Origin of the sequence: Achromobacter sp. UBA4530 (assembly GCF_002388205.1) — a bacterium.
Classification (GTDB): domain Bacteria; phylum Pseudomonadota; class Gammaproteobacteria; order Burkholderiales; family Burkholderiaceae_B; genus Achromobacter; species Achromobacter animicus.
Window position 1 is genome coordinate 183477 of record NZ_DGMA01000031.1, and the last position, 56045, is coordinate 239521.

The window sequence follows — 56045 nt, forward strand, 5'->3', positions numbered from 1 at the left end:
CGCCAACAAGCTGAACCGCGTGGTGCTGGATTCGCCCAATGCCCACTTCGGCATCATGACGGCCGGCAAGGCGTATCTGGACGTACGACAGGCGCTGAACGACCTGGGGCTGGACGAGGCGGCCTGTGCGCAGGCCGGCATCCGAGTGCTGAAGGTGGGCTGCATCTGGCCGCTGGACGCGCAGGACGCGCGCGAGTTCGCCACCGGGCTCAAGGAAATTCTGGTCGTCGAGGAAAAGCGCCAGATCCTGGAATACGCGCTGAAGGAAGAACTCTACAACTGGCGCGACGACGTGCGGCCGCGCGTGTTCGGCAAGTTCGACGAACGCGAGAACGGCGGCGGCGAATGGTCCACGCCGCGCGGCGGATGGCTGCTGCCGGCGCGCTATGAGCTGTCGCCCGCGCTGATTGCCCGCGCCATCGCCGCGCGCCTCGAAAAAGCCGATCTGTCCGACGCGCTGCGCGCCCGCATCGCGGCGCGCCTGGCCGTGATCGACGCGAAAGAACGCGAGGCCAGCCGCCCCACGCTGGTCGAAGAGCGCAAGCCCTGGTTCTGTTCCGGTTGTCCGCACAACACGTCGACCCGCGTGCCGGAAGGGTCGCGCGCGGTCGCCGGCATCGGCTGCCACTACATGGCGATGTGGATGGACCGCAATACCGACACCTTCAGCCAGATGGGGGGGGAGGGCGTGGCGTGGCTGGGCCAGAAGGACTTCACGTCCGAGCGCCACATCTTCGCCAACCTGGGCGACGGCACGTATTTTCATTCGGGCCTGCTGGCCATCCGCGCGGCCATCGCGGCGCGTGCGCGCATCACCTACAAGATTCTCTACAACGACGCCGTCGCCATGACGGGCGGGCAGCCCGTGGACGGCGTGCTGACCGTGCCGCAGATCGCGGCGCAGATGCTGGCCGAAGGCATCGTCAAGACGGTGGTGGTGACGGACGAGCCCGATAAATACACCGGCGCGTTGACCTTGCCGGCCGGCATCGAGGTCCACCACCGCAAGGCGCTGGACGACGTGCAGCGCGCGCTGCGCGACATCGACGGCGCCACCGTGCTGATCTACGACCAGACCTGCGCGACCGAGAAACGCCGCCGCCGCAAGCGCGGGGACTATCCCGACCCGGCCAAGCGCGCCTTCATCAACGAAGCGGTCTGCGAAGGCTGCGGCGATTGCTCGGTGCAGTCGAACTGCCTGTCGGTCGAACCGCTGGATACGCCGCTGGGCACGAAGCGGCGCATCAACCAGTCGTCGTGCAACAAGGACTTCTCGTGCGTCGAGGGCTTCTGCCCCAGCTTCGTGACGGCCGAAGGCGCGGTGCCGCGCAAGCCCGGCAAGCAGGGCGGCGCGCCCGCGCTGCCCGAGGCCCCGCTGCCCGAGCGCGCCGATATCGCGCCGGGCGCCGCGTATCGCGTGGTGGTCGCGGGCGTGGGCGGCACGGGTGTGGTGACGGTCGGCGCGCTGATCGGCGCGGCCGCGCACATCGAGGGCAAGGGCGTGACCGTGCTGGACATGGCCGGGCTGGCGCAGAAGGGCGGGGCCGTGCTCAGCCACGTGCAGCTGGCCAACCGGCCCGAAGACCTGCACGCCACCCGCGTCGCGCTGGGCGAGGCCGATCTGGTCATCGGTTGCGATGCGCTGGTGTCGGCGTCGCCCGAGGTGCTGTCGCGCCTGCGGCCCGATCATGGCCGCGCGGTGGTCAACAGCAGCGCCGCGCCGACGGCCGCGTTCCTGTCGCAGCCGGCCTGGCGTTTTCCGGGCGCGCAGGCGCAGGCCGCGTTGACGCAGAGCACCGGCGGACATGTCGACTTCCTGGAGGCCGGCCCGCTGGCCGAAGCGCTGCTGGGCGACAGCATCTACGCCAATCCGCTGCTGTTGGGCTATGCGTGGCAGAAGGGCGGCCTGCCGCTGTCGCTAGATAGCCTGCGCCGCGCGATCGAGATCAACGGCGTGTCGGTGGACAAGAACCTGGCCGCCTTCGAACTGGGCCGTCAGGCCGCGCATCGCGGCGCCGACGCGCTGCGCCCGGCGGCGGCCGAGCGGGTGGTGGCGCTGCCTGAAACCCTGGATGCGCTGGTGAACCGGCTGGCGGCGCACGTGCGCGATTACCAGGACGACGCGTACGCGCAGCGCTATCTGGCGGCCGTGGCGGCGGTGCGCACCCGCGAAGCCACGCTGGGCGACAAGCGTCACGAGGTCACGCGCGCCGTGGCCCGCAATCTGGCCAAGCTCATGACCTACAAGGACGAGTACGAGGTGGCGCGTCTGCATGCCGACCCCGCGTTCAAGGACCGGCTGCGCGCGCAGTTCGAAGGCGAGCCGGGCCGCGACTACACGCTGCGCTACTACCTGGCGCCGCCGGCGTTGGCGCGCCGCGACGCGCGGGGCCGTCCTCAGAAGCGCGCGTATGGGGCGTGGATGGAAACGGCGTTCCGATTGCTCGCGCCGATGAAGCGCGTGCGCGGCACGTGGCTGGACGTATTCGGCAGGACGGCCGAGCGCCGCATGGAGCGTCAGCTTGCGGCGGATTATCTGGCGCTGGCCGAGGAGTTCGCCCGTACGCTGGACGACGGCAACCGCGACGCGGCGCTGGAACTGGCCAACGTGCCGGATGCGATCCGGGGGTATGGGCATGTGAAGGAAAAGAGCGTGGAGCAGGCGCGCGGCAAACAGGCGGCGTTGTGGGAGCGGTATCGCGCAGGCAAAGCGCGGCTGGCGGCCTGAGCTGGCGGACGGGTCGACCGCGCGCAGCTGCGGCCTGACCGCGCTGGCGAGACGACCTGGCCCCGCGACCTGGGCCGCCCGGCCATGCTGGCGCTGCGGGAGCGTGGTGTACGATCCCCCGTCAATGCGGGGGCCGGTCCCCGCCGCCCGCTGGATCCGCCATGGAAAGCATCCTTCGCAAACTCGACCTGACTTCGCTGCGCCTCTTTGTGGCGGTCTGCCAGGAGAACAGCATCGCGCGGGCGGCCGAGCGCGAGTTCATTGCGCCTTCCGCCGTCAGCCGGCGCATCGCCGACATGGAAGCGCTGATCGGCCTGCCGCTGATCGCCCGGCACACCCGCGGCGTCTCGGTGACGCCCGCCGGGCAGACCGTCCTGCGCCACGCGCGCCAGATCATCGGCGACGTCGAGGCGATGGGGGCGGAGCTGTCGCGTTTCTATGAGGGCGTGAAAGGGCACGTGCGGGTGGTGGCCAACCTGTCGGCCATCGTGCAGTTCCTGCCGGAGGACGTGGCGGCGTTTCAGCGCCTGTTTCCCGATGTGGACATCGACCTCGAAGAGCAGCACAGCCCGGATGTGCTGCGTCTGGTGCGCGAGCGGGCGGCCGACTTCGGGATCTGCAACCAGATTGCGGGCGCCGATGGGCTGGAACAGCTGCCTTACCGCCGCGACCGCCTTGCCGTCATGCTGCCGTCCAATCATCCCAAGGCGTCTGCGCGCCAGCTCAGCCTGCAGGACATTGCCGACGAGACCTTCGTCGGCCTGCGCGAGAACAGCGCGTTGACGCAGCTGCTGGCGGCACGGGCCGCGGCGCTGGGCAAGACGTTGTCGGTGAAGATCCGCGTGGCCAGCCTGGACGCGCTGTGCAGGATGACACACGCCGGTCTGGGCATTGCCGTGATGCCGCAGCAGGTCGCGGAGCTGTATCTGCAGGCGCTGGACGTGGTGGTGCGTCCCCTTTCCGATGCGTGGGCACGTCGCCAGCTTTGCATCGTGTTTCCGAACCAGGCGCAGTTGTCGGCGACCGCCAGCAAACTGGTCAGGTTTTTGGCGCAGCAGGGCTGACGGCCGGCGGCGGCGCCTCCCGTCGTCGGAACCCGTCGCCGGAACCCGCCGTCGCCATTCGCGATGGCGGGGCTGCCGATATGACACTTCGCGGTTGGCGGCCGTCTTCGTATAGTCAAAGCGCGTTCATCGCCGGTACGGGGCATCCAGACCCCGCTGCGTCCTATACGGAGACATCATGACCCCCACCAGATTGCTCGCGAGCTGTGCGCTCGCGCTTGGCGTCCTTGGCGCGGCGCCTGCCGCATCCGCCGCCGGCTACCCGGACCATCCCATCCGCCTGATCGTGCCCACGTCGCCCGGCTCGACCGCCGACGTGGTGGCGCGCGTCGTGGCCGACAACCTGGGCAAGACGCTGGCCCAGCCGATGATCGTGGAAAACCTGGCCGGCGCGGCCGGCATTCCGGGCACGCGTCAACTCGTGTCGGCCAAGCCCGACGGCTACACCCTGGGCATCGTGTCGTCCAACCACGCCATCAACCCCAGCCTGTACAAAAGCCTGCCCTACGACACGGTCAAGGACATCACGCCGATTTCCGTCATCGGCACGACGCCGCTGGTGGTCGTGGTGGCGGAGAACTCGCCGTACAGGACGATGGACGACCTGCTGAAGGCCGCCCGCGCGCAGCCGGGCAAGATCAATTACGGCTCGTCCGGCACGGGCAGCGTGCTGCACCTGGCTGGCGAGCTGCTCAAGTCCAAGGCGGGCGTGGACATGATGCATATCCCGTACAAGGGCGGCAACGCGCTGATCACCGACGTCATGGCGGGACAGATCCAGGTCGCCTTCCTGGCCACGCCGTCCGTGCTGGCGCAGGTGCAGGCGGGCAAGCTGCGCGCATTGGCGGTCAGCACGCCCGAGCGCCTGGCCATCCTGCCCAACGTGCCCACCTTGGATGAAGCCGGCGTGAAGGGCTATTCGTACGATGCCTGGATCTCGCTGATCGGACCGGCCGGGCTGCCCGCCGATATCGTGCAAAAGCTGCAAGCCGCCACGCACAAGACCATGCAGGAGCCGGCGGTGCTCAAGGCGCTGTCGCCGCAGGGCTTTGTGTCGCAGGGCACCACGGCGGAACAGGCGGCGCAGACGCTGGCCGCCGAGATCACCAAGAGCCAGACGCTCGTCAAGGCGGCGGGCGTCACCATCGAATGACCGGATTGCCATGACTGCCGTATCTGTACTCGACGCCCCGGCCCGCCTGCTGTTTCTGACGCAGGATCCGTCGCGCGTGACCGCGCAACTGGGCGGCGCGGCGCTGACGCCGCCCCAGGCCGCGCCGCTGCGCGACGACATCTCCACCGACGAGATCACACCCGTACCGATCCTGACCCACTTCGACGAGAAGCTGGGCCGGTATCCGTACACGGGTTTTCGGGCGGGCGACACCCAGCCCATTGGCATCGATGCCATCCGGCACGCCGGCATCAACGTCGTCGTCGCGGGCAAGCGGTACGGCAAGGGCTCGTCGCGCGAGCACAGTCCGATGGCCGAGAAGTCTGCCGGCGTGCGGCTGGTGATTGCCGAGAGCTTCGAGCGCATCTACCGCCAGAACGCCGACAACATCGGGCTCTACACCAGCACCGACATGGGGCTGGTGGCGCGCCTGCAAGGGGGCGAGCGCATCACGGTCGATGAGATCGTGGCGGGGCGCGACGCGCTGGCGGCGGCGATTGTAAGGGCGGGCGGGCTGCTGGCTTTCGGGCAGGCGCAGTTGCGGGATGTGTCGGCGGCGGGTGAACGTCTGGAGGAGGACGGTCCGGGAACTGGCGCGCCGCAAGCTGGCGTGTCGGGTGTCAGTGATTCCACCGCCGATTCGGCCGCGCCTTCTGTCGGGCCGCCGCTCACGCTCTTCGAGAAGATCGTCCGGCGCCATCTCTTGAGGACCGCTGCGACCGCGGCCAACCCGCAGCAGGGCGACGGCGTCTTCCTGCGCGCGGACTGGCGCTTCATCCATGAGTACTACTCCGGCATGGCCGCCCATATGCTGCATGCGCGGTGTGGCCGGCCCCTGCGATTGGTGGACCCCGAACGCATCGTGGTGTTCGAGGACCACACCTCCTACGTCGAGGAAAGCCCCAACCACGTGCGCGCGGGCATCGTGCCCAACGTGCGCGCCATGTGCCAGGCGCAGCGCGACTTCGCCGACGCCTACGGCCTGCGCCAGCACCGTACGCTGACCGAGGCCGAGGCCGCGCGCGACACCGGCGCCAACGTGGCCGGCATCTCGCACGCCATGATGGCTGAACACTACGCGCTGCCGGGGCAGGTCGTTGTGGGCACCGACTCGCACACGCCGCACAGCGGCGCGTTGGGATGCGTGGCCTTTGGTGTGGGCACCACCGACATGGCGAACGCGTTCGTCACGGGCGCGGTGCGGTTGACGCTGCCGGCCTCGCTGCGCATCGAACTGGACGGTGCGCCTGCGCCCGGCGTTACCGCCAAGGACATAGTGCTGCACCTGCTGGCCCTGCCTGAAATCCGCGCGGGCGCCGGCGTGGGCAAGGTGTTCGAGTTTGCCGGCGAGGCCATCGCCAGCCTGTCCATCGACGAGCGGGCCACGCTGACCAACATGACCGCTGAACTGGGCGGACTGACGGGCATCGTCGCACCCGATGCCGAGACGGCGCGCTTTCTGCGCGAACGCCGCGGCGTGGATGCCGCCATCGAAGCGTGGATGCGCAGCGATCCAGGCGCCGACTACGCCGCCGTCCTGCGCGTGGACTGCGCGGCGTTGTCGCCGCTGGTGGCGGCGCCCGGCGATCCGGGCAATGGCGTGCCGCTGTCCACCCTGACCGCGCGGCCGCGCATCGACATTGCGTATGGCGGCTCCTGTACCGCCGGCAAGCGCGAGGATTTCGACTACTACCATCAGGTGCTGGCGTGGGCGGTGGCGCGTGGATTGCGGCTGCCGGACGGCGTGACGCTGTATCTGCAGTACGGCACCACGGCCGTGCGCGACTACTGCGTGGCGCAGGGGTACGACAAGACCTTTGCCGCCGTGGGCGCGCGCATCCTGCAGCCGTCGTGCGGCGCGTGTGCGAACTGCGGGCCGGGGTCGTCCACCGAGGCGTCTCAGGTGACGATCAGCGCCATCAACCGGAATTTTCCGGGCCGATCCGGCCCCGGCAGCGTGTGGCTTGCCAGTCCGCCAACGGTCATGGCGAGCGCGCTGGCAGGGGAACTGGCGTCGTTCGCCGAGTTGCAGGCGCGATACGGCGCGTAGCCATGCCGGACCGCCCGGATCACTAGGGTTCCCCCCACTTCGCGCGCCGCGAAGCCCAGCTTCACAAATCCTTAATTGGCAGCCAAACCGGGCTGCGTCAGAGTGCGCAACAGAGAAAACGGCCGCCAGATGCCGTTTCCGGCCGCGCGCATGGATATCGCGGCCCGCCGCAAGGCGCCTTCGCACGGAAAAAAACACCCTGTCGACGATGTGAACCCGGGACACACCGGGAGCTTGCTGATCGGCCGCGCCGTCCGGGCTGCGGCTTACCCCTGTTGGTCCGAGGAGACAACAATGAGCAAGAGCTGGAAGGCAATGGTTGGGGCGGTGGCGGTCATGGCGGGCGGATGGGCACATGCTGCCGACGCGCCGCCGGTGGACGTGAAGCTGATGCAGCTGTCGGTGGGCAAGATCGAGCTGGACAAGGGTTTCATGACCGCGATGGTCGACGTGGGCACCAAGATCAAGATTCCGGTGCCGGCCTACGTGATCCAGCACCCGCGCGGCCTGGTGCTGTTCGACACCGGCATGAACCAGGCCACGGCCGACGGCAATTGCGCCAATTATTGGGGCCAGGGTCTGTGCGGCGCGTTCAATTCCATCCAGGGCCGCGACGAGGTCATCGACCGCCAGCTCAAGGCCGCCGGCTTTGACGTTAGCGACGTGAAATACGTCGTGTACTCGCACTTCCATCTGGATCACGCCGGCAACATCAAGATGTTCCCCAAGGCCAAGCACGTGGTGCAGAAGGCCGAGCTGCGCGCCGCCTGGTGGCCCGAGAAATTCCAGCGCGCGGCCTACGTCATGAAGGACTTCGACACCACGCGGGACTACGACTTCATCCAGGTCGAGGGCGACTTCGACCTGTTCGGCGACGGCACCATCGTGCTGCTGGACACCAAGGGCCACACGCAAGGCCACCAGTCGCTGCAGGTCAAGCTGCCCAAGACCGGCGTCGTGCTGCTGGCGGCCGATGCCATCTACACGGGTGAAAACGAGGCCGGCGTCATTCCCGGCATCACCTGGAACACGGCGGCGTCCATGCAGGCCATCGACCGTCTAAAGCAGATCCGCGACGCGCGCCAGGGCCAGCTCTGGTACAGCCACGACGCGGAGCAGCACGCGCAGAACGCCAAGACCAAAGTGTTCGACTAAAAGGCGCGCCATGGAGCCCGCCGTCGCCTTGCACCAGGTCTGCAAGTCGTTCGGATCCCGCCAGGTTCTGGAATCCCTCAGCCTGTCCGTCAGGCCGGGGGAGATCCTGGGCCTGCTGGGTCCGAACGGCAGCGGCAAGACCACCACGCTGCGCCTGATGGCGGGCTTTTACACGCCCGACAGCGGGCGCATCACGATCCGCGGGCGTGAGCCCGCGCCGGGCCGCGGCAACGCCGACATCGGCTATCTGCCCGAACGCGCGCCGCTCTATGACGCGCTGACCGTCACGCAATATCTGGAGTTCGGCGCGGGCGTCAAAGTGCAGGGCGGCGCCAGCGCGCGGCGCCTGGCCATCGAACGCGCCATCGACGGCTTCGATCTGCAGGGCGTGGCGCGCTCGGTGATCGGACGTCTGTCCAAGGGGCAGCGTCAGCGCGTGGGGCTGGCGCAGGCCGTGCTGAACGACCCGCCCGTCCTGCTGCTGGACGAAGCCACCAACGGCCTGGATCCCGTGCAGATCGTGGAAGCGCGCGCGATGATCCGCCGCTGCGCCGAAGGCCGCGCGGTGGTGTTCAGCAGCCACCTGATGCAGGAAGTCGAGGCGCTGTGCTCGCGCATTGCGATCCTGCGGCAGGGCCGGTTGGTCGAGGACCAGCCGCTGGGCGAATCGCGGTCGGCGCTGCAATTGCTGCTGGCGTTGCCCGCCGCCGGGCATGCCGCATTGCACGCGGCGTTGTCCGCGTGCCCCGGCGTGAAGGCTGTGGACATCACGCTGCTGGATGCCGGCACCAGCAAGTGGCGCGTCACGTGGGACGCCCCGGGTGCAAGCGTGACCGGCCACAAGATCGCCAGTGCGACTACAAACGCCGCCAACAACGCGACCAACGCAGCCGCCTGCGACGCGGTCATGCGCACCGCGCTGGCGCACGCGGAACTGCGCGCCGTGCTCCCCGCGCAGGAAGCGGTCGAAGCCCGCCTGCTGGCGGCGCTGGCGCCCAACGATCCCCCGTTACGGAGACGCGCATGAAGGGTTTCGCGGCGTTATACCGCAAGGAACTGCGCACCGACTTCGGCTCGCCCGTGGCGCTGGCCGTCGTGGCGGTGTTCTGGGCTTTGTCGGGCTATCTGTTCAGCTTCAACCTGTTCTTCGTCAGCACCGGGCAGATGGTGACGGCGTTTCACAACATGACCATCCTGCTGATGCTGGTGATGCCGCTGGTCAGCATGCGCGCCTTTGCCGAAGAGGCGCGGCAGGGCACGCTGGAGCTGCTGCTGACGCTGCCGCTGTCGGACTTCACGCTGGTCGCGGCCAAGTTTGCGGCCGGGCTGACCATGCTGGCGCTGATGCTGGCCGGCACGATGTCGGCGGTGCTGCCGCTGGCCTGGTACGGCCAACCGGACTACGGTCCCATCGTGGGCGGGTACATCGGCGTGTTCCTGTACGGCGCGCTGTTCCTGGCGATCGGCATTGCCGTGTCCAGCGCCTGCTCAAACCAGATCGTGGCCGCCAGCGCCACGTGGGGCATCCTCGTGCTGTTGTGGTTCATCGACTATCCGGCGGCGCTGGATGCGTTTCCGGCGCTGTCGCCTTTCTTCCAGGCCCTGTCGCTGTCGGCGCAGCACGTGGACTTCATCCGGGGCGTGCTGCCCGGACCCGCCACCGTCACGCTGGCCAGCGTGGCCGTGCTGGCGCTGATGGTGGCCGCCGTCAACCTGAAGCGCTGGAGGCTGCGATGAGCCCCGCCGTGCGCCGCGCCGGGCGGCGGCTGTCGCTGTGGCTGCCGGTGCTGGCCGTGGCCGCGCTGCTGCTGGCGCTGAACCTGTGGGCGTCGCGGCATCTGGGCCGTATCGATCTGACCGCGCAGCGCGTGTACAGCCTGGCCCCTGAAAGCCTGGAAGTCGCGCGGCAGGTGCGTCGGCCGGTCGAGGTGACGTGGTTCTACGACCTGCGCAACAAGAGCATGGTCGACGCGCTGGAACTGCTGCGCCAGTACGAACGCGAGAACCCGCTGATCCGCGTGCGCGGCGTCGACCCGGCGCTGCGCCCGGCCGAGGCGCGCGCCGCCGGCATCCAGTTCGCGGGCAGCGCGGTGCTGGCCTCGGGCGAGCGTCGCACCACCATCAACGGCGGCACCGAAACCGACTTCACCAACGCGATCATCCGCATCAGCCAGAACGGCGCGCAGACGGTCTGCTTCACGCAGGGCCATCGCGAAGCGCCGCTGGACAGCCTGACGTCGCTGGACGACCTGGAAGACCACGACCACGACGAGAACCTGGTGGCGCGTGTCGAGGTGCATGAGCAGCACGGCATGGCGATGGCGCGCAACGCCTTGCAGACGCTGGGCTTTTCGACGCGCGCGGTGGGCGCGGGCACTCTGGCGCAGGCGTTGCCGCGCTGCGCCGTCGTGGTGGCTGCCGGCCCGCGTACGCCGTTTGGCGAGGACGACGCCCAGGCGCTGCGCCGCTGGACCGGCGCGGGCGGCAAGACGCTGTTGCTGCTGGAGCCCGACACGCGGCACGGCCTGGACGGCCTGTTGTCGGACTTCGGCATCGCGCTGGCGCCGGGCGCGCTGGCCGACGCGGGCAGCCACTATCGCAACGATCCGGGCAGTCCGGCCGTCAGCGACTACACGCGCCACAAGATGACGCGCGGCTTGCCGCTCAGTTTCTTTCCGGGTGCGGCCGGCCTGGAACCGGCGGGCGACGCCTTGCCCCCCGGCGTGGTGGTGACGCCGCTGGCTCAGACCTCTGCCGATGCCCAGGTGCCCGGCCAGCCGCCCTCGCGCTACACGCTGATGGCGCTGGCCACGCGCAACGCGCAGGCGGCCAACGCGGACGGTGCCGCGCATCCCACGCTGCTGGTTGCGGGCGACAGCGATTTCGCCATCAATCGGCATTTCGCCACGCTGGGCAACGGCGCGCTGTTCACCAACGCCGTCACCCTGCTGGCGGGCGAGGACGCGCTGTTGACCATTCGGCCCCGGCATTACGAAAACCGCCGTGTGGAACTGACCAACCGTCAGATGCGCGCGGTGTTCTGGACGAGCACGGTGGCCTTGCCGCTGCTTGCGCTGCTGACGGGACTGCTGCTGTGGTGGAGGAAGCGGTGAACGCGCGCGCGGCGCTGTGGTCGGCGCTGCTGGCGGCAGGCATTGTGCTGTCGGCGTGGCAATGGCACGAGGCCGCCGAATCGCCGGCGCATCACGACGGCCACACGCATCTGCACGACGATCGCGGCAAGCCCGCGCGGCTTTACGCCTGGGAACCCGGCATGGCTGCGCTGGTGACGCTGGCGGGTCCCGACGGATCGGTTCGATTGGCGCGCGGCCCGCAGGGCTGGACCGCCACGCCATCGGGCGCCGCAGCAGGCTTTGATGTGGCCGACTTCATCGCGCTGTTCTCGCAGACCCGCAGCGACCGCACGCTGACCCCGCAGGACGGAGAAACTTATGGCCTTGCGCCGCCGCAACTGCGCATCGACGTGCGCGATGCCGCGGGCGCGTCCTTGGCAACGCTGGATGTCGGCGCGCTGGCGCCGGATGGATTAGGCCGTTATGTACGCCTGCCGGATGAGGCGCAGATCCGGATTATCCCGGACTATCAAACCCGGGCGCCGCTGGCGGCGGTGGGGGCGTCAGCCGCCACTCCATCGCTTGTTAAACCCGCCTTGCACAAAGATAAATAGGTCGCCGATGAACCCCTACCTATACTTCGCAAACATAGGACGGCGGACCGGCCCAAGCCGTTGCGGGGCGGGCCTGTAAGCCAGCCATAAAAGTGCCTTCCAGCGTCTTGCGCAGCCTGCGCAGGACAGCACGGAAAGGTTGACAACGAGACAAGGGCGCGCCGGGCGCGCCCGGGGCGCAAGCCCGCAGGCCGCGCGATCCTGACGGTTCGTCGCGTCCGTGCTCAGCGTATTGGGAGAAGACGCTTGACCTTGGATCTACTGCCTCTCGCCTTGGTGGACGGCGTGGCATACGCCAGTCTGCTATTCCTGGTGTCGATGGGGTTAACCCTGGTGTTCGGTGTGATGGGGATACTGAACGTTGCCCACGGCGCGTTCTACGCCTTTGGCGGCTATGCCGCGGCCAGCCTCGTCATGTTCGTGGCGCCCAAGACCGACTCCCCCATTCTTCTTTTCGCGGCGCTGTTCGTGGCGGCCATCGCCGTCGGGCTGCTGCTGGGCAGCATCATGGAATTCGTCCTGATCCGCCGCGCCCAGAACTACGATCCCATCCTCAAGCTGCTGCTCACCTTCGGCGCCTTCCTGATGCTGGAAGACATCCAGCGCATGCTGTGGGGTGCGCAACCCTATAGCGCCAGCGAAGTCGTCAACCGGCTGGGCAACATCGAGATCGGCGACATCACTTACACGACATATCAGCTTGTCGTGGTCCCCGCCACGGCGCTGCTGGCCTACGTGTGCCTGGAGTTCTTCCTGCGCCACACCAAGCTCGGCAAACAAACAGTGGCCACCACGCACCACCGCGAGGTCGCCACGTCGCTCGGCATCAACGCCAAGAAGATCGGCTACGTCACCTTCGTGATCGCGACCATCCTGGGCGCGCTGGGCGGCGCGCTGGCTTCGCCCACGACCTCGCTGGTGCCGGGGGCGGGCACGGACATGACGGTGCTATCGTTTGCCGTTGTTGCCACCGCGGGCCTTGGCCAGATCACCGGCGCGCTGATCGCCGCGCTGCTCATCGGCATCATCCGCGCCATCGCCGTGTATGCGGCGCCGGAGCTGGAAGTCGCCGTGCCCTACATCATCATGGTGCTGGTGCTGATCATCCGCCCGCACGGCCTGTTCACCGTTGCTCAAGCGAGGACGATCTGATGAAAGTCCCTGTCCTCAGCCTGCTGGCCGCGTTGTTCACGCTGTTTCTTGGCTACACCTATTCCTGGACCATCACGCCCATCGTCATCGGCCTGACCTACGCGATTGCCGCGCTGGGCGTGTCGGTGATGGCGCGCGCCGGCCAGATCTCGTTCGGCCACGCCATGTTTGCCTGCATCTCGGCGTACACCGTGGCGTTCCTGGCCAAAGCCATGCCCGGCCTGGATGCGCTGGTCCTGATCCTGGCCGGCGTCGTCGCCAGTTTTGTCGCCGCCGTCGTCATTGGCCTGTTCGTGGTGCGTTACCGCGGCATCTTCTTCGGCATGTTGAACCTGGCGCTCAGCATGGTGCTGTTCGCGCTGCTGGGCAAGCTCTACACGCTGACCGGCGGCTCCGACGGCATGCGCATCGTGCGCCCGACCATGGCCGGCATCGTGATGGAGCGCGAATCCTTCGAACGCGCGTTGCTGGTGCTGACGCTGGTCCTGTCGCTGGTGCTGGCGTGGTGGGTGCAGCGTTACTTCCGCTCGGGCAGCGGCCAGGCGCTGTCGGCCATCAAGACTAACGAAACGCGCATCGAATACCTGGGATTTTCCGCGTACTTCATCATGTGGAAGGGCTATCTGCTGTCGGCGGTGGTGGTGGGCTTTTCGGGCGCGATCCTTGCGCTGATGCAGGGGCTGGTCACGCCGGAAATCGGCTCGTGGCTGCGCTCGGGCGAATTCGTCTTCATCACCATCCTGGGCGGGGCGGGCCACGCGGCCGGCGCTTTCCTGGGCGCCGTGGGCTTCGAATCCGTGAAGCTCGTGTCCGCCGCCTACTTCCCCGGTCTCTGGCAGTTCCTGTTGGGCCTCACGCTGATCCTGGTCATCTTCATGTTCCCCACGGGCTTCGTGGGCCAGATCACCAAGCGCATCAAATCGCGTGAACGTGCGCAGCGGCGCGCGCAGGCGCCCGTGCAGGTCGCGGCAAGGAATTGACATGAAACCCCTGATTCAAACCACCGACCTGTACCTGGCCTTCGGCGGCGTGGTGGCCGCCGACAACATCAACTTCGAGCTGCACGAAGGCGAACGCCTGGCGGTGATCGGCCAGAACGGCGCGGGCAAGACCACCTTCATCAATATCTGCACGGGGTACCTGACGCCCGCCAAGGGCAAGGTCTATTTCGACGGCAAGGACGTCACCGCCATGGCCCCGCGCAAGATCGTGCGGCTGGGCATGGGTCGTTCGTTCCAGCTGCCGCAGCTGTTCACCGAGCACACCGTGCGCCAGTGCGTGCAGATCGCGGCCGCGCGCCGCAACAAGGAACTGAGCTGGTTCCGGTCGCTGGAAAGCACCATCGACGCGCGCGAGGTGGACGCCACGCTGGACCTGGTGGGTCTCTTGCCCGATGCCGATGAAGCCTGCATCGAGCTGCCCGAAGGCAAGCGCAAGCTGCTGGACGTGGCGATGGCGCTCGCATTGCAGCCCAAGCTGCTGATCATGGACGAGCCCACCAGCGGCGTCGCGTCGGAAGACAAGTTCGCGCTGATGGAGACCGTGATGCACGCGCTGGACGAGCGCCGCGTGACGAGCTGGTTCGTCGAGCACGATGTGGACATCGTGTCGCGCTACGCCACCCGCGTGGCGGCGTGGATCGCCGGTAAGGTGGCCGCCGACGGCTCGCCCGAGGAAGTCTTGAACAATCCGCAGATCAGAAGCGAAGTGCTGGGGGCCTGAACCATGTTGAATCTATCGGCCATCAACGTCGACCTGGCGGGCAATCGCATCCTGCGCGACGTCAGCGCCAACTTCGAAGCGTCCCGCACCATCGGCATCGTCGGGCGCAACGGCGCGGGCAAGACCACGCTCTTGCGCACCATCATGGGCCTGACGCGCATCCGCTCCGGCAGGATCGCGTTCGACGGCACCGACCTCACGTCGCTGCCCGGCCACAAGCGCGCGGCCATGAAGGTGGGCTACGCGCCCGAAGACCGCGTCATCTTCCCGACCATGACCGTCGAGGAAAACCTGCACCTGCCGTGCGAAGTGCAGGGCCAGTCCAAGGCCGAGATCCAGGCCCGCATGGACACCGTGCTGAAGGTGGTGCCGCAGCTGGAACCCATGCTCAAGCGGTCCGGCTCCGCGCTGTCGGGCGGGCAGGGCAAGATGGTGGCGCTGGCGCGCGCCGTCATGGTCGGCACGCGGCTTTTGATGCTGGATGAACCCTTCCAGGGGCTCGCGCCCAAGCTGGCGCGCGATTACACCGAGGCGCTGGGTCGCCTGAAGGAAATGCAGCCCGACCTGTGCGTGGTCATCACGGAATCCAACGTGAAGCTGCTGGGCGACATCCCCGACCAGATATGGACGATCGAGCGCGGCTCGATCACGCTGAACTGATACCCCACGGAGACATTCCCATGACGCAGATGATTATCGGCGGCCGCCAGGTCGACGCCCAGGACGGGCGCACGATCGAGGTCGTTTCCCCCGTAGACGGCCAGGTGTTCACGACCATCCCGCGTGGCCAGCAAGCCGACGTGAACGCGGCGGTGCAGGCCGCGCGCGACGCGCTGGAAGGCGAATGGGGCGACATGACGGCGCTGGAACGCGGACGGCTGCTGATGCGCCTGGGCGAAAGCGTGCTGGCGCACCACGAGGAACTGGCGCAGCTGGAATCGCGCGATACCGGCAAGCCCATGTCCACCGCGCGCGGCGACATCACCGTGCTGGCCCGCTACTTCGAGTTCTACGGCGGCGCGGCGGATAAGGTGCACGGCCAGACCATCCCGTTCCAGAAAGACTATTCGGTGCAGCTCATCCGCGAACCGCTGGGCGTCACCGCGCACATCATTCCGTGGAATTACCCCGCGCAGATGTTCGGCCGCAGCGTGGCGCCGGCGCTGGCCATGGGCAACGCCGCGGTCGTCAAACCCGCCGAAGACGCCTGCCTGTCTATCATCCGCGTGGCCGAACTGGCGCTGGAAGTGGGCTTTCCGCCGGGCGCGCTGAACATCGTCTCGGGCCTGGGCGAAGAGGCCGGCGCCGCGCTGTCGCGCCATCCCGGCATCAACTTCATCACCTTCACCGGCTCCAACGAAGTCGGCGTGCTGGTCCAGCAGGCCGCCGCGCTCAATGCGGTCAAGTGCGTGCTGGAGCTGGGCGGCAAGTCGGCGCACATCGTTTTTGACGACGCCAACTACAAGCTCGCCATTCCGGCCATCGTCAAGGGCATCGTCCACAACACCGGCCAGACCTGCACCGCGGGCAGCCGGCTGCTGGTGCAAAAGGGCATCTACGACGACTTCATGAAGGCGCTGGGCGAGGAGTTTTCCAAGGTGCGCGCGGGCACGCCGGACATGGACCTGACCTGCGGCCCCGTCGTCAACAAGGCGCAGTACGACCGCGTCAACCGCTACATCGCCAAGGGCCTATCCGAAGGCCTGCAGGTCGCGGCCGAAGGCGGCATCGCCGACGGAGTTCCGCAGGGCGGCTTCTTCGTCAAACCCACGCTTTTTGCCGCCACCAGCCATGACAGCGACCTGCTGACGCAGGAGATCTTCGGGCCGGTGCTGGTCGCGCTGCCGTTCGCCGACGAGGCGGAGGCCATCCGGCTTGCCAACGCCACCGACTACGGCCTGTTGGGCGCGGTCTGGACCGAGAACGGCGGACGCCAGCAGCGCGTGGCGCGCGGCATCAAGTGCGGCCAGGTCTACATCAACGGCTTCGGCGCGGGCGGCGGTGTCGAGCTGCCCTTTGGCGGCGTCAAGAAAAGCGGCCACGGCCGGGAAAAAGGCTTCATCGCGCTGGAAGAGATGAGCACGACCAAGACCCTGATTCAGTTCTATGGCGAGTGATCGCCGCGCATCATACGGAGACAAAAAATGAGCCAGTTGCAAGGCAAGGTTGCGATCGTCACGGGCGGGGGCAACGGTTTCGGCGAGGGCATCGTCAAGCTGTACGCCAAGGAAGGCGCCAAGGTCGTGATCGCGGACATCAATAAAGAGGCCGCCGACCGCGTGGCTGCGGAAGTCGGCGATGCCGCGCTGGCGGTGAAGGCCGACGTGTCCAGCCGCGCCGACATCGACAACGTGGTGCGCGCCGCGCTCGACAAATTCGGTGCCGTGGACATCGTGGTCAACAACGCCGCCATCACCCACAAGAACCAGCCGATGCTGGACGTGGACGAGGCCACGTTCGATCGCATGTTCGACATCAACGTGAAGTCGATCTATCACATGGCCCAGGCCGTCGTGCCCGTTATGCGCAAGCAAAAGCGCGGCGTGATCCTGAACATCGGGTCGACGGCCGGCATCCGTCCGCGTCCGGGCCTCAGTTGGTACAACGCGTCCAAGGGCGCGGTCAACGTGCTGTCCAAGTCGATGGCCGTGGAACTGGGCGGAGAGGGCATCCGCGTCAACGCCATCTGCCCGGTCATGGGCGTGACCGGCATGTTCGAACTCTTCATGGGCCTGCCCGACACGCCTGAGAACCGCGCGAAATTTGTGTCGACCATACCGCTGGGCCGTTTCTGCCAGCCGTCCGACGTGGCCGCGGCCGCGCTGTTCCTGGCCAGCGATGCAGCCGAGTTCATCACCGGCGTGGAATTTCCCGTCGACGGCGGACGCACGGTATAGGTTTGGACGCCGGCTTGCCGCGGGGTCGCGGCATGCCGGATGCCGCGACCGCCCGCGGTCCGGATCACTTCTGTGGATGAAGACGCATGAAAATCAAAGCGGCGTTATTGCGGCAAGTGGGGGTCGAAGGACCGTACGCGCAGACCCGGCCCCTGACCATCGCGGATATTGAACTGGACCCGCCGGGGTTCGGCGAGGTGCTGGTCAGAATCCGTGCGGCCGGGCTGTGCCATTCGGACCTGTCGGTCATCAACGGCGACCGGCCGCGCGGCGTGCCGATCGTGCTGGGCCATGAGTCATCCGGCGAAGTCGTGGAAACCGGGCCGGGCGTCTCGGACCTGAAGGCCGGCGACCACGTTGCCATGGTGTTCGTGCCCAGCTGCGGCTGCTGCAATCCCTGCATGGAAGGCCGGCCCGCCTTGTGCGAGCCCGGCGCCGTCGCCAACACGAAGGGCACGCTGCTCGGCGGCGAGCGCCGCCTGCACATCGGCGACGAATACATCAACCATCACACCGGCGTGTCCTGCTTTGCGGAATACGCCGTGGTGTCGCGGCGCTCGTGCGTCAAGGTGAACGTCGAACTGTCCCACCGCGAGGCCGCGTTGTTCGGCTGCGCCGTGCTGACCGGCGCCGGCGCCGTCATCAACCGTGCGCGCATCAAGATGGGCGACACGGCCGCGATCGTGGGGCTGGGCGGCGTGGGCCTGAGCGCGCTGCTGGCCGCCGTTGCCGCGGGCGCGCGCCGCGTGGTCGCCATCGACCTTAGCGACGAGAAGCTGGCGCTGGCCAAGGAGCTGGGCGCCACGCACCTCGTCAACCCGAAGCAGATCAAGTCGGACGACGACCTCATGGATCTGGCCGGCGGCCGCGTGGACTTTGGCTTCGACATGGCGGGCGCGGTGCCGGCCTTCGAGACCGCCTACAAGCTCACGCGCCGGGGCGGCGCCACGGTGACGTCCGGCCTGCCCAACCCCAAGTTCAGCTTCCCGCTGTCGCTGTCGCAGATGGTGGGCGAAGAGCGCGAGATCCGGGGCAGCTACCTGGGCTCGGGCGTGCCCGCCATCGACATCAGCCGCTACATCGACCTGTACAAGGCCGGCCGCCTGCCGGTGGACCGGATGATGGGCCAATCGTTTTCGCTGGACCAGATCAACGAGGGGTTCGATCACCTCGCCACCGGCGGCAGCCTGCGCGACGCCATCGTTTTCTAAGGGCACAGACCCGATCAACAACACTGGAGACAACACCATGAAGACCTCAAGACTGGCGGCCCTCTTGGGCGCTACCCTGCTGTCGGGCCTGGCCACGCTGGCCATCGCCGCCGACAAGCCCAAGGAATTGAACGTCGGCATCTCGACCTTCCTGTCGGGCTCGGCGTCCGTGTTCGGTGTGCCGGCCCGCGACGCGGCCGACATCCTGATCGAAGAGATCAACGCCAACGGCGGCATCGACGGCGTGAAGATCGTGCCCAGCTACATCGACGAAGGCGGCGGCGGCGAGAAGCTGCTGTCCGAATACCGGCGCCTGGCCGAAGGCGGCACGCGCGTGATGCTGTCGGCCATTTCCAGCGGCCACTGCAACATCGTCGCGCCCGTGGCCGAGGACCTGAAAGTGCTGAACGTGCTGTGGGACTGCGGCACGGAAAAGGCGCTGGAAGGCAAGAAATACAAGTACGTCGTGCGCACGCAGGCCAACGCCACCACCGAGATGGTCGCGCAGGTGCTCTACCTGATGAAGGTGAAGCCCGACTTCAAGACCATCGCCATCGTCAACCAGGACTACGCCTGGGGCCGCGATTCGCGTGACATCTTCCTGGCCGCGCTCAAGAAGTTCAAACCCGACGTCAAGGTCGTCGCCGAGATGTTCCCGAAGTTCGGCGCCGCCGACTTCTCTACCGAAATCAGCCGCCTGCAGGCGCTGCGCCCGGATGTGATCGTCTCGACGTCGTGGGGCGGCGACCTGGACAACTTTGTGCGCCAGGCCTCGCAGCGCAACCTGTTCAAGAACTCCACCTTCGTGCTGTCGCTGGCCGAAAGCTCGCTGGAGCGCCTGGGCAACGCCCTGCCGGAAGGCGTCCTGGTCGGCGCGCGTGGCGACCATTACTTCTTGCATCCGGAAACCAAGGACGATCCCAAGCACCAGGCCTTCGTGAAGAAATTCCACGACAAGACGGGCGCCTATCCGATCTACTCGGTCTATCACATGGTGCAAGGCATCAATGGCCTGAAGGCCGGCTACGAAAAGGCCATCAAGGACAACGGCGGCAACTGGCCGACGCCTGAACAGGTGGCCGCCGCCATGCACGACGTGACCTTCAAGGGCTATGGCCGCGAAGTGAAGATGCACCGGGCTGATGGCCAGGCGTTGGAAGCGCAGCTGTTCGGCGTGACCAAGAAGAGCGACAAATACCCGTTCAAGGTCCTGGCCGACATCACCATCGTGCCGGCTGAACTGGTCACGCCCGGGGTGACGGATACGTCGATGGCGTGGATCGAAAAGAGCCTGACGCCTGATGTATTGAAGAGCGATCAGATCAAGGTGTTCCCGAACTGATCGGGACGGACAGCGCAAGCAGCAGTGTGTGGTGCAGGGATAGCCCCGGCGTGCGCGCCGGGGCGTTTTTTTGCTACAGCTCCAGCACCACCTTCTTGCCCCCGCACGATCGCGAGCAGCAGGCCATCATCTTGTTGTTTGCCTCGCGTTCCGCGCGCGTCAGCACCACGTCGCGATGGTCGATGTCGCCTTCCAGCACGCGCACCTCGCACGATCCGCACAACCCTTCCTCGCAATCGCTCTGCACATCGATATTGGCGCCGCGCAATGCGGTCAGCAGCGTCTGGTCCGCGGGCACGTTGAGGACAATCCCCGAATCCTTCAGCACCACCTCAAAGGCCTGTTCCTTCGACGGGTCCAGCGTGCCCAGCGTGGAATGGAAGTGCTCCACCCGCAGCGTATCTTCCGGCCATGCCGCGCAGCAGCCGGCCAGCGCATCCAGCAGACCCTGCGGACCGCACGCATACACCTGCGCGCCGGCGCGCGGCTCGGCGAGCAGGGCGGCATAGTCCGCGCGAGTGCCCTCGTCTTTGACGTGCAGATGCAGGTGATCTCCGTGCAGCGACGCCAGTTCGTCCGCCAGCGCCATGCAAGCTCGCGAGCGACCGCTGTAATGCAGTTCGTAGTCCAGCCCCAGCTCCCGCGCACGCCGCGCCATGGCGCTGATGGGCGTGATGCCGATGCCGCCCGCGATCAGGATGAGTTTTGAAGCCGTTTCGTCCAGACGGAAGTGATTGCGTGGTCCACGAATGCGCAGGCGCGCGCCGGGCGTGGCGTTCGCGTGCATCCAGGCGGAACCGCCGCGGCCATTTTCTTCGCGCAGCACGGCAATTTCAAAGACGCCGGTCTCGGCCGGATCGCCGCACAGCGAATACTGACGTGACAGGCCGGTATCGCCGCATTCGACGTCGATGTGCGATCCGGGCGACCAGCGGGGCAGGGGCTTGCCGTCCGGCGACACCAGGCGCAGCCGCACGATGCCGTCGGCCGCCGTTTCTGCGCTGTGCACCATGACCGGCCGGGTGATGGCGTGTGAGGACGGCTCGCCGATGCGCACGGGGTGCCTGTTCTCCAGCAACGAAGGATTCGCACGTTCCGGATTCTGCGCCGGATCCCATTCAACCCAGAGATGTTCCGGGCCGCGGAACGAGGTGTTCGGCACATACGTAAACGCCTGTTCCGCCAGCTTCAGATGGGGCAAGCGGCGTGTCAGCTCTTCCAGGAAGATCTGCATCTCCATGCGCGCCAGATTCTTGCCCATGCATTGGTGCGAGCCATACCCGAAGGTGAGCTGGTCGCTGGCGTTCTCGCGGCGGATGTCGAAGAGGTCGGCGTCTTCAAACTGGCCCTCGTCATGGTTGGCCGACGAGGTCACGATCAGCAGCTTGGAGCCGGCCGGAATCGCCACGCCCGCGATCTCCACGTCGCGCGTCGCGAGCCGCCGCCAGGCAGCCACCGAGCCGTTGTGCCGCAGGCATTCCTCGACCGCGTTCGGGATCAGGTTCGGATCCTCGCAGATCTCGCGCCAGGCCTGGGGATGCTTCAGCAGCAGCTTGATTGCGTTGGCCGACGCGTTGGCGGTGGTCTCGTGCGCCGCCACGATGCCGGCCATCATCATCGAATGCAGGTACGAGTCGGTGACCACCTCCGGATGGGTCTGCTGCTTGCGCAGGCCGTATTGCATCCAGCCGGGGCCGGACGGGTCCTGCCGCATCTTGTCCAGGATCTTGCCGGCCAACTGCCAGAAATTGCCGACCGCGTGCGCGACGGCAACCTGTTCTTCCGGCTTGGGCCGGCCCCAGGTGTTCACCGTGTGCGCGATGGAATACTGGCGCAGCAGGTCCATGTCTTCTTCCGGCACGCCCAGGAAATGCAGCGCCACCGTCAGCGGCACTTCCCACAGCATCTGGTCGACGAGATCGGCGCGGCCGTCGTCGATGAAGCGGTCCACGTAGTCGCGCGTCAGGCGTCGCACCATCGGTTCGTGGTGCTTCAATTCTTCAGGCGTGAACGGGTCCATCAACACGCGGCGGCGCGGCATGTGCGCGGGCTCGTCCTCGTTCACCAGCGTGCGATTCATGGCGTAGCCGTACGACGCCAGCACCGCGTTGGCTTCCGGCCCCGTCGGCGTGATCTTCTCCAGCGCGATGGACGGGCTGAAGGTGATGTTGTCGCGGAAGATCGCCTTGATGTCGTCGTAGCGCGTCACGACCCAGTAACCCAGTTGCGGGCTGTAGAACACCGGCTCTTGCTCGCGCGCCCAACGCACGTATTCCGGCGGGTCCTGCTGATAGCCGTCGCCAAAGGGATCGAACGCGGCGGCGCGCGCGCTGACCGGACAGCCCGTCGGGCTCTGCGCCGCAGCCAACGCGGCGTGATCGATGGGACAGCCCGAGGGGCGCGGGGTGGCGGATGCTTGGTTCATGAGGTCGTTCCGTGTGTTCGTCTTGCGGGCCCGCCGCGGGTTCGGCGTTTGGTGCGCGGCACAGGGTTTGCGGCAAATGCGGCACAGCTGGCAGATGGCATGCGGCGGGCCGGTGATGCGGGGTTCAGCGTGATGCTCAGTCCAGCGTGATGCCCAGATCCTTGATCAGCTTCTGCCAGCGGGCGCGCTCGGCGGTCAGCATCTCGGCGTACTGCGCAGGCGTATTGCCGATCGGCTCGATGCCGAACTCCACCAGACGCTGGCGCGTGGCCGGGTCATTGATGGTCGCGACCACTTGCTTGTTCAGCGCATCGATCACGGGCTTGGGCGTCGCGGCCGGCACCACCACGCCAACCTGCGCCGCGGCTTCTACGTTCTTCAGGCCGATTTCGGCAAAGGTCGGCACGTCGGGCAGTTGCGGCAGGCGGGTCGGATTGGCGACCGCCAGCGCCTTCACCTTGCCGCCGTTGATGAAGCCGGCGCCAGCGGCCAGATCCACCATCATCGCGGGCACCTGCCCGCCGGCCACGTCCGCCAACGCGGGCGACGCGCCGCGGTAGGGCACGTGCGTCAGGGTCAGACCCGCTTCAACCTTCAGCAATTCCATCGCCAGGTGGTGCGGGCTGCCCGCGCCGGCCGACGCGTAATCCAGGCCTTCCTTGCGCGCCTTGGCTTCCGCCAGGAATTCCTTGGCCGAGTTGACCTTCATGGCCGGACCCACCACCAGGATCATCGGAAACCGTCCCATCAGCGTGACGGGCGCCAGATCCTTCGCCGGGTCGTACGACAACTTCTTGTAGAGGGCCGGGTTGAACACCAGCGTGCCGTTGTCGGCGGACAGCATCGTGTAGCCGTCGGCCGGGGCGCGCGCCGTTTCCGACGCCGCAATCGCCGTGTTGCCGCCCGGCTTGTTCTCGATCACCACCGGCTGGTGCAGACGCCCCGTCAATCCCTGCCCGATACTGCGCGCCAGGAAATCCGACCCGCCGCCCGCGGCGTACGGCACGATCCAGCGCACGGGCTTGGACGGGTAGTCCGCAGCTGCCTGCTGCGCGGACGCGCTGGCACAAGCCAGCAGGGGCAGGGCCATCAGGCCGGCCAGGATGTGGTGTTTAACACTGCGCATGGACAAGTCTCCTCGTTGTGGAATGTCAAAAGTGCATTCCTTATTTGCGTAAAGCATATACGCAATGCGTAATTTTTGAAGAAGGGTTAACCTTAGTGCCGCTCCAGGCTTTCGGACCCTCGTTTGCCGGCGAGCGTCTGCCCCGGAGCCGTTTTTCCCTATGAGCAAAGCCGCCTTGCCGCCTGAATCCGACCTCGAATCCGCCCACGATCCGGCCGCCCGGCCGCGCGAGCGACGGCAGCGGGTCCAGGCGGCGGAAACCGGCATGTCGGTGCTGAAAGGGCTCGCTCGACTAGGCGGCCGCGCCAGTCTCACCGCGCTGGCTGCCCACGTCGGCGAAAGCCCCGCCAAGGTCCACCGCTACCTGATGAGCCTCATCGCCGAAGGCCTGGTCGACCAGGAAGTGGCGACGCAGCAATATCACCTGGGCCTGGAAGCGCTTTATGTCGGGGTAGCCGCCATGCGCCAGGCCGACCCCTTACGGATCGGCGAACCCGCGCTCGTGCGCCTGCGCGAAAGCCTGGCCGTCACGTGCTTTATCGCCGTCATGGGCAACAAGGGTCCGACCATCGTGCGATTCGAGGAGCCCGGCCTGCCGGTCACCGTGAACGTGCGCGTGGGGTCGGTGCTGTCGATGCTGTGGTCGGCGACGGGGCGGGCTTTTCTGGGCCTGCTGGACGAGGCGCCGGTGCGGGCGCTGGCGGAAGCCGAACTGGCCGGCGCACCGGCCGAGCAGCGCGCGCTGCTGGATCGGGATGACCCCATCGGCGTCTTGCGCCGCGATGTTCGGGCGGCGGGATGCGCCACCGTCAAGGACACCAATCTGCGCGGCATCAGCGCCGTGTCGGCGCCGCTGTATGACCACACCGGACGGGTCTGCGCGGTACTGACCGCGCTGGGCGCGACGGGCGGGTTCGACGTGTCCGAGGGCGGGGCGGTGGTGGCCGCGGTTAAGCGCGAGGCGCTGGCGGCCAGTGTGGCGTTGGGGTATGTGGCGGGATGACCCCGCGCAGAATCGACACTGTGTCAGACGCGTGAATCTACCGCCCCACCTCCAGCTTCCCCAACGCATCCCTGAAATCCGGATACTCCTTCAAAAACGCCTGGTTCCGCTCGAACCTCCCGAGCAACCGGTCATCGATCGTCAGATTCAACACCGTCTCCCGATCCCACACCCTGGGCCGACGCTTCACCGGAATCGGCACCTTCTCCGTGAACTCCTTGTACGAATCATGCGGTTCGCACTGTTCATAGTCGGTCGAGATCCGCTGCACCGTCCCCGTCTCTAGCCCCGCCTGCCGCGCCTTTTCCTGCAGCCATGCCGCCGGCAGCGTCTGCAGGCTCCCATCCTGATATCCGCCGCCCACATCGGAATGCGCGCCGATGAACCAGCGCTGTTCCACGGGCAGGTGCGCCGGCCGTGGCGGTGAACCCGCGCGACGAGTCCATAGCGTGGGAAAGTACGGCTCGCGGTATTCGTTGGTGGCGATGGCGTGGTAGGCGTTCAGGACGTGGTTGCTCAGTTCCGTGTCGTGGAAGTTGTAGAAGCTGGAGAAGCCGGGAAATGACACGCCGCCAACGGGGATGCCAAGGCTGCCGACGGTGTCCCAGACGCCGACAAAGTGCAGGTCGGTGTCGCGGGAGAAGCGGTCGCGGAAGGAGGCGGCTTCCAGGGACGATGGGGTGCAGTCGTCGCGGTAGAGCGCGTAGGCTTCCGAGACATTGTTTTCGGTGGGTTCGTTGAGCAAGCCGCACTTACGCACCATGCCCGCCAGGCTGCGGGCGGTGTAGGCGCCGCGGCTGAAGCCGAAAAGGAAGATGCGATCGCCGGGCTCGTGGCGCTGGCAGAGCCAGCGGTAGCCTTCGCGGATGTTGGCCGACAGGCCTGCGCCGAACGCGCCGCCCATGAATTTGTCGATGGCGGACCACAGGCCCTGGCCTTGTGTCCCCACGCCCTCGATGTAGAGCGTTTCCTGCGTGCTGGTCTCGGGCGCGGCTTTGTAGAGCTCGTAGACGTTGGTGCGGTCGTTGGGTTCGTTCCACGTACCGTCGAAGAATACGGCGAGGTTCTTCACCATGATCGTCTCCCCACACACAGATAAAGGCTGGCGATACCTATGCTGCCGGCTGGGACAACGCCTGCGTGAGGCAAGCTAGCACGCGGCGTGTCGAAGGCAGGGCGCGGGGTTTCCCTGCTGCATGTTCGTACACCTCCTTTCTGCCTAGCCCCGCGTGCGCGACGTTGTGTGTTGGCGGCGTTTGCGCGGCGTACCGTTTTCAAGAGTACGCCTTTACTACAGCATCAGGAGCCGTCCAAAGCGTGAGTGGATGGTATCCAGGACGCGAAAAAAAAGCGGCCCGAAGGCCGCCGTCGCAAACAGGGACAATCCCCCGTTCACACGATCTGGAATTGCACGTCGATGTTGTCGCGAATCGCGCGCGAGTACGGGCAAAGTTGATGCGCCGATTCGACCAGCAATTGCTTCTGCTCACCCGTCAATCCCGGCAGCGAAACCGCAAGCGTCACGCCAAGCGCGAAGTTGGCGCCGTTGTCGACCTTGCCCAGCGACACGCTGGCGTCGATGGCGATGTCGCGCGGCACGGTGATGCCGTGGGTGGCGCCGGCGCGCTTGATCGCGCCCATGAAGCAGGCCGAGTAGCCCACGCCAAAAAGCTGTTCGGGATTGGTGCCGGGCTTGCCGGATCCGGGCGTGCTGAGCGTGACGTCCAGCGCGCCGTCGCTGCTGCGGCCCGCGCCTTCGCGGCCGGCGGTGGTGTGGGTGTGGGCGGTGTAGAGGACCTGCTCGAGTTGCTTGGCCATGATGACTCCAGGATGGTCGGCGCGGCGTGGCCGTGCCGGGGGTTGAGAGCCTGCATTGCATCAAGCGGCTGTATCGGTCATGTGTCGGCGCCGGGGCGGGATGGCATCACCGCGTATCCAGAGCCGGCCCAGATACGCTGCGATACAAACCGCCGCCGTTGGCGGGCGCGGCGGCATTGGAGTATGTTGCGCGCTGGCGGCACGGGCTGCGTCAAGCAACGATCAAGCAACGATCAAGCAACAACCACGGAAAGCACACACATGGGACGTCTCGCCATTCTGGGCGCGCTGCACGAAGAAATTGCCGACCTGCTGGCGGCCATGGAACCCGGCGCGGAGACGCGCCGCATCGCCATGCGCGATTTTCAGGTGGGCACGCTGTGGGGCACGCCCTGCGTCATTGCGCTCAGCCGTATCGGCAAGGTGGCCGCGGCCGCGACGGCGTCCATCGTCATCCAGGAATTCGGCGTGTCGCGCGTGCTGTTCACGGGCCTGGCGGGCGGGCTGCATCCGCAGGTGCGCGTGGGCGACGTGGTCGTGGCCGATGCCCTGATGCAGCACGACATGGACGCGCGGCCCCTGTTCGGGCGGCACGAAATTCCCTTGCTGGGTCGCGAGCGCTTCGACGCCGATGCCGCGCTGAGCGCATTGCTGCTGGATAGCGCGCGTGACTTCGCGGCCAAGGGCGGTTTGCCGGGCGCGGCCGCGCAGCCGCGGGTCCATCATGGCCTGATCGCGACCGGCGACATCTTCGTCAACGACAACGATCTGGCGCACGAGCTGCGAAATCGCCTGCCCGATGCGCTGTGCCTGGAAATGGAAGGCGCGGCGATGGCGCAGGTGTGCCACGAGTTCGGCGTGCCGTTTGCCGTGATGCGCGTGATTTCCGACAGCGCCGATCACGCGGCCAAGACGGATTTCACGGACTTCCTCGTGAACCTGGCGCGGCTGTACTCTGCCGGCATTCTGAAGCCGCTGCTGCAGTCGGGCGCGCTGCGCGACGCCTGACGTTTGAAACTACGTGGCGAGCGGCGCGATCCTGACCTCCGCCGACAGGCCGCCGCCCTCGCGGTTGGACAGGATCAGCCTGCCGCCCAGCGCCTCAGCGAGCTGATGCGCGATCGCCAGGCCCAGGCCCGTTCCGCCCGTGTCCCGGTTGCGGGAGCTTTCCAGCCGGTAAAACGGTTGCAGCACGGCGTCCAGTTCGGCGTCCGGGATGCCCGGCCCGCGATCCAGCACGTGGATGGACAACGTCGAATCATGCAGTGCCGCCACGCGCACCTCGGCGGCGCCCGCGAATTTCAGCGCGTTGTCGATGAGATTGCCCAGGATGCGCCGCAATGCATGAGGACGCGTCAACAGCGGCGGCACCGTATCGCCCGACAGGGACACATCCTTGCCCGTGTCCTGGTAGTCGCACACCAGACTGTCCAGAAAGGCATTCAGGTCGATGCGCGCTGGCTGCTCGGTCTTGCCGTGCGCGCTGCGGGCGTAGTCGATGCCTTCGCGCACCAGCCGCTCCACTTCGTTCAAGTCCTGCGCCAGCTTGTCGCGGTCGGTAGACGCATCCATGAACTCCGTGCGCAGCTTCATGCGGGTAATGGGGGTCTGCAGGTCGTGGGAGATGGCGCCCAGCATCTGCATGCGCTCGGCTAGATGCGCGGCAATGCGGTCCTGCATGGCGTTGAAGGCGACGGCGGCGTGCGCGACTTCGGCGGGGCCCGCCTCGTCGAGCAAGGGGCTCTTGTGATCGGGATCCAGTTCCTCGGTGGCGCGGGCCAGCCGGGTCAGCGGACGCACGGCCAGTCGCACGGCCAGCCAGGCACAGCCGGCCAGCAGCAGCAACTGCACGCCCAGCACGCCAAACAGCCACGGCGCCGGCCGCATCCGCAGCAGTTCGATGTCCAGAATCGCGGGCTGGCCATCGGACAGCACGACACGCGCCTGGATGTGGCGTGGGTCGTCGGCCATGGCTCGGACCGTGACGGGACGCTCCGGCCCCAGCGCGGCCTCGATCGACTGGGCAGCGGTGCGCGCGGCGTCCAGAGACAGCGGCTGATCGGCCTTGCCGTCGCCCAGCAGATACTGCCGGTTGTTGCTGGACAGGCGCGGCAGCCAGGCGGCGCGCTCGGCGGCGGGCAGGCGGTCCAGGATGTCCATGGCGATGGCGACGTCGCGTTCCAGGTCGCCCAGCATCATGTTGCGGGTGGCGCTGTAGCGTTCGTAGAACAGCGAGGCGAACGACAGGCCGTACGCCAGGATCAGCCCCGCCACGAAGATCAGGAACAGCCGCGCGACCAGCGTGCGGGGCCAGGCGTGACGGCGCGGCGCGGCGGCACTCACGGTTCGCCTTCCGAGACTTCCACCGCCGCGGAAAACACATAGCCTTCGCTACGCACGGTCTTGATGTACAGGGGTTCGCGCGCATCTTCGCGCAGGCGCTGGCGCAGGCGGCTGACCAGGAGGTCGATCGAACGTCCGAAGAAGTCGGCGTCGCGGCCCTGCGTCAGGTTCAGCAGCTGGTCGCGGTTCAGCACGCGCTGCGGGTGATCCAGAAAGACGCGCAGCAGCCGGTACTCCGCGCCGCTGAGCGCCACGATGGTGCCTTCGGCGTCCAGCAGGTGCCGCGCCGTGGTGTCCAGCCGCCAGTTTCCAAAGCTGATCTCGCGGCCCGGCTCGGTCACCTGAAAGTTGGGCGGCAGCATGCGCGTGCGACGCAGGATGGCCTTGATGCGCGCCAGCAGCTCGCGCGCCACGAACGGCTTGACCAGGTAATCGTCCGCGCCCATCTCCAGGCCCAGTACGCGGTCCATGTCGTCGCTGCGCGCCGTCAGCATCAGGATCGGGATGCGGCGGTGCTTGCCGCTGCGCAGTTCGCGGCACAGCACCAGGCCATCGTCGCCGGGCATCATGATGTCCAGCACGATCAGATCGACCGTCAGGTTCTCAAGCAGTTGCCGCATCTGCCGTCCGTCGGCGGCCAGCGTGACGGTCAGGCCGTTCTTGCGCAGAAAGCCGCCGGCCAGTTCGCGGATCTCGCGATCGTCGTCCACGATCATGACGTGGTCTATGTGGTCCATCTGCGGGTGCCTTCTTGGTGGGTGACGGCGCGCCCGGCGCGCCGGCGGGGTTCCGGAATTCTATAGGCCTAGCGCTCGCCCGGGGGCAGGGGATCGCGGCGCGGGCGGGTGTTGGAGATGAGCTGGCATTGGAAGGGCTTGGCGGCCTCGGCGGTGAAGCCGCCAAAGAGCAGCAGCAGGACGGCAAGAAAGCGTTTCATGAGGGACTCCGTTGCGGGGTGTGATCGGTTTATAGCGCCGGGCCGCCCGCGGAGTGTGTCGTACTGTATACGCCCTGGCGGTGGATACACGCGCTTGAAAAAATCCGCCGATCCGGCACATGCCGGATACGTGCCACGGGTGCAATGGGGTCACTTTCCAAAGGACGACCCCCATGGACCTCATCAACACCCCCATCGCGTTGCTTGCCGGCATGCTGACCATTGCGTCTCCCTGCGTGCTGCCCCTGTTGCCCGTGCTGCTGGGCACCTCGCTGGAACGGTCCGGCCGCCTGCGCCCCTTGTTTGTCGTGTCCGGCTTCGTGCTGGCGTTCGCCGGCCTGGGCATTGCCCTCAGCCTCATTTCCAATCTGAATGAACACGTGCATGAAGCCGTGCGCTCGACCTCGATCGTCCTGCTGGCGCTGTTCGGCCTGGTGCGGATCTGGCCCGACCCTTACGACCGGCTGATCGCCCGCGTCGGCGGTCCGCTGCAGCGCCTGGCGGCGGCGGGCGGCACGGGCAGCGGCAATGCGGGCGGCTTTGTGCTGGGTCTGTCGCTGGGCGCCGTGTGGACGCCGTGCGCGGGGCCGGTGCTGGCCTCGATCCTGGTGCTGGCGGCCAAGGCGCAGGACCTCGTGCAGTCCAGCACGTTGCTGCTGGTGTTCGCCATCGGCGCCGGCGTCCCGATGCTGGTGATCGCCTACGGCGGGCAGGCCATCGCCACCCGGGTGCGCGGCCTGTCGCGCTACACGCAGCGCTTGCAGCAGGGCTTTGGTGTGCTGCTCGTCCTGACCGCCATCGCCATTTACTTCCAGTACGACGTCCTGGCCTATGCCTGGATCACCAACCTCTTCGCCTGACCCTCAAGGAGATAACCATGTTTGCCACGTTCAAGAAGATTGCCCTGGGCGCGCTGATCGGCGCCTGCCTGATGCAGGGCGCCGCGCAGGCCGCGCCGGCCGCCGCAGTCCCGGCCCCGGAATTCACCGGCATCGAAAAATGGCTCAACAGCGAGCCGCTGACGATGGAATCGCTGCGCGGCAAGGTCGTGCTGGTGGATTTCTGGACCTACACCTGCATCAACTGCATCCGCACGCTGCCTTACGTCACGAGCTGGTATCAGAAGTACAAGGATCAGGGCCTGGTCGTCGTGGGCGTGCACACGCCGGAGTTTCCGTTTGAACGGTCGACCCCGAATGTCGAAAAGGCGCTGCAACGCTTCGGCATCACCTATCCAGTCGCGCAGGACAACCGCTACGCCACCTGGACCGCCTACCGCAACCAGTATTGGCCCGCGGCGTACCTGATCGACAAGCAGGGCAAGGTGGTCTATAGCCACTTCGGCGAAGGCCGGTACAAGGAGACCGAGGCGGAGATCCAGCGGCTGCTGGCCCAACCCGGCTGAGCCCGGACCAAGGCCCGGAGGAAACCCGGGCCAATCCCCCCCCGCCAAACCCCGCGCAAACCAGATATGCGATCCCGCGCATAGCCCCGGCCCCGCCCCGCGCCTACCATGCTGCAAACACAAGAACGAAGTTTGGAGACAGCATGAAGATCGTTAGCGCGCTGACCGCGGCCGGGCTTTTGCTCGGCGCGGGTCTGTTTTCCGCGGCTGGGGCCGCAGGTTCCTATCCCGACCGGCCCCTGCGGCTGGTCGTTCCATTTCCGGCCGGCGGGGCCACCGACCTGATGGCTCGGGCGCTGGCGCAAGGGCTGGGCGAGAAGCTGGGCCAGTCCGTGGTGGTGGAAAACCGGGGCGGGGCGGGCGGCTCGATCGGGGCCGAGGCGGTGGCGACCGCCGCGCCGGACGGCTACACCCTGCTGTATTCGACGATGGGTGTGCTGACGATCAATCCATCGCTGTACGCCAAGCTGCGCTATGACCCGCAAAAGAGCTTTGCGCCGGTCTCGCTGACCAACCTGACCGCCAACCTGCTGGTGGTGAACCCGGCACTGAAGGTGAACTCCGTGACGGAGCTTGCCGAGCTTGCCCGCCGCCAGCCCGGCGAGCTGACCTTCAGTTCTTCGGGCAACGGCACGACCAGCCATCTGGCCGGTGAGATGTTCAAGTCCACGGCAGACGTGGATATCCGCCACATTCCGTACAAGGGCACGTCCGGCGCGATCAACGACTTCATGGCCGGCCGCATCTCGATGATGATCGACACCTCGTCCAATTTCGTGGAGCAGGTCAAGGACGGCAAGGTCAAGGCCTTGGGCGTGACGAGCCGCAAGCGCCTGGCGGCGTTGCCCGACGTGCCGTCGATCTCGGAGACGCCGGGTTTCGAGGACTACGAAGTCAGCCTGTGGTCAGGCGTGCTGGCGCCCGCGGGCACGCCGCGCGCCATCATCGATCGGCTCAACGCGGACATCAAAACCGTGATGACGGCGCCGCAGATGGTCGAGCGCATGGCGGGCTACGGCATTCAGACCACGTACAGCACCCCCGAGGAATTCTCCGAACGCATCCGCGCCGACACGCAGAAGTGGGCGCGCATCATCGACGCGTCCGGCGCGCGCGCGGACTGAGCGCCGGCCCGCCTGGCCATCGCATCTCCAACCAACGGAACGACCATGCCTTCGATGATCCGAGCTTTGCTGGCGGCGGCTGCCGCACTGTCCTTCGCGTCCGCCCCGGCCGCCGCCGCGTACCCGGACCATCCCATTACGTTGATCAATCCGTACGCCGCCGGCGGTCCGGCCGACGTGGTGGCGCGCAGCCTGGCGCGCGCGCTGGAAAAGCGCCTGGGCCAGCCGGTCGTGGTCGAGAACAAGCCGGGCGGCGGCGCATCCATCGGAACGGGCTTCGTGGCGCGCGCCAAGCCGGACGGCTACATGCTGCTGCTCGGCACGTCGGCCGGCCACGTCGTGACGCCGCTGATGCAGAAGACGATATACGACGGCATCCAGGGCTTCGAGTTCTGCTCGGTGGTGGCGGTGCAGCCCATCATGCTGGTCGTCAACCCGTCGCGCGGCATCAGGACGGTGCCTGACCTGATCGCCCGCGCCAAGGCGGAACCCGGCAAGCTCAGCTACGGGTCGGCGGGCGTCGGAGGGGCCACGCACCTGGGCGCGGAACTGTTCCAGCAGGCCGCGCACGTGCAGCTCAATCACATTCCCTATGCCGGCGCGTCGCCTGCGATCAACGACGCGGTGGGCGGGCAGATCGACCTGGCCATGTTGAACCTGTCCGCCAGCCTGCCGTTCATCCGCCAGGGCCGGCTGGTGCCGTTGGCGTATGCGGCCGACAAGCGCTCGCCGCTGTTGCCCGACGTGCCCACGCTGGACGAGGCCGGCGTGAAAGGGGCGCAGGCCGCCACCTGGTACAGCCTGGCCGCGCCTGCCGGCACGCCGCCGGACATCGTGCAGAAGCTGAGCGACACCGTCCGAAGCGTGAACGACGATCCCGACTACCGCCGCATCATGCAGGACCAGGCGATAGAGTTGATGGCGCTGTCTCCCCAGGATGCCGGCGCCTACGTCCGGAAGGACCGCGCCGACATGCAGCGGCTGCTGGGCACACTGGGGCTGCTGGCCAAATGACCCCCCACTTTCCTGCGCCGCGAAAGGCGCCCGCACCATGAACTTCGACTTCAGCAAGCTGGCCTCGGCCGACGCCTTCAAGCTGCTCTCCAGCGTGGTCGTGCCCCGGCCCATCGCCTGGGTGGTCAGCGAGTCGGAAGCGGGCGTGCGCAATGCCGCGCCGTTCTCGTTCTTCAACGTGGTCAGCAGCGACCCGCCCATCGTCGCGCTGGGCATCGGACCGCGCGGCGGGCAATTGAAGGACACCTCGCGCAACATCCTGCAGACGCGGCAGTTCGTGATCAACCTGGTGTCCGCGGAGCTGGCCGAACAGATGAATCACACCAGCCTGGACTACGACGCCGGCATCGACGAACTGGCGCGCGCCGGGCTGGCGACCGAACCGTCCCTGATCGTGGCGCCGCCGCGCATCGCGCAGAGTCCGGCCGCGCTGGAATGCGAGGTCTGGCAGGTGCTGGACGCAGCGCCGCAGCGCGTGATTGTGTTGGCGCGGGTGGTCGCGCTGTACCTGCGGGACGACGCCTTGCTCGATGCCGGCAAGTTCTATGTGGACACGCCCGCGCTGCGCCTGCTGGGCCGCATGCACGGCGCGGGCTGGTACGCACATACCAGCGATCTATTTCAGATGCGCACGCCCGACGCGGCCAACGATCCCGCCGTGCGGCCCGCGCAGGGGCATTGAATGCCCCGCAGACCTTGAACCCTTTTGGAGCCTGTCGATGAAACTGCATTGGTCGCCGCGATCGCCCTTCGTGCGCAAGGTGATGATCGTCATTCACGAGGCCGGCATCGAGGACCGCGTGGCGCTGGTGCGCACGCCGGTCGCGATGGACAAGCCCAACCTGGATCTGGTGCCCGACAATCCGCTGATCAAGCTGCCTACGCTGGTCCTGGACGACGGCACGGCGTTGTACGACTCGCGCGTCATCTGCGCCTACCTGGACACGCTGACGGGCTGCGGCCTGTTGCCGGACGATGCTCAGGCTCGCCTGACCGCCGAACGCCGCCAGGCCCTGGGAGACGGTTTCCTGGACGCGCTGCTGCTGTTCCGCCAGGAACGCAACAAGCCCGCCGAGCGCCAGACGCCCGCGTGGCTCGACGCCTTTGCGCTGAAAACCCGAGCGGTGCTTGCCGCGCTGGAAGCCGAGGCGCCGGCGCTGCAGGCCAGCGGCTTCGACCTGGGCCTGATCGCCATCGGTTGCGCGCTGTCGTACATGGACTATCGTTTCCCGGACATCACCTGGCGCGACGGCCACCCGGCGCTGGCGGCGTGGCACGCGCGGTTCGCCGCCCGGCCCTCGGTAATGCGCACGCAACCCGACGAAACCCCGTGAACAGAGGACGATGATGAGCCGTATCCCGCTACCCGATCCCGCCACCATGACCGATGCGCAGAAGGGCGTGTACGAAAAGATCGTCTCCGGTCCGCGCGGCCGCCTCGTCGGTCCCCTGCGCGCCGCGCTGCACAATCCTGATCTGGCCGATCGCTGGCAGGCGCTGGGGGCACTACTGCGCTTTGGCACCAGCCTGCCGCCCCGCGTCAGCGAGCTTGCCATCGTGGTGACGGCGCGCCGCTGGAACAGCCAGATCGAGTGGCATATCCATGCGCAAGCCGCCCGGGCCGCGGGCATCTCGGATGCCGTGCTGGACGCGATACGGGCCCGCGTGACGCCGGTATTCGACAACCGCGACGACGAAATCGTCTATGAGTTCGCGCGGCAGCTCCAGGAGACCGGGCAGGTCGAACCGGCCCTGTATGCGCAGGCGGTCGAGCGCTGGGCCGCCGTTGGCGTGGTGGAACTGACCGCTGTAATCGGCTACTACACGATGGTGTCCATGACGCTGAACGCGCACGAGATCCCGATGCCCGACGACGCGCCGCCGCCGCTGGATACTCCGGCGCAGGATGGCGCGCCGGCGCTCAGCCGCCTGGCGCCGCTGGCCGGGGGCGCATCATGAGCGCCGCCGGCAACCCCAGCCCCGGCGCGCAGGCGCGCGCTTACGTGCCGGACAGCGTGGAGACGCCGCGCATGCCCGTGACACCCCGCCATACGCTGCCGGCGGGGGCGTGCGATACGCATTGCCACGTCTTCGGGCCCTACGAACGCTTTCCATTGCAGCATCCGTCGTCCTACGCCGCGCCGGACGCGCCGGCCGAACGCTATCTGCGCATGCTGGACACGTTGGGCGCCGCGCGGGGCGTGCTGGTGCAACCGGCGCCCTACGGGACGAATCCGGACGCGTTGCTGGCCGCCGTGGCGCAGGGCGGAGAGCGCCTGCGCGGAATTGCCGTGGCGGACCCCACGGCCACCGATGCGCAATTGCAGGCCCTTTACGACGGCGGCGTGCGCGGCCTGCGCTTTGTCGAGGCGCGCGATCCGGCGGGCAACCTGTTTGCCGGCAGCGTGGGATTCGATCAGGTGGCGGCGCTTGCGCCGCGCATGAAGCGGTTCGGCCTGCATGCGCAGCTTTGGGCGCCGTGCGATACCTACCTGCGCCATCTGCCTGCACTGGCCAAGCTGGATCTGCCGCTGGTCATCGACCACCTGGGCAGCCTCGTGCCCGCGCGCGGCGCCGAGAACCCGGTGTTCCAGATGCTGCACGGCCTGCTGGCCGATGGGCGGATCTGGATGAAGCTGACCGTATGCCGGGTCGGCGCCGCGCCTGACTACGAAAACGCGCGCGGCATCCACGACGCCTTCACCCGCGCCAATCCGGACCAGGTGCTGTGGGGGTCGGACTGGCCCTTTGTGCGCATGGGCGCGGCGGCGCCGTCGGCCGATGCGCTGGTGGATCTGGCGCACGATTGGCTGGGCAACGACGCGTTGCGCAGGAAGGTGTGGGTCGACAACCCCGCGCGCCTGTACGGATTCAGGTAAGCGCCCGCACGCCGGCCCGGGTTTACGGGCTGGCGTGCCAGACGCCTTCGCCGCCGATCTCGCGCACCAGCGTCTGGATCTGAGAGGCCACCTCCATGACCGTGCGGCCCGGCCCCTTCGAGCGCGAGAACGCCATGGAGACGATGCGGCTCATCGTCGGATCGCGCAGCGCGGCAATGCTGAGGCGGCCTTCCTGCACCTCCTGCCATACCGCGTGCAGCGGCAGCACGGTGTACATCTTTTCGTGTTCGACGATGGACTTCATCAACGGCAGGGAGTCGGCCTCGATCAGCGGAGAGATGGCGATCTTGCGCGCCCGCGCCAGCCCGTCCAGCGCGTTGCGCAAACCGTTGGGCGCGCCCGGCAGGATGAAGGGCAGGCCATCGAGCTTGTCGAAGGTGATCTCGCCCGCCTGCGTGCGCGCGTCGCCCGCGGCGCCGACCAGGTACGAGTCCACGGAGGCCAGCGCCTGTTCGCCGGGCGGGCATTTGTCGCCGTAGCGATAAAGAATGGCGATGTCCACGCGGCTGTCGGTCAGCCATTCCTCGATCTGGCCGCTGGAGCCTTCCAGGATCTTGAGATGCACCTTCGGGAATTGCTCGCGCAGCCGGGAGAACAGCCTGCGGATGAGCGGGTGCGCGGTTGAAGGCAACAGTCCCAGCGTGACCTCGCCGGCAGGCTCGCGCGCCTCGCCGTTCAGTTCCATTTCCAGGCGTTCGGCGTCGCCCAGCAGCGTCTGCACCAGCGGGAACAGGCGCTCGCCCACTTCAGACAGGTTCACGCCGCGCCCAGTGCGGTTGAAGAGCCGCGCATTGCACTCGCGCTCGAGCGCATTGATGCGGCGGCTCAGCACCGACTGGTCCTGGTCCAGGTACAGCGCCGCGCGCGTGATGCTGCCCAGTTCCGCGATGGCCAGGAAGGCCCGCCATTTATGAAGGTCGGCGGTCAGGTCCAGGCTCAGGCCCGTGGCTTTTGCTGATGGCATGGTCGATGGCGCAGGTCGGCAGTCGTGGGAATCGGCATAAGCGTACGGCAAAAGCGCACGGGCATGGCGTTATTGCAGGCCCAGCTTGCCGCGCTTGATGACCTCGCCCCACTTCTTCGATTCCGTCTCCATCAGCGTGCGGTATGCGTCGGGCGTGGTCGCGACGGGGATGGCGCCCTGGTCGATCATCTTCTGCCGCAGGACCGGGTCGGCCAGGGATTTTGCGATCGCGTCGGACATCTTGTCGACGATGTCCTTGGGCGTGCCGGTGGGCGCGATGACGCCGTAGTTGGATTCCACGATGATGCCGGGAAAGCCGGCCTCCTTGGTGGTGGGTACGTCGGGCAGGCCCTCGAAGCGTTCCGGGCTGGCCACGGCCAGCGCGCGCAGTTTGCCCGCCTTGATGAAGCCCAGCGCGGCGGACGCGTCCCCGGGGAACATCTGCACCTCGTTGGACAGCAGCGCGGTGACTGCGGGCGCGGCGCCCTTGTAGGGCACATGCATGATGTCGATGCCGGTCTGCTGCTTGAGCAGTTCGCCGCCCAGGTGCGGCGTCGTCACGTTGCCGGCCGAGCCGTAGTTGTATTTGCCGGGCTGCTTCTTGGCGCTGTCGACAAAGGCGGCCAGGGTGGTGTCCGGCAACGACGGATTGACCATGATGACCTGCGGAATGCGCGCCACCAGCGACACGTATTGGATTTTGGATACGTCGTACGGCACCTTCATGACGTGAGGCAAACCGGTGATCGCGCCCGGCACGCCGAAGCCGAAGGTGTTGCCGTCGGGCGTGGCGCGCACGGTGGCGTCGACACCGATGGTGCCGCTGGCGCCGGCCTTGTTCTCGATGACGATGGTTTGCCCGAGGCGCTCGCCCAGAGACGGCGCAAGCAGGCGCGCCAGGTTGTCCACCGAGCCGCCGGGCGGGTAGGGCACGATCAGCCGGATCGGCTGGCTTGGCCAGGGCTGGGCTGCGAGCGCGGCGGGCGTGGCGGCGACGCCGCCCAGGATCATTGCCGCCACCGTCAGTGCGGTTGCTTTCTTCATGTGTCTCTCTCCGGATGCGCCGGCTCGGGCCGGCGCGTTGTCGTTGTCAGGCGCCTTGCAGGCCCAGGACCTGCTTGGCGTAGATGTTGCGCTGGATCTCGTTGGTGCCGCTGAAGATGGTGGCCGCCAGGGCGTTGGTATAGGGCGCCAGCGCCTGCACGCCGCCGCCGCCATAGCTCAGGCGCATTGCCGCGCCGCCATATTCTTCAGCGATCTGGATCAGCAGGGCGCCCAGCCGCTCGTGGGTTTCGGTGGCCCAGATCTTCAGGAGCGACAGTTCCGGCGGCAGCGGAAGTCCGGCTTTGGCCATGTCCGCAAACACGCGGTACATCGCGGTCAGGTCGGCGCTGTCCAGCCGCAACTCGGCCAGCCGGTCGGCGAACGCCGGATCGGCCAGCAGGCCGCGCTGGCGCGCCAGACTGAAGATCTGTTGCAGGGCGTGGCTTGCGTGCTTGGGGCTGCCGCTGAACAGACGCTCGAAGCCCAGCAGGGCCTTGGCGATTCCCCAGCCCGCGTTGAGTTCGCCGACCACGTTGCCGCGCGGCACGCGGACCTGGTCGAAGAAGACCTCGCAGAACTCCTCGTGCCCCGACAGCGTGCGGATCGGCCGGCGGCTGACGCCCGGACTGCTCAGATCGACCAGCAGGAAACTGATGCCTGCCTGCTTCTTGACGGTCTTGTCGGTGCGCACCAGCATGAACATGTGCGTCGCGTCCTGCGCCAGCGTGGACCAGGTCTTCTGGCCGGTGACGACCAGTTCGTCGCCGTCGATCACCGCCTCGCAGCGCAGCGAGGCCAGATCCGATCCCGCGTCGGGTTCCGAGTAGCCCTGCGCCCACACCGCCTCGCCGGACAGGATGCCCGGCAGGAAGCGCGCGCGCTGCGCCTCGGTGCCGTGGCGGATGAGGATGGGGCCCAGCATGACCAGGCCCTGGTCCGGCGCGCGCGCCACGCCGTAGCGTTCGGCTTCTTCGATGAACGCGATCTGCCGGGCGGGAGACAGCGCCATGCCGCCATGCTCGCGCGGCCACGACGGTGCGATCCAGCCCTGGCGCGACAAGGTGAAGTACCAGGCCTTGATCTCATCCCAATGCAGCCGCCACGGCACGTGCCGCAGGTGATCGGGGTAATGCGCGCGGAAGAAGCGGCGCAGCAGCTTGCGGAACGCCGCTTCCGGCATCGCGTTCCAGTCTGCCTCGCGCGGGAACTCCATGGCGTCCAGGCCTGGCGTTGAGTCGTCCGGTGCGTCCTCTGCCGTATCGTCCGCCTCCGGCGCCGGGTCGGCTGCCAGCACGCCATAACGCTGACGATGCGCCGTGGCGTTGCCCAGCCAGGCGGCCAGGTGCAGGGCGCTGCGGAAGTACAGGCTGACGTCGCATTCGTCGGTGTAGCCGATGGCGCCGTGCAGCTGGATGGCCAGCCGCGCCGCATCGATGCCGGCGCGCGCTGCTCGGGCCTTGACCCGGCTGGCCGCCGCCTTGCGGGCCTTGACGTCGTCCGGCGCCGCGGCAATGGCGTTCAGTGCGTCCAGCAGACTGTTGGACGCCAGCTCGACCTGCAGGGTCGCGTCGACCAGGCGGTGCTGCAGCGCCTGGAATGACGAGAGCGTCTGGCCGAACTGCTTGCGCGTATTCAAGTAGGCGACCGAATCGGCCAGCACCTGCCGCGCGACGCCCACCAGTTCTGCGGACTGCATCAGGCGGCCGTAGTCCAGCGCCTCGTCAACGGCGTCCAGCACGCCCTCGCGCGCCAGCAACGCTTCGCCGCCAACCACCGCGGACTCGATCGTCAAATGGCAGGCCGGCGAGCCGTCCGCGCGTTCGTGCGTCTGCACCGTGACGCCGGGCGTGCCGGCCGGCAGATAGAACAGCGCAGACCCCGTTTCGCCATCGGCCGTGACAAGCCAGCCGTCCACGTCCGCGCCGGGGACGACGTGGCGCTTTTCGCCGTTCAGCACATAGGCGCCTTCGCGCGCGGTGACCGTGACGCCAAACGCCCCGGCGGATTCGCCGGCTTCGAGCTGTCCTTCGGTTTCCTGCCAGGCGAGGCCAACCCGTTTTTCACCGGCGCACAAGGCTTGCAGCAACGCGTCTCGGACGGTGCCATCGCCCGCCGGATTGATGCGCGCCAGCAGCGCCGTGCTCAGCACACCCGCCCCGACAAGCGGTTCGGGCAGCTGGGCGCGGCCCGCTTCTTCCAGCACGGCGGCCATCGCGTGCCAGCCCAGTCCCAAACCGCCCAGCGCTTCGGGCACGCTCATGCCCAGCCAGCCGACGGTGGCAATCTCCTGCCAGTACGCGCGCTCGCCGCCCGGGGTGCGGCGCTTGCGCTGCCGCTGGTCGCGGCGTTGCAGGAAGTCGCGCGCGCTGTCGCGGATTTCCTCGATCAGTTCGTGGTCGGCGGCGCTCATACGATGCCCTCGGCATGCAGGCGCTCGATCGCTTCGGCGGACAGGCCAAGTTCGGCGCGCAGGATGTCGGCCGTGTGCTCGCCCAGCATGGGCGGGGGCAGACCGGCGGCGATCGGCGTGGCGGAAAAGTGAATCGGGTTGCGGACGATCGGCATGCTGCCCAGCGCGGGATGCTCCACGCTGCCCAGCACCTGCCGATGGCGCACCTGCGGGTCCTCGAACACCTGATCCATGGTGTAGATCGGGCCGCAGGGTACGTTGGCGGCCGCAAGGGCCTGGTTCCAGTCCGCGACGGTTCGCGCCCGCATTGCGGGCTCGATCAGCCGCGACAGATCGGCCTGCGCCGCCGCGCGCTTGGGATTCGTGTCAAAGCGTGGGTCGTCGGCGAGCGCGGGCAGACCGATGACCTGGCAGAAGCTGCGGAATTGCGAGTCGTTGCCCACGGCGACCATCAGGTGTCCGTCCCGGCATTCGAAGGCGCGGAACGGCGCGGTGATCTGCGAGGCCGAACCCATGCGGGCGGGCAGCTGACCGCTGGCCAGATAGTTCATGCCGATGTGCGAGATGGCCGCGATCTGCGCGTCCAGCAGCGCCAGGTCGATGTGCTGACCCACGCCGGAGATCTGGTCGCGATGCCGCAGCGCGGCAAGAATGGCCGACACCGCATAGAAGCCCGCGGTCAGGTCGGAGACGGAATAACCCGCCTTGACCGGCCCGGCGCCTGGCTCGCCGTCCGGCACACCCGTCACGCTCATCAGCCCGCTCATGGACTGGAAGATCGGATCGTAGCCCGGCAGGTGGCTGTAGGGGCCGGTCTGGCCGAAGCCGGTGATGGAGCAATACACCAGCCGCGGGTTCAGGGCCGACAGCGAGGCGTAGTCCAGTCCGTAGCGCTTCAGGTCGCCCGCCTTGAAGTTTTCGATGACGATGTCGGCCTTCTGCGCAAGCTGGCGCACCAGCGCCTGGCCTTCGGGCCGCGAGATATCGAGCGTCACGGATTTCTTGCCGCGGTTCATCGCGACGAACGACGAGGTTTCCCGGCTGGGCTTACCGTCGCGGTCCGGCATGGGATAGCCCTGGTGCCGCACGTCGTCGCCGCGGCCGGGGCGCTCCACCTTGATGACCTCGGCGCCGAAGTCGGCCAGCATCTGCGCGGCCCACGGCCCGGAAAAAACCCGGCTCAGGTCCAGGACCTTCACGCCTTCCAATGCACTGGTCATGTCGGCTCCCTTATTTGCCCTGGAACACCGGCGCGCGCTTTTCCAGGAACGCGCGGCGCGCCTCCTGCGCGTCCTCGGTCTTGGCGATGGCCGCCGTCATGTCCTGTTCGTAGCGGTAGCCGTCGCGCAGGCTCATGTCTTCGATGGCGTTGAGGGTCTGCTTGGCCAGCACGGTCGCCAGCGGACTCTTGGAGGCGAGCTCGCGCGCCAGTTCCATGGCGCGGTCCATCAACGCATCGGCGGGCACGGCGGCTTCGACGATGCCCAGGCGATAAAGCTCGTCGCCGTCGACGCGCAGGCCGGTCAGCATCATCCGGCGCAGGCGGGAGTGGCCGAAGAGCCGCATGCCATGGCGGCCCCCGCCCAGCAGCCCGACATTGATCTCCGGCAGTCCCACGACGGCGGTGGACGCGGCGATCAGGATGTCGCAAGAGGCCACGATGGCCAGCCCCGCACCCAGCGCCGCGCCGTTGATCGCGCCCACCACGGGCTTGGCGCATTCACGGATGGCATGAAAGCACTCCCGCGTGCGGCGTGAATGCTGCGGCAGGTCGCCCGGCCCCTTGATCGTCTCGCCGCGGCTCTTCAGGTCGGCGCCGGCGCAGAAGATCTTGCCCTGGCCCGACAGCACCACCGCCCGCACCTCGGGCGTCTCCGAAATGCGGTCCAGCACCCATGACAGCTCGTTCATCATGTCGGTGCTGAGCGCGTTCACGGGCGGATTGGCCAGCAGGATGGTGGCGACCCCGTCGGCGATCGTGACGTCCAGCGCGCGGTAGGGGCCAGCCAGGTTCTCCGGCATGCTCATGTCTCTCTCCTTTTTTGTTCAGATGATCTTGCGGTCGCGGTAATCCTGGATCTGTTCGGCGGACAGGCCCAGCTCCGCCAGCACGTCGGCGGTGTGCTGGCCCAGCAGCGGCGGCGCGGCGTCGGCGCGCAGCGCGGCGCTGCCAAAGCGCAGCGGGTTCATCACCTGCGGCACCGAGCCCGCGGCCGGATGCGGCAGCCGACGCAGCATGGCGCGATGCACGACCTGCGGGTCTTCGAAGACTTCGGGAACGGTATTGATGGAGCCCGCCGGTACGCCGGCCTTTTTCAGCGCCGCCAGCCAGTGGGCGCGCGGCTGGGTGACGAAAATGGCGTCCAGGATGGGGTCCAGGGTGTCCTGATTGCGCACGCGCTGGCTGTTGGTGATGTAACGCGGGTCCTGCGCCAGCGCGGGCTGGCCCAGCATGTCGCACAGCGTGGCGAACTGCCCGTCGTTGCCCACCACGATCACGATGTCGCCATCGGCGCACGCGAAGGTGCGCTGCGGCTGGATGTTGGGATGCGCGGTGCCGGTGCGGCGCGGCGCCTTGTTGCCCAACAGGAAGTTCATTGCCTGGTTGGCCAGCAGGCCCACCTGCACGTCCAGCATCGCGACGTCGATGTATTCGCCCTGGCCGGTCTGTGCGCGGCGCAGCAGCGCGGCCACGATGCCCAGCGCGGCATACACGCCGGTGGTCAGGTCCACGATCGGCACGCCGACCTTCTGGGGACCGCCGCCGGGCTTGTCGTCGCGTTCGCCGGTGACGCTCATCAGGCCGCCCATGGCCTGGATCAGGAAGTCGTAGGCGGGTTCGGCGGCGCGTGGCCCGGTCTGCCCGAATCCGGTGACAGAGCAGTACACCAGGCGCGGATTGATCTTGGAGAGCGTGTCGTAATCCAGCCCCATGCGCGCCAGCGTGCCGACCTTGTAGTTCTCCAGCACCACGTCCGCATCGCGGCACAGTTCCTTGACGAGCGCCTGGCCTTCCGGCGTCTGCAGGTCCAGCGTGATGGAGCGCTTGCCGCGGTTGGTGGCAATGAAGTAGGCGCCGTCCTTGGTGTCCTGGCCTTCTTCGTCCTTCAGGAACGGGGGGCCCCACGAGCGCGTGTCGTCGCCCTGGCCCGGCCGCTCGACCTTGATGACGTCAGCGCCCAGGTCGGCCAGGATCTGGCTGGCCCAGGGACCGGCCAGGATGCGGCTCAGGTCCAGCACTTTGAGATTCGATAACAGCGGCTGCAAAGCCTTCTCCTTGACTGCGGTATGTGCAGGCAGTCTAGGAGTTGGCGGGCGCTGCGGGAGGGGCCCGCGAGCGCAAAGCTGTTATGCGGATTGAGGCCGTCGTCGTGCGTCGGCGTCAGCGTCCCGTGTTGGGATAGTTGGGCCCGGCGTCGTTGAACCCGCCGGAGCTGTACGGATTTGCCGCGCCGGGGTGCGGCGGTCCGCCGGGGCCGGCGCCGCAACCGGCCAGGAGCAGGGTGGCGGCAAGAAGAGAAAGCAGGCGCTTCAGGGAGGATGTCATGGAGGTCTCCTGCGTCTGCCCCTCAGCAGGCGCGTGGCTTGCAGCGTATGCGCGGATTATAGGCCCGCAGTCTTCGCCTTGATCCGGGGTTTTGCGCAGCGCGCGCGATACGCGTTCACCGGGTCGGAATCCGCGGGATGAAAGTACGGGTGCGGGTAGCCTGCTTCGCGCAGCGCCGCGTGCAGGCGAACGCCCCACACGCATTCGCGCTGCGCTTCGTCCCACAGCCGCGCCGCCAGGTCTTTTTGTCCGCTGCGCCACAGCGCCAGGCCGTAATCGGCCGCGATTTCTTCGTCGCGCGGCAGGTCGCGGTAGGCAAGACGCATCAGGCGCAGGCCCTCAGCGGTCTGACCGCGCAGGGCCAGAATCCAGCCCAGCGTGCCCTGGTTGTACGGACGCGGGCCGACGCGCGCCAGCGAGCGGCGGGCCTGTTCCTCCGCTTGCGGCAGGTAGTCTGGAAAGTCCGCCAGGTAATAGGCGGTGTTGTTCGCCAGGTCCACCCCGCCGGCCGCGCGCGCGCTGCGCTTTCCGGATGCGTGGTCCTGCAGCGCGTTCGAATCCTCCAGCACCAGGTCGGGCATGCCCAGCAGGCGCTCCACCTCCAACCGCTTGCGCCGGTCGGCCGGGTCGACGGGCTTGAACATGTCCGGAAACGGCCGTTGCCGGGTCTGCAGCAGCCAATGGCGCGCCAGATCGGTTTGGCCAGCGGCCAGCAGCAGCCGCGCCAGGTCCAGCTTCTGCTCGGCGCTGCGGGTGCAGCGCATGGCGCCGATCAGCGCGCGGGCGCCGTCCGCGTCGTGCTGCGCGAACTTGCGGTTGACGGCGTCCAGCTCCGCAAAGCACTTGCTGTCGCGCGTGACGTCCGCATCGATATGCAGCGACACCGAACCCGCCGGCACGTCGTGGCTGAAGTAGGCCGTCGCGCCCTGCCGGGTGGTGTAGCCCAGGTCCACCCATTGTTCGCCCCAGCGCTGGGGCATGGTCATGATGTACGGCCAGGCCGGCAAGGGCTCGGTGCTGCCGCTGCGCTGCAACTGGAAGAAGTGCCCCCAAGGCCCGTCGCCGATGCGGCGGATCAGGGTGAAGTCGTCTTCCGTATGCGGCAGCGAGGTCCGGATCTGCGCCGTGCGGCCTTCGGCGTCGGTGACGCCATGCAGGATGCCATCGCCGGAAGGGGTATCGAGAATCTCGTCGTTCGAGCCGGTTACGAAGACGCGGTACGGCGTATGCGGCGCGGGGGCGGGGCCATTGCCATCCATCAGCGTCAACGTCAGGCTGCGCGTGCGGCTTGGGGTGTCTGACACCTGCGCGGCCGCCGTGCCTGCTGGAGCCGCTGCATGCGCGGCCGCCGCGGCCAGTCCCAGCACGGCCGCCAGGCATGACGCCGAGGCCGATGCGAACCAGGCGGGGCGCGATGCGGCGTCGGGAAGTGCGGGTGAGGCGGATTGTCCGGAACGTTGCTGCGGGTGCTTCATGGGGACTGCCAGTGGCGCCGGGCGCGGCGGGCTGCCACGGCGGTAGGGGAGAAGGCCTGCCAAAGCAGGGCGCTGCGACGCAAGCGCGAGCCGGATTGTGCATCACAAACCGAATGCGTAGCGGGCCGCGGTATCCGATGCGCGTGGCGGCTTCGCGCCGCTGACAGCTCCGCGCCCGCGTCAACGTGTGGCATCCTCGCGCCTTCGCCTTCGCCTTCCCCGCCGTGCCCCATGTCCAAACTCATTCTGCGTGCCCTGGACCTGTCTCTCCTGTCCTTTGCCGCCGCGCTTTTCGGTGCGTGCCTGACGTCCTTGCTGCAGACCGGTGACCTCGGCTGGGTGGTCCCCGACGCGCCGTACATGTTCTCGGCGCGCGATTTCTACGCCCAGGCGATCCTGGCCGGCCTGGCTGGTGTGCTGATGCTGATCGTGGCCGAGCGCCCGGCCAAGCTGCGCCAGTCCTCCTCCTGGGGCCTCGTGGCGACGTTTGCGGCCGCGCTGCTCGCCCTGTACCTCGCGCCGCCTTCCCCGCAAGTGTTCGGCAACACCTGGGCCCCCGGCGAGGCCACACGCGAGCTGTTTCTGGCGCAATGGCGCCTGGTCCTGCCCATTGCCGTCGCGGCGACCGCGCTGCGGTGGGGTTTGCGCCGGCTTTTGCGCTAGGATTGTCGTCACCCAACCCCGCCTCCCCCGGAGATACCCTGCATGTCCTCCCTAGACGCCTTTGCCATCACCAAGAAGTGGCCCGCCCAGCATCCCGACCGCATCCAGCTTTATTCGCTGCCGACGCCCAACGGCGTGAAGGCGTCGATCATGCTAGAGGAAACCGGTCTGCCCTATGAAGTCCACCGGGTCGCCTTCGATACCAAGGACCAGTTCACGCCCGAGTTCCTGTCGCTCAGCCCGAACAACAAGATCCCGGCCATCCTCGACCCGAACGGGCCGGACGGCAAGCCGCTGGGCCTGTTCGAGTCCGGCGCGATCCTGGTCTACCTGGCCAGCAAGGCCGGCCAGTTCATCCCGGCGGACACGGCGGGTCGCTTCGAGACGCTGCAATGGGTGATGTTCCAGATGGGCGGCATCGGACCGATGTTTGGCCAACTGGGCTTTTTCCATCGATTCGCGGGCAAGGACTATGAAGACAAGCGCCCGCGCGACCGTTATGTGGACGAGTCCAAGCGCCTGCTCGCCGTGCTGGACCAGCGCCTGGAAGGGCGCGACTGGGTGATGGGCGACCAGTACACCATCGCCGACATCGCCATCTTCCCGTGGGTGCGCAACCTGGTGGGCTTCTATGACGCCGGCGACCTCGTCGGCTTTTCGTCGTTCAAGAACGTCGCGCGCGTGCTGGACGCGTTCGTGGCGCGGCCGGCGGTTGCCAAGGGTCTGACCATTCCGGGCTGACCGATGGAACTGCGCCAGCTCCGTTACTTCGTGCGCGTGGTCGAGGCCGGCAGCATCGGCCGGGCGGCCATGTCGATCGGCATGGTCACGTCGGCGCTCAGCCAGCAGATCAGCCGTCTCGAAGGCGAGTTGTCCACGCGGCTGTTGCAGCGCAGCGCCAGCGGCGTGGTGCCCACGGACGCGGGGCTGGCGTTTTTCCGGCAGGCGCAGCTGGCCCTGCGCCACGCCGACGACGCCGTCCAGGCTGCGCAACAGGCCCGGCTGGCCGGGCACGTCAGCGTCGGCCTGCCATCCACGACGGCGGCGGTGCTGGGCGCGCCCTTCCTGCAGGCCATGAATGCGCGTTACCCCGACATCCGGCTTCATTTGGTCGAAGCGCTGTCCGGGCACCTGACCGACATGCTCAACGGCCGCCTGCTGGATCTGGCCATCGTGTTCCATGCCGAATCTGCGCGCCGCTGGAGCGTGATGCCGCTGCTGGACGAGCCCCTGTTCCTTTTTGCCCGGCCCGGCATGCCCGGCGTGCCGGCTGGTGACACGACACGGCTGGAAGCCATTGCCGACCTGCCGCTGGTGCTGCCCAGCGGCCGCCACGGCCTGCGCGCGCTGGTCAACAACGCCTTCCAGCAACTGGGACGCACGCCCCGGGTGGTGGCCGAAGTCGATGGCCTGTCCCTGCTGATGGACGTGGTGCAGCAGGGCGGCGCGGCGACGATCCAGCCCAGTTCGGCCACCGCGCGCATCGCGCCCGGCCAGTTGCAGATGGCGCGCATCGACGATGCCCACCTGTTCCGCTCCAACCTGCTGGCCAGCCTGTCGGACGAGGAGCTGTCACCCGCGGCGCTGGCGGCCCGGCTGGTCATGGCCGACGTGTCCCGCACCCTGGCCCGCGAAGGCAAATGGGCGGTGGTCGCTCTTCACGAATCGTGAATACCCGTTGACGCCTGCCTGATATCGCAGCGGCGCGCCGCTGCGTAGAGTCTGCCCCTTGAATTGGGGAAGATGGCATGGTTGACGTCTTGGTGATTGGTGGGGGCAATGCGGCGCTGTGCGCGGCCCTGATGGCGCGCGAAGCCGGCGCCAGCGTGCTGCTGCTGGAAGCGGCGCCAAAGGAATGGCGCGGCGGAAACTCGCAGCACACGCGCAATCTGCGCTGCATGCACGATGCGCCGCAGGACGTGCTGATCGACGCGTATCCCGAAGAGGAATACTGGCAGGACCTGCTCAAGGTGACGGGAGGGCTGACCAACGAACACCTGGCGCGGCTGGTCATCCGCGAGTCCTCCACCTGTCGCGACTGGATGCGCCGCCACGGCGTGAACTTCCAGCCGCCGCTGTCGGGCGCGCTGCACGTGGCGCGCACCAATGCGTTCTTCATGGGTGGCGGCAAGGCGCTGGTGAACGCCTATTACCGCAGCGCCGAAGCGCTGGGTGTGCAGATCCGCTACAACGCGCCGGTCGATTCGCTGGACCTGGACAACGGCCGCTTCGTGGCCGCGCGCATTGGCGACGAGCGCATCGAGGCCCGCGCCTGTGTGCTGGCCGCAGGGGGCTTCGAGTCCAACCGCGAATGGCTGCGCGAAGCCTGGGGTCAGAACGAGCGCGGCGAATGGCCGGCCGACAACTTTTTGATCCGCGGCACGCGCTTCAACATGGGCGTGCTGCTGAAATTCATGCTGGATGCCGGCGCGGACGGCATCGGCGACCCCTCCCAATCGCATTGCGTGGCCATCGACGCCCGCGCGCCGCTCTACGACGGCGGCATCTGCACGCGCATCGATTGCGTGTCGCTGGGCGTGGTCGTCAACCGCGACGCCGAGCGCTTCTACGACGAGGGCGAGGACTTCTGGCCCAAGCGCTACGCCATCTGGGGGCGTCTGACCGCCATGCAGCCGGGCCAGATCGCGTATTCCATCATCGACGCCAAGGCGATCGGCCGCTTCATGCCGCCGGTGTTTCCGGGCGTGAAGGCCGATACGTTGCCCGAACTGGCGGAGAAGCTGGGGCTGGATGCGGCCACCTTCGAGAGGACGGTCAGGGACTACAACGCGGGCTGCCGCGTGGGCAAGTTCGACCACACCGCGCTGGACGACTGCCATACCGAAGGCCTGACGCCCGCCAAGACGCACTGGGCGCGGCCCATCGACACCGCGCCGTTCTACGGCTATGCGCTGCGGCCCGGCATCACCTTTACCTATCTGGGCCTGAAGGTGGACGACACCGCCGCGGTCCGGTTCAACGACCAGCCCAGCGACAACCTCTTTGTCGCGGGCGAAATGATGGCCGGCAACGTGCTGGGCAAGGGATACACGGCAGGCGTGGGCATGTCCATCGGCACGGCCTTCGGCCGCATTGCCGGCACCCGCGCCGCTGCCGCGGCGCTTGGCCAGAACCCTGCGGGAGCACACCGTGAAGCAGCTTGAAGCCCTGGCCCGCGAGGCGCAGTCCTTTTCCACCAGCCAGTCCGGACCTATCCCGACTCCCGCGCCCACCGAGCAGCCCGTGCATTTTCATGCAAGGGGCGCCAAGCCGCTGACGGAATCGCTGACCGATGACGAGACCGAAGTGGCGCGCGTCATGCAGATCTGCAACGCCTGCCGCTACTGCGAAGGCTTCTGCGCGGTGTTTCCCGCCATGACGCGCCGCCTGGAATTCGGCAAGGCCGACCTGAACTACCTGGCCAACCTGTGCCATAACTGCGGCGCCTGTCTGCACGCGTGCCAGTACGCGCCGCCGCACGAGTTCGCCGTCAACGTGCCGCAGGCCATGGCCAAGGTGCGGATGCAGACCTACACCGACTATGCGTGGCCCGCGGCGCTGGGCACGCTGTACAAGCGCAATGGCCTCGCGCTGTCGCTGGCCACGGCCGCCGGACTGGCGCTGTTCCTGGTGCTGGCGGTGGTGATGGCGGGCGGCCTGTTCCACGAGCCGATGGCAGGCAATTTCTACGCCGTGTTCCCGCACAACACGCTGGCGCTGATGTTTGGCGTGGTGTTCGGCTTTTCGATGCTGGCGCTGGCGGTGGGCGTGACGCGGTTCTGGCGCAACGTCAGCCCGGGGGCGGCCTCCGGCCCAGCGGTGGCCGAGGCGGCGCACGACGCGCTGCGCCTGCGCTATCTGGACGGCGGCCACGGCAAGGGTTGCAACAACGCCGACGACGCCTTCACGCTGTGGCGCCGGCGGTTTCACCACTTCACGTTCTACGGCTTCATGCTGTGTTTCGCAGCCACGTGTGTCGCCACGCTTTACCACTATCTGCTGGACCAGCAGGCGCCATATCCGATCCTGAGCGCGCCGGTGCTGCTGGGCACCGCGGGCGGCATCGGCCTCTTGATCGGGCCAGCCGGCTTGCTGTGGCTGAATGTCAAGCGCCATCCCCTGCAGGGCGACGCGGCGCAGAAACCGATGGACCGGGGCTTCATCGTGCTGTTGTTCCTGACCAGCGCGACGGGCCTGGCGCTCTTGGCCGGCCGCGACGGCAGCGCGATGGCGCTGCTGCTGGCGATCCATCTTGGCGTCGTGATGGCGTTGTTCCTGACCTTGCCCTACGGCAAGTTCGCCCATGGCATCTACCGCTCGGCCGCGCTCTTGAAGTGGTCCATCGAAAAACGCCAGCCCAACAAGCTGCAGCTCGGTTCGGACTGACCGGACCGGCCTTATCGCCGGCCTGACAGCGCCCGCTCGAGGTGCTGCAGCCGGCCACAACCCTGGAGACTCCCATGTTCCGCACTCGTTTGCTGGCGCGCTGCGCGCTGGCCGCCTGTCTGAGCCCGGCCCTGCCGGCGGCGCACGCCCAGACCTTTCCCGTCAAGCCGATCACGTTGGCCGTCCCGCATTCTGCGGGCGGCACGTCCGACATCCTGGCCCGCACCGTTGCGGCCGAAGCCGCCAAGACGCTCGGCCAGACGATCGTGATCGACAACAAGGGCGGCGCCAACGGCACCATCGCCGCCAAGCAGGTGGCTTCGGCCGCGCCGGACGGCTACACGCTGCTGCTGGCCACCGCCAGCACGCACGGCATCAACCCGTCGCTGTACTCGCGCATTTCGTACGACGCGGTCAAGGACTTCACGCCGGTCACGCTGCTGGCCACCGTGCCCAACGTGCTGGTCGTCGGCCCCAACGTCAAGGCCAAGAATGTGCAGGAGCTGATCGCGTTCATCCGTTCGCAGGGCGACAAGACCAACATGGGCTCGGCGGGCGCCGGCACGCCGGGGCACCTGGCGGGCGAGATGTTCAAGAGCGAAGCGAAGCTGGAATTCACGCACGTGCCGTACAAGGGCGGCAGCCCCGCGATCACGGACCTGATCGGCGGCCAGATCGACTTCATGTTCACCACCATTCCGGGCGTCCTGCCACACGTTAAGGCGGGCACGCTGCGCGCATTGGCCGTGACGTCGCCTGAGCGTTCGTCCGCGATGCCGGACGTGCCGACGATGGCCGAATCCGGCTTGCCCGGCTTTCAGGCGGTGTCCTGGCACGGCATCGTCGCGCCGGCCGGTACGCCGGACGCGGTGGTGGCCAAGCTGAATCAGGCGTTGACCGGCGCGCTGGCCTCGCCCGAGGTCAAGCAGCGCCTGCTGGAAGAGGGCGCGCGCGCCTCCAGCGTGAACACCGCCGAATTCGGCAAGTTCATCCAGACCGAGATCGCGGCGTGGGCGAAGGCGGTCAAGGACTCTGGCGCCACGGCGAATTGAGGCGGCAGGCGGTCGCGCGGCTTCTTTCAGCCTTTGAGGATTTCTGAAGACCGACGGGATTTGCCGGGCATCAGACGGGCGGGTGAGCGCGAATCCGCCATGCTAGGATGCCCCGCATGCTGATTGCCGCCTTGCTTACCTCGCTGGCCCTGACCTCGGGCCCTGCCATTGAATACGACCTTTCGTGCTTCTTTGCGGACAAGGAAGCGGAAGGCTCCCTCGAACACGTCCAGCACTGCGCCCGAACCACAAACGGTGGCGTCGAATTCCGTCCCGCCGTCATGGCGCGCATGGATTTCAGCAAGGATGGCCTGTCACCCGCAACGGCCAACGGCTCGTGGCACTGGGTGCGGCCCGACGGACGCGCCGTCGCCGTGGTCACGTTCGATAACGGCGCCGACGATTTCGAGGAAGGCCTGACGCGCGGACCGTGGGCGGGCGGCATGGCCTACTACGACAGGCAACTCAACCGCGTGCTGGCCACGCCTTACGACTGGGTCGACCGCTTTGAGGGCGGTCTCGCCGCGGTGTGCAAGGGTTGCCGCATCGAACGCACGCGCGACGGCGAACACAGTTATGTCACGGGCGGAGAATGGGGCGCCATCGACCGCGAAGGGCGGCTGGCGCTGCCCATGCGGCCGGATGCGATGTCATTGCGGGCAGAGATGGAGGTGGCGCGCGGGGCGCCTCACCCGCAATAAATCTGCCGTACAGGGTGTGGGCCGCGCGTTACGGACATGCGGCTCAGCGCGCGGCCCGCGGCGCTACCGCTGGCACGGTTTGACGTTGCGCGCGCTGGCTCAGCCAGACGCTGCCCACCACCACCCCCATGCCTGCCAATTGCAGCGGCGACAGGCTTTGGCCCAGGATCGCCCACCCCAGCACCGTGGCGGACAGCGGACTCAGAAAGCCCAGCGACGACACCGCAGCGGGTTCCAGCCGCGCCACCCCGCGGAACCACAGCACATAGGTCAGCGCCGCGCCGATCAGTCCCAGCCAGGCCAGGCCCATGACGTTGACCAGCGTGAACGTCGGCAGCGGCGCCTCGGCCAGCAGCGCTGCGGGCACGAGCAGGATGCCGCCCGCCGTCAATTGCCACGACGTGAAGGTCAGCGCGGACACAGGCGGTTGCCAGCGGCGGCTCAGCACGGTGCCCAGCGCCATGGATGCCGCGCCGCCCAACCCGGCTGCAACGCCGACGGGGTCCAGCGCCGCCTTGGGCGTCAGCACCAGCAGCGCCACGCCAGCCAGGCCCGTCAATGCCGCCACCACGGACAGCCCGCGCACCGGAGCGCCCAGGAGCAGCCGGGCCAGCGCGATCACGACCAATGGCTGGATCGCACCGAGGGTGGCCGCCACCCCGCCCGGCAGGCGGTAGGCGGCGACGAACAGCAACGCCCAGAACACCGAAAAATTCAGCGCCCCAAGGACGAACACGCGCAGCCACCAGATGCCGTGCGGCAGCGCACGGACCCACAACATCAGCAGGATGCCCGCGGGCAGGGAGCGCAGCATGGCGACCGTCAGCGGATAGCCCGGCGGCAGCATCAGCGTGGTGACGACGTAGGTGCTGCCCCAGATCGTGGGGGCGAGCGCGGTCAGGAGGAGGTCGGTGTTGCGGGACATTGATCAAAGGGAAGCGGCCGGCCAGCGCGCGCAGCGCTGGCCGCCGCCTTCAATACATATGCTGCCCGCCGTTCATGGCCACGTTGCTGCCTGTCATGAACCCGGCCGCGTCGCTGCAGATGAACGCGATCAGCGCGCCGATCTCATCGGGCTCGCCCAGCCGTCCCACGGGGATCTGCGGCAGGATCTTTTCCTGCATGACCTCCGGCGGCACGGCCTGCACCATGCGCGTGGCCAGATAACCGGGCGACACGGTGTTCACCGTCACGCCCTTGCGGGCGACTTCCAGCGCCAGCGATTTGGTGAAGCCGTGGATGCCCGCCTTGGAGGCCGCGTAGTTGGTCTGCCCGAATGCACCCTTGCTGCCGTTCACCGAAGAAATGTTCACGATGCGGCCCCAGCCCCGATCCGCCATCGGCCCGCAAAGCGGCTGCGTCATGTTGAACATGGAGTCCAGGTTGCTGTGCATGACCTCGGCCCAATTCTGCGCGCTCATTTTGCGCAGGCTGGCGTCGCGCGTGATGCCGGCGTTGTTGATCAGGATGTCGATCTGGCGCCCGTCTTCTTCCAATTTGCGCGCCAGCGCCTGGCAGGCGTCGAAGTCCGCCACGTTGACCTTGTACATGGCGAAGGTGCGGCCTTTGGCGGCCTCTTCCTTGATCCATTCGCGCGTGGCGGTCTCGCTGGAATGGTAGGTGACGATGACGTCGTGGCCCGCATCGTGCAGCGCGACGGCGATGGCACGGCCCAGGCAGCCCGTCCCGCCCGTGATGAGGGCGGTTCGTTTAGCGGTCATGACGGCCTCCCTGCTGGTGGGCGTCCTGCATGGCCGCGCAGGCGGCCGCCATCTGGTTGGTCATCGTGGACCACATCTGCGCAAAGGGCGAGTTGTCGGCGGCCGCGCTGTTGGCCTGCTTGAACCATTCGCACATCGCTTCGCCCACGCCGGCGGCCATGGTGGCTTGCTCCTGCAGCGCGGCGTGCGTGAGGGCCTGGCTGGCTTCCAGTTGCGCCTGCCAGCGCTTGCGCGCGAGCTCGCCCATGGCGGGCATGACATCCTGCCAGTTGGCGGTGGGGTTCAAGGGGGAGAGGGCGGCGAGGACCTGGCCGGAGCTGTCGCCGGCCAGACGCTGGCCCATTTCGAGCCAGCGCTGCTGGCTTTCCTGCGCAAGCTGGGCCAGACGCTGGCAGAAGGCGACGTTGGCGCCGGTCAGGCCGGCGGGCAGGGAGGCATTTGCTTTCTTCATCATCCGTCCTTGTAAATGGCGTGCTAAGGGGAAACGAATACACACGAGCCTCATGCCGTCGGCAGAGGGGCTTGCCCGTCAACGATAGCCCAGCGAGCGGCGGTACGGCCAGCGTTGCGGACCCGATGTTTGCGCAAGCCGGGGGGCGCACACGCAGTTCTTGACGCAGCGCCGCACATGGTGTCCCATCGCAACGATGCAGCTGTACTAATGGCCCCCACTGCCGCGGAGACCCCTTGCCGACATCAGGCCTGATGGATCGTGTTCCCTCGTGGCGTTATCTGCCCGTGGCCTTGGCGCTGGTGCTGCCGGTGATCGCCTGCGTCGCCTGGACGTGGTGGCACGCGCAGAAGGAACAGCGCCTTGAAGCCGAGTCGGCCGCGCGCATCGTGCGGGTGCAGACGCAGCACGTCCTGACGCAGACGTGGACGCTGGCGGACCGGGTGGCGGCGCTGACGGCGCTGTCCTGCGACGAAGCGCTGCCCGACCTGCAACGCTGGGGCGCACTGAATCCGTATCTGCGGTCCCTGTTCCTGGTGCGCGGCGATCGCATCTATTGTTCGTCGGCTGTTGGCAAGATCGACTACCCGGTCTCGGAGTTTCGCAAGTGGGTATCCGACCTGCCGCCCGACCGCTGGCGCTTTACCGTGACCGGCTCGCCGCTGGCGCCCGAACGGCCGGCGATCCTGCTGGGCCGGCCCGGCGCCGAGGGACGCAGCGGCGTCGTGGTGGTCGACGGACGGTACGTACAGGATCTGCTGGACGCCGTGGCAAGCCTGCGCGATTACCGCATCGAACTGCAGGTAGGCGAGGGCGGGGCGTTCATCCACAACGATTTCAAGGGTGCGGCGGGGGCGTCGCGCGAGCTGGTCTACCACGAGACCACGGGGCACGATGGGCCCACACCGCTGACCATTCGCGTCAATGCGCCGGCTGAAGCCGTCGTGCAGGCGTGGCAGCAATTGATGATGACCTACCTGCCTGCCTGCCGCCGCACTGCTTGGATTCGGCCTGGCCGTGGTCGCTTACCGCCAGCAGGCGAACCGCCGTTCCTTCAAAGAGCAGTTGCGCCGCGCGATCCGGGCAGATGAATTCAGGGTGCATTACCAACCCGTGTACGGTCACGCAACGGGCCAGTGCAGCGGCGTCGAAGCGCTGCTGCGTTGGGAGCGGCCCGGGGTGGGATCCGTGCGGCCGGACGTCTTCATTGCCGCGGCCGAGGCCGATGGCATGATCGCCCCGCTGACGCGCCATCTGTTTACGCTGATCGAACGCGACATGCGCGGCTGGACCACGCCGCCGGGGTTTCACGTCGGAGTCAACATCGCCGCCGAGCATTTGTCATGCGCCGAG

At 67.6% G+C, this 56045-nt stretch carries 54 protein-coding genes (2 of these 54 cut by a window edge); 36 read left to right on the plus strand and 18 right to left on the minus strand.

All coding sequences use genetic code 11. The features are described 5' to 3' along the window. The 17 genes from B2W22_RS21995 to B2W22_RS22075 form a co-directional block, all read left to right on the plus strand. Positions 1 to 2728 carry the 3' portion of an indolepyruvate ferredoxin oxidoreductase family protein gene (locus B2W22_RS21995; protein ID WP_286939562.1) on the plus strand. It extends 809 nt beyond the left edge of the window, so the window shows 2728 of its 3537 coding nt (coding positions 810–3537); its start codon lies beyond the left edge, outside the window; it ends in the stop codon at positions 2726 to 2728. Between the two features lie 161 nt (positions 2729 to 2889). Further along, a complete protein-coding gene (locus tag B2W22_RS22000) occupies positions 2890 to 3792 on the plus strand; it encodes a LysR substrate-binding domain-containing protein (RefSeq protein WP_175122430.1) in 903 nt (300 codons plus the stop codon). 178 nt (positions 3793 to 3970) lie between these two features. Continuing rightward, positions 3971 to 4945: a Bug family tripartite tricarboxylate transporter substrate binding protein gene (locus tag B2W22_RS22005; RefSeq protein ID WP_286939563.1), complete on the plus strand. Its 975-nt coding sequence runs from the start codon at positions 3971 to 3973 to the stop codon at positions 4943 to 4945. 10 nt (positions 4946 to 4955) lie between these two features. After that, a complete protein-coding gene (locus B2W22_RS22010; protein WP_286939564.1) occupies positions 4956 to 7016 on the plus strand; it encodes an aconitase family protein in 2061 nt (686 codons plus the stop codon). A gap of 294 nt (positions 7017 to 7310) precedes the next feature. Next, positions 7311 to 8171 carry an N-acyl homoserine lactonase family protein gene (locus B2W22_RS22015; protein WP_056559238.1) on the plus strand — a complete coding sequence of 287 codons (861 nt, stop codon included), beginning with the start codon at positions 7311 to 7313 and terminating at the stop codon, positions 8169 to 8171. Between the two features lie 10 nt (positions 8172 to 8181). After that, a complete protein-coding gene (locus B2W22_RS22020) occupies positions 8182 to 9198 on the plus strand; it encodes an ABC transporter ATP-binding protein (protein WP_286939566.1) in 1017 nt (338 codons plus the stop codon). Next, positions 9195 to 9908 carry an ABC transporter permease gene (locus B2W22_RS22025; RefSeq protein WP_175122433.1) on the plus strand — a complete coding sequence of 238 codons (714 nt, stop codon included), beginning with the start codon at positions 9195 to 9197 and terminating at the stop codon, positions 9906 to 9908. The genes B2W22_RS22020 and B2W22_RS22025 overlap by 4 nt, the downstream gene beginning before the upstream one ends. Further along, entirely contained in the window at positions 9905 to 11284 is a 1380-nt protein-coding gene (locus B2W22_RS22030) for a GldG family protein (protein WP_286939567.1), read from the plus strand. Before B2W22_RS22025 ends, B2W22_RS22030 begins: the two co-directional genes overlap by 4 nt. Then, positions 11281 to 11859, plus strand: a complete 579-nt coding sequence (locus B2W22_RS22035; RefSeq protein WP_286939569.1) for a DUF4340 domain-containing protein — start codon at positions 11281 to 11283, stop codon at positions 11857 to 11859. Before B2W22_RS22030 ends, B2W22_RS22035 begins: the two co-directional genes overlap by 4 nt. Positions 11860 to 12105: 246 nt before the next feature. After that, on the plus strand, positions 12106 to 13011 hold the full coding sequence (locus B2W22_RS22040) for a branched-chain amino acid ABC transporter permease (RefSeq protein WP_175122436.1): 906 nt from the start codon (positions 12106 to 12108) through the stop codon (positions 13009 to 13011). Continuing rightward, complete coding sequence (locus tag B2W22_RS22045; protein ID WP_175137852.1) at positions 13011 to 13991, plus strand: branched-chain amino acid ABC transporter permease; 981 nt, start codon at positions 13011 to 13013, stop codon at positions 13989 to 13991. The genes B2W22_RS22040 and B2W22_RS22045 overlap by 1 nt, the downstream gene beginning before the upstream one ends. Position 13992: 1 nt before the next feature. Further along, entirely contained in the window at positions 13993 to 14733 is a 741-nt protein-coding gene (locus B2W22_RS22050) for an ABC transporter ATP-binding protein (protein ID WP_175122438.1), read from the plus strand. A 3-nt stretch (positions 14734 to 14736) separates the two neighbouring features. Next, on the plus strand, positions 14737 to 15393 hold the full coding sequence (locus B2W22_RS22055) for an ABC transporter ATP-binding protein (RefSeq protein WP_175122439.1): 657 nt from the start codon (positions 14737 to 14739) through the stop codon (positions 15391 to 15393). Between the two features lie 20 nt (positions 15394 to 15413). Continuing rightward, positions 15414 to 16850 (plus strand): aldehyde dehydrogenase family protein, encoded by a 1437-nt coding sequence (locus B2W22_RS22060; RefSeq protein WP_175184707.1) that lies wholly within the window; start codon positions 15414 to 15416, stop codon positions 16848 to 16850. 27 nt (positions 16851 to 16877) lie between these two features. Then, complete coding sequence (locus B2W22_RS22065; protein WP_175122441.1) at positions 16878 to 17630, plus strand: glucose 1-dehydrogenase; 753 nt, start codon at positions 16878 to 16880, stop codon at positions 17628 to 17630. 86 nt (positions 17631 to 17716) lie between these two features. Then, entirely contained in the window at positions 17717 to 18841 is a 1125-nt protein-coding gene (locus B2W22_RS22070) for a zinc-dependent alcohol dehydrogenase family protein (protein WP_175122442.1), read from the plus strand. A 37-nt stretch (positions 18842 to 18878) separates the two neighbouring features. Further along, positions 18879 to 20183: an ABC transporter substrate-binding protein gene (locus B2W22_RS22075; protein ID WP_175122443.1), complete on the plus strand. Its 1305-nt coding sequence runs from the start codon at positions 18879 to 18881 to the stop codon at positions 20181 to 20183. Between the two features lie 73 nt (positions 20184 to 20256). Here the strand turns inward: B2W22_RS22075 and B2W22_RS22080 are convergent, their stop codons facing one another. Continuing rightward, complete coding sequence (locus B2W22_RS22080) at positions 20257 to 22608, minus strand: cytochrome P450/oxidoreductase (RefSeq protein ID WP_286939571.1); 2352 nt, start codon at positions 22606 to 22608, stop codon at positions 20257 to 20259. Between the two features lie 136 nt (positions 22609 to 22744). After that, positions 22745 to 23734: a Bug family tripartite tricarboxylate transporter substrate binding protein gene (locus B2W22_RS22085; protein WP_105240652.1), complete on the minus strand. Its 990-nt coding sequence runs from the start codon at positions 23732 to 23734 to the stop codon at positions 22745 to 22747. A 160-nt stretch (positions 23735 to 23894) separates the two neighbouring features. On the opposite strand from B2W22_RS22085, the gene B2W22_RS22090 reads away from it, so the two are divergent. Further along, positions 23895 to 24737: an IclR family transcriptional regulator gene (locus B2W22_RS22090; protein ID WP_175122445.1), complete on the plus strand. Its 843-nt coding sequence runs from the start codon at positions 23895 to 23897 to the stop codon at positions 24735 to 24737. 37 nt (positions 24738 to 24774) lie between these two features. Here B2W22_RS22090 and B2W22_RS22095 read toward each other — a convergent pair whose 3' ends face one another. Both B2W22_RS22095 and B2W22_RS22100 read right to left on the minus strand, forming a co-directional pair. Further along, the gene (locus B2W22_RS22095) at positions 24775 to 25812 is read right to left on the minus strand and encodes a DUF2235 domain-containing protein (protein WP_175184700.1); all 1038 of its coding nucleotides are present in this window, start codon (positions 25810 to 25812) and stop codon (positions 24775 to 24777) included. A gap of 317 nt (positions 25813 to 26129) precedes the next feature. Continuing rightward, positions 26130 to 26555 (minus strand): organic hydroperoxide resistance protein, encoded by a 426-nt coding sequence (locus B2W22_RS22100; RefSeq protein ID WP_056559187.1) that lies wholly within the window; start codon positions 26553 to 26555, stop codon positions 26130 to 26132. A 261-nt stretch (positions 26556 to 26816) separates the two neighbouring features. Here B2W22_RS22100 and B2W22_RS22105 point away from each other — a divergent pair, with 261 nt between their 5' ends. Further along, positions 26817 to 27563 carry a 5'-methylthioadenosine/adenosylhomocysteine nucleosidase gene (locus B2W22_RS22105; protein ID WP_286939572.1) on the plus strand — a complete coding sequence of 249 codons (747 nt, stop codon included), beginning with the start codon at positions 26817 to 26819 and terminating at the stop codon, positions 27561 to 27563. Positions 27564 to 27572: 9 nt separating this feature from the next. Here B2W22_RS22105 and B2W22_RS22110 read toward each other — a convergent pair whose 3' ends face one another. The 3 genes from B2W22_RS22110 to B2W22_RS22120 form a co-directional block, all read right to left on the minus strand. Then, on the minus strand, positions 27573 to 28898 hold the full coding sequence (locus B2W22_RS22110) for a sensor histidine kinase (RefSeq protein ID WP_286939573.1): 1326 nt from the start codon (positions 28896 to 28898) through the stop codon (positions 27573 to 27575). After that, positions 28895 to 29635: a response regulator gene (locus B2W22_RS22115; protein WP_175122450.1), complete on the minus strand. Its 741-nt coding sequence runs from the start codon at positions 29633 to 29635 to the stop codon at positions 28895 to 28897. The genes B2W22_RS22110 and B2W22_RS22115 overlap by 4 nt, the downstream gene beginning before the upstream one ends. A 68-nt stretch (positions 29636 to 29703) precedes the next feature. Continuing rightward, positions 29704 to 29835, minus strand: coding sequence for a hypothetical protein (locus tag B2W22_RS22120; RefSeq protein ID WP_255595163.1), 132 nt, complete (start codon positions 29833 to 29835; stop codon positions 29704 to 29706). A gap of 173 nt (positions 29836 to 30008) precedes the next feature. On the opposite strand from B2W22_RS22120, the gene B2W22_RS22125 reads away from it, so the two are divergent. From B2W22_RS22125 to B2W22_RS22160, 8 genes are all read left to right on the plus strand, one after another. Then, the gene (locus tag B2W22_RS22125) at positions 30009 to 30695 is read left to right on the plus strand and encodes a cytochrome c biogenesis CcdA family protein (RefSeq protein ID WP_175122451.1); all 687 of its coding nucleotides are present in this window, start codon (positions 30009 to 30011) and stop codon (positions 30693 to 30695) included. Positions 30696 to 30766: 71 nt separating this feature from the next. Next, the gene (locus B2W22_RS22130; protein WP_414632014.1) at positions 30767 to 31240 is read left to right on the plus strand and encodes a thioredoxin family protein; all 474 of its coding nucleotides are present in this window, start codon (positions 30767 to 30769) and stop codon (positions 31238 to 31240) included. Between the two features lie 143 nt (positions 31241 to 31383). Next, the gene (locus B2W22_RS22135) at positions 31384 to 32364 is read left to right on the plus strand and encodes a Bug family tripartite tricarboxylate transporter substrate binding protein (RefSeq protein ID WP_175122453.1); all 981 of its coding nucleotides are present in this window, start codon (positions 31384 to 31386) and stop codon (positions 32362 to 32364) included. Positions 32365 to 32418: 54 nt separating this feature from the next. After that, a complete protein-coding gene (locus tag B2W22_RS22140) occupies positions 32419 to 33378 on the plus strand; it encodes a tripartite tricarboxylate transporter substrate binding protein (RefSeq protein ID WP_286939652.1) in 960 nt (319 codons plus the stop codon). Positions 33379 to 33415: 37 nt separating this feature from the next. Further along, complete coding sequence (locus B2W22_RS22145; protein ID WP_286939575.1) at positions 33416 to 34060, plus strand: flavin reductase family protein; 645 nt, start codon at positions 33416 to 33418, stop codon at positions 34058 to 34060. Positions 34061 to 34097: 37 nt separating this feature from the next. Further along, a complete protein-coding gene (locus B2W22_RS22150) occupies positions 34098 to 34712 on the plus strand; it encodes a glutathione S-transferase family protein (protein ID WP_175122455.1) in 615 nt (204 codons plus the stop codon). Positions 34713 to 34725: 13 nt separating this feature from the next. Next, positions 34726 to 35337: a carboxymuconolactone decarboxylase family protein gene (locus B2W22_RS22155; RefSeq protein WP_286939653.1), complete on the plus strand. Its 612-nt coding sequence runs from the start codon at positions 34726 to 34728 to the stop codon at positions 35335 to 35337. After that, entirely contained in the window at positions 35334 to 36257 is a 924-nt protein-coding gene (locus tag B2W22_RS22160; protein WP_286939576.1) for an amidohydrolase family protein, read from the plus strand. The genes B2W22_RS22155 and B2W22_RS22160 overlap by 4 nt, the downstream gene beginning before the upstream one ends. Before the next feature lie 22 nt (positions 36258 to 36279). Here the strand turns inward: B2W22_RS22160 and B2W22_RS22165 are convergent, their stop codons facing one another. The 8 genes from B2W22_RS22165 to B2W22_RS22200 all read right to left on the minus strand — a co-directional run bounded on the left by B2W22_RS22165 (position 36280) and on the right by B2W22_RS22200 (position 45718). Continuing rightward, positions 36280 to 37242, minus strand: coding sequence for a LysR family transcriptional regulator (locus B2W22_RS22165; RefSeq protein ID WP_175122457.1), 963 nt, complete (start codon positions 37240 to 37242; stop codon positions 36280 to 36282). Between the two features lie 69 nt (positions 37243 to 37311). Next, a complete protein-coding gene (locus B2W22_RS22170) occupies positions 37312 to 38286 on the minus strand; it encodes a Bug family tripartite tricarboxylate transporter substrate binding protein (protein WP_175122458.1) in 975 nt (324 codons plus the stop codon). Positions 38287 to 38332: 46 nt separating this feature from the next. Then, entirely contained in the window at positions 38333 to 40696 is a 2364-nt protein-coding gene (locus tag B2W22_RS22175; RefSeq protein WP_286939577.1) for an acyl-CoA dehydrogenase, read from the minus strand. Continuing rightward, entirely contained in the window at positions 40693 to 41916 is a 1224-nt protein-coding gene (locus B2W22_RS22180) for a CaiB/BaiF CoA transferase family protein (protein ID WP_286939578.1), read from the minus strand. Before B2W22_RS22180 ends, B2W22_RS22175 begins: the two co-directional genes overlap by 4 nt. Before the next feature lie 10 nt (positions 41917 to 41926). Next, the gene (locus tag B2W22_RS22185) at positions 41927 to 42724 is read right to left on the minus strand and encodes an enoyl-CoA hydratase/isomerase family protein (RefSeq protein WP_175122461.1); all 798 of its coding nucleotides are present in this window, start codon (positions 42722 to 42724) and stop codon (positions 41927 to 41929) included. A gap of 18 nt (positions 42725 to 42742) precedes the next feature. Further along, a complete protein-coding gene (locus tag B2W22_RS22190) occupies positions 42743 to 43963 on the minus strand; it encodes a CaiB/BaiF CoA transferase family protein (RefSeq protein ID WP_286939579.1) in 1221 nt (406 codons plus the stop codon). A 115-nt stretch (positions 43964 to 44078) separates the two neighbouring features. Continuing rightward, positions 44079 to 44243: a hypothetical protein gene (locus tag B2W22_RS22195; RefSeq protein WP_175184442.1), complete on the minus strand. Its 165-nt coding sequence runs from the start codon at positions 44241 to 44243 to the stop codon at positions 44079 to 44081. Between the two features lie 56 nt (positions 44244 to 44299). Further along, a complete protein-coding gene (locus B2W22_RS22200) occupies positions 44300 to 45718 on the minus strand; it encodes a hypothetical protein (RefSeq protein ID WP_286939580.1) in 1419 nt (472 codons plus the stop codon). 231 nt (positions 45719 to 45949) lie between these two features. On the opposite strand from B2W22_RS22200, the gene B2W22_RS22205 reads away from it, so the two are divergent. The 7 genes from B2W22_RS22205 to B2W22_RS22235 all read left to right on the plus strand — a co-directional run bounded on the left by B2W22_RS22205 (position 45950) and on the right by B2W22_RS22235 (position 52520). Beyond that, positions 45950 to 46381: a hypothetical protein gene (locus B2W22_RS22205; RefSeq protein ID WP_286939581.1), complete on the plus strand. Its 432-nt coding sequence runs from the start codon at positions 45950 to 45952 to the stop codon at positions 46379 to 46381. A gap of 42 nt (positions 46382 to 46423) precedes the next feature. Further along, positions 46424 to 47122 carry a glutathione binding-like protein gene (locus tag B2W22_RS22210; protein ID WP_175122464.1) on the plus strand — a complete coding sequence of 233 codons (699 nt, stop codon included), beginning with the start codon at positions 46424 to 46426 and terminating at the stop codon, positions 47120 to 47122. A gap of 3 nt (positions 47123 to 47125) precedes the next feature. After that, positions 47126 to 48052 carry a LysR family transcriptional regulator gene (locus B2W22_RS22215; RefSeq protein ID WP_175122465.1) on the plus strand — a complete coding sequence of 309 codons (927 nt, stop codon included), beginning with the start codon at positions 47126 to 47128 and terminating at the stop codon, positions 48050 to 48052. A gap of 77 nt (positions 48053 to 48129) precedes the next feature. Further along, the gene (gene tcuA, locus B2W22_RS22220) at positions 48130 to 49545 is read left to right on the plus strand and encodes an FAD-dependent tricarballylate dehydrogenase TcuA (protein WP_286939582.1); all 1416 of its coding nucleotides are present in this window, start codon (positions 48130 to 48132) and stop codon (positions 49543 to 49545) included. Then, complete coding sequence (tcuB, locus tag B2W22_RS22225) at positions 49532 to 50767, plus strand: tricarballylate utilization 4Fe-4S protein TcuB (RefSeq protein ID WP_286939583.1); 1236 nt, start codon at positions 49532 to 49534, stop codon at positions 50765 to 50767. The genes tcuA and tcuB overlap by 14 nt, the downstream gene beginning before the upstream one ends. 74 nt (positions 50768 to 50841) lie before the next feature. Further along, on the plus strand, positions 50842 to 51819 hold the full coding sequence (locus B2W22_RS22230) for a Bug family tripartite tricarboxylate transporter substrate binding protein (protein ID WP_175122467.1): 978 nt from the start codon (positions 50842 to 50844) through the stop codon (positions 51817 to 51819). Between the two features lie 116 nt (positions 51820 to 51935). Further along, a complete protein-coding gene (locus B2W22_RS22235) occupies positions 51936 to 52520 on the plus strand; it encodes a WG repeat-containing protein (RefSeq protein WP_286939585.1) in 585 nt (194 codons plus the stop codon). A gap of 43 nt (positions 52521 to 52563) precedes the next feature. Here B2W22_RS22235 and B2W22_RS22240 read toward each other — a convergent pair whose 3' ends face one another. Genes B2W22_RS22240 through B2W22_RS22250 form a run of 3 tightly spaced genes read right to left on the minus strand, consistent with a single transcriptional unit; the run spans position 52564 to position 54692 of the window. Further along, positions 52564 to 53445, minus strand: coding sequence for an EamA family transporter (locus B2W22_RS22240; RefSeq protein ID WP_286939586.1), 882 nt, complete (start codon positions 53443 to 53445; stop codon positions 52564 to 52566). 49 nt (positions 53446 to 53494) lie between these two features. Further along, on the minus strand, positions 53495 to 54241 hold the full coding sequence (gene phbB, locus B2W22_RS22245) for an acetoacetyl-CoA reductase (protein WP_175122470.1): 747 nt from the start codon (positions 54239 to 54241) through the stop codon (positions 53495 to 53497). Then, positions 54231 to 54692 (minus strand): hypothetical protein, encoded by a 462-nt coding sequence (locus B2W22_RS22250; RefSeq protein WP_313696518.1) that lies wholly within the window; start codon positions 54690 to 54692, stop codon positions 54231 to 54233. The genes phbB and B2W22_RS22250 overlap by 11 nt, the downstream gene beginning before the upstream one ends. Positions 54693 to 54946: 254 nt before the next feature. Between B2W22_RS22250 and B2W22_RS22255 the strand changes: the two genes are divergently transcribed. Beyond that, complete coding sequence (locus B2W22_RS22255) at positions 54947 to 55783, plus strand: CSS-motif domain-containing protein (RefSeq protein WP_286939587.1); 837 nt, start codon at positions 54947 to 54949, stop codon at positions 55781 to 55783. Positions 55784 to 55790: 7 nt separating this feature from the next. Then, positions 55791 to 56045 carry the start of an EAL domain-containing protein gene (locus B2W22_RS22260; protein ID WP_286939588.1) on the plus strand. 510 nt of this gene lie beyond the right edge of the window, so the window shows 255 of its 765 coding nt (coding positions 1–255); the start codon lies at positions 55791 to 55793; its stop codon lies beyond the right edge, outside the window.

What these genes read in the sequence shown, in the direction of transcription:
- B2W22_RS22065 (WP_175122441.1), top strand. Translation starts at nt 16,878, where the DNA reads ATGAGCCAGTTGCAAGGCAAGGTTGCGATCGTCACGGGCGGGGGCAAC.
- B2W22_RS22205 (WP_286939581.1), top strand. Translation starts at nt 45,950, where the DNA reads ATGTCCAAACTCATTCTGCGTGCCCTGGACCTGTCTCTCCTGTCCTTT.
- B2W22_RS22195 (WP_175184442.1), bottom strand. Translation starts at nt 44,243, where the DNA reads ATGACATCCTCCCTGAAGCGCCTGCTTTCTCTTCTTGCCGCCACCCTG.
- B2W22_RS22055 (WP_175122439.1), top strand. Translation starts at nt 14,737, where the DNA reads ATGTTGAATCTATCGGCCATCAACGTCGACCTGGCGGGCAATCGCATC.
- B2W22_RS22255 (WP_286939587.1), top strand. Translation starts at nt 54,947, where the DNA reads ATGGATCGTGTTCCCTCGTGGCGTTATCTGCCCGTGGCCTTGGCGCTG.
- B2W22_RS22185 (WP_175122461.1), bottom strand. Translation starts at nt 42,724, where the DNA reads ATGAGCATGCCGGAGAACCTGGCTGGCCCCTACCGCGCGCTGGACGTC.
- phbB (WP_175122470.1), bottom strand. Translation starts at nt 54,241, where the DNA reads ATGACCGCTAAACGAACCGCCCTCATCACGGGCGGGACGGGCTGCCTG.
- B2W22_RS22250 (WP_313696518.1), bottom strand. Translation starts at nt 54,692, where the DNA reads ATGAAGAAAGCAAATGCCTCCCTGCCCGCCGGCCTGACCGGCGCCAAC.
- B2W22_RS22200 (WP_286939580.1), bottom strand. Translation starts at nt 45,718, where the DNA reads ATGAAGCACCCGCAGCAACGTTCCGGACAATCCGCCTCACCCGCACTT.
- B2W22_RS22130 (WP_414632014.1), top strand. Translation starts at nt 30,767, where the DNA reads ATGCAGGGCGCCGCGCAGGCCGCGCCGGCCGCCGCAGTCCCGGCCCCG.
- B2W22_RS22150 (WP_175122455.1), top strand. Translation starts at nt 34,098, where the DNA reads ATGAAACTGCATTGGTCGCCGCGATCGCCCTTCGTGCGCAAGGTGATG.
- B2W22_RS22180 (WP_286939578.1), bottom strand. Translation starts at nt 41,916, where the DNA reads ATGACCAGTGCATTGGAAGGCGTGAAGGTCCTGGACCTGAGCCGGGTT.
- B2W22_RS22030 (WP_286939567.1), top strand. Translation starts at nt 9,905, where the DNA reads ATGAGCCCCGCCGTGCGCCGCGCCGGGCGGCGGCTGTCGCTGTGGCTG.
- B2W22_RS22020 (WP_286939566.1), top strand. Translation starts at nt 8,182, where the DNA reads ATGGAGCCCGCCGTCGCCTTGCACCAGGTCTGCAAGTCGTTCGGATCC.
- B2W22_RS22210 (WP_175122464.1), top strand. Translation starts at nt 46,424, where the DNA reads ATGTCCTCCCTAGACGCCTTTGCCATCACCAAGAAGTGGCCCGCCCAG.
- B2W22_RS22230 (WP_175122467.1), top strand. Translation starts at nt 50,842, where the DNA reads ATGTTCCGCACTCGTTTGCTGGCGCGCTGCGCGCTGGCCGCCTGTCTG.
- B2W22_RS22170 (WP_175122458.1), bottom strand. Translation starts at nt 38,286, where the DNA reads ATGAAGAAAGCAACCGCACTGACGGTGGCGGCAATGATCCTGGGCGGC.
- B2W22_RS22120 (WP_255595163.1), bottom strand. Translation starts at nt 29,835, where the DNA reads ATGAAACGCTTTCTTGCCGTCCTGCTGCTGCTCTTTGGCGGCTTCACC.
- B2W22_RS22090 (WP_175122445.1), top strand. Translation starts at nt 23,895, where the DNA reads ATGAGCAAAGCCGCCTTGCCGCCTGAATCCGACCTCGAATCCGCCCAC.
- B2W22_RS22155 (WP_286939653.1), top strand. Translation starts at nt 34,726, where the DNA reads ATGAGCCGTATCCCGCTACCCGATCCCGCCACCATGACCGATGCGCAG.
- B2W22_RS22010 (WP_286939564.1), top strand. Translation starts at nt 4,956, where the DNA reads ATGACTGCCGTATCTGTACTCGACGCCCCGGCCCGCCTGCTGTTTCTG.
- B2W22_RS22240 (WP_286939586.1), bottom strand. Translation starts at nt 53,445, where the DNA reads ATGTCCCGCAACACCGACCTCCTCCTGACCGCGCTCGCCCCCACGATC.
- B2W22_RS22215 (WP_175122465.1), top strand. Translation starts at nt 47,126, where the DNA reads ATGGAACTGCGCCAGCTCCGTTACTTCGTGCGCGTGGTCGAGGCCGGC.
- B2W22_RS22175 (WP_286939577.1), bottom strand. Translation starts at nt 40,696, where the DNA reads ATGAGCGCCGCCGACCACGAACTGATCGAGGAAATCCGCGACAGCGCG.
- B2W22_RS22145 (WP_286939575.1), top strand. Translation starts at nt 33,416, where the DNA reads ATGAACTTCGACTTCAGCAAGCTGGCCTCGGCCGACGCCTTCAAGCTG.
- B2W22_RS22075 (WP_175122443.1), top strand. Translation starts at nt 18,879, where the DNA reads ATGAAGACCTCAAGACTGGCGGCCCTCTTGGGCGCTACCCTGCTGTCG.
- B2W22_RS22025 (WP_175122433.1), top strand. Translation starts at nt 9,195, where the DNA reads ATGAAGGGTTTCGCGGCGTTATACCGCAAGGAACTGCGCACCGACTTC.
- B2W22_RS22235 (WP_286939585.1), top strand. Translation starts at nt 51,936, where the DNA reads ATGCTGATTGCCGCCTTGCTTACCTCGCTGGCCCTGACCTCGGGCCCT.
- B2W22_RS22115 (WP_175122450.1), bottom strand. Translation starts at nt 29,635, where the DNA reads ATGGACCACATAGACCACGTCATGATCGTGGACGACGATCGCGAGATC.
- B2W22_RS22015 (WP_056559238.1), top strand. Translation starts at nt 7,311, where the DNA reads ATGAGCAAGAGCTGGAAGGCAATGGTTGGGGCGGTGGCGGTCATGGCG.
- B2W22_RS22100 (WP_056559187.1), bottom strand. Translation starts at nt 26,555, where the DNA reads ATGGCCAAGCAACTCGAGCAGGTCCTCTACACCGCCCACACCCACACC.
- B2W22_RS22085 (WP_105240652.1), bottom strand. Translation starts at nt 23,734, where the DNA reads ATGCGCAGTGTTAAACACCACATCCTGGCCGGCCTGATGGCCCTGCCC.
- B2W22_RS22080 (WP_286939571.1), bottom strand. Translation starts at nt 22,608, where the DNA reads ATGAACCAAGCATCCGCCACCCCGCGCCCCTCGGGCTGTCCCATCGAT.
- B2W22_RS22000 (WP_175122430.1), top strand. Translation starts at nt 2,890, where the DNA reads ATGGAAAGCATCCTTCGCAAACTCGACCTGACTTCGCTGCGCCTCTTT.
- tcuA (WP_286939582.1), top strand. Translation starts at nt 48,130, where the DNA reads ATGGTTGACGTCTTGGTGATTGGTGGGGGCAATGCGGCGCTGTGCGCG.
- B2W22_RS22070 (WP_175122442.1), top strand. Translation starts at nt 17,717, where the DNA reads ATGAAAATCAAAGCGGCGTTATTGCGGCAAGTGGGGGTCGAAGGACCG.
- B2W22_RS22045 (WP_175137852.1), top strand. Translation starts at nt 13,011, where the DNA reads ATGAAAGTCCCTGTCCTCAGCCTGCTGGCCGCGTTGTTCACGCTGTTT.
- B2W22_RS22105 (WP_286939572.1), top strand. Translation starts at nt 26,817, where the DNA reads ATGGGACGTCTCGCCATTCTGGGCGCGCTGCACGAAGAAATTGCCGAC.
- B2W22_RS22160 (WP_286939576.1), top strand. Translation starts at nt 35,334, where the DNA reads ATGAGCGCCGCCGGCAACCCCAGCCCCGGCGCGCAGGCGCGCGCTTAC.
- B2W22_RS22165 (WP_175122457.1), bottom strand. Translation starts at nt 37,242, where the DNA reads ATGCCATCAGCAAAAGCCACGGGCCTGAGCCTGGACCTGACCGCCGAC.
- B2W22_RS22140 (WP_286939652.1), top strand. Translation starts at nt 32,419, where the DNA reads ATGATCCGAGCTTTGCTGGCGGCGGCTGCCGCACTGTCCTTCGCGTCC.
- B2W22_RS22005 (WP_286939563.1), top strand. Translation starts at nt 3,971, where the DNA reads ATGACCCCCACCAGATTGCTCGCGAGCTGTGCGCTCGCGCTTGGCGTC.
- B2W22_RS22125 (WP_175122451.1), top strand. Translation starts at nt 30,009, where the DNA reads ATGGACCTCATCAACACCCCCATCGCGTTGCTTGCCGGCATGCTGACC.
- B2W22_RS22060 (WP_175184707.1), top strand. Translation starts at nt 15,414, where the DNA reads ATGACGCAGATGATTATCGGCGGCCGCCAGGTCGACGCCCAGGACGGG.
- B2W22_RS22135 (WP_175122453.1), top strand. Translation starts at nt 31,384, where the DNA reads ATGAAGATCGTTAGCGCGCTGACCGCGGCCGGGCTTTTGCTCGGCGCG.
- B2W22_RS22095 (WP_175184700.1), bottom strand. Translation starts at nt 25,812, where the DNA reads ATGGTGAAGAACCTCGCCGTATTCTTCGACGGTACGTGGAACGAACCC.
- B2W22_RS22050 (WP_175122438.1), top strand. Translation starts at nt 13,993, where the DNA reads ATGAAACCCCTGATTCAAACCACCGACCTGTACCTGGCCTTCGGCGGC.